Origin of the sequence: Sphingomonas sp. PP-CE-3G-477 (assembly GCF_003050745.1) — a bacterium.
Lineage (GTDB): Bacteria > Pseudomonadota > Alphaproteobacteria > Sphingomonadales > Sphingomonadaceae > Sphingomonas.
The window spans coordinates 111704-167425 of the sequence record NZ_QAOF01000005.1 but is presented as its reverse complement, the minus strand read 5'-3'; the positions used below and the strand labels follow the sequence as shown (position 1 = coordinate 167425).

At 63.9% G+C, this 55722-nt stretch carries 58 protein-coding genes and 1 tRNA gene (2 of these 59 only partly in view); 28 read left to right on the top strand and 31 right to left on the bottom strand.

What is annotated here, in order from left to right; translation table 11 throughout:
• The 4 genes in view from C8J45_RS12080 to argH are tightly spaced (at most 11 nt apart) and all read right to left on the bottom strand, a layout consistent with a single transcriptional unit that may run on beyond the window.
• Positions 1–73: the 5' end (the start) of a bifunctional precorrin-2 dehydrogenase/sirohydrochlorin ferrochelatase gene (locus C8J45_RS12080; RefSeq protein ID WP_258191431.1), read on the bottom strand. 701 nt of this gene lie to the left of the window's left edge; the window shows 73 of its 774 coding nt (coding positions 1–73); it begins with the start codon at positions 71–73; the stop codon falls past the left edge of the window.
• Positions 70–1332, bottom strand: a complete 1263-nt coding sequence (gene lysA, locus C8J45_RS12075; protein ID WP_107963416.1) for a diaminopimelate decarboxylase — start codon at positions 1330–1332, stop codon at positions 70–72. The genes C8J45_RS12080 and lysA overlap by 4 nt, the downstream gene beginning before the upstream one ends.
• Before the next feature lie 11 nt (positions 1333–1343).
• Positions 1344–1586: a hypothetical protein gene (locus C8J45_RS12070; RefSeq protein WP_107963415.1), complete on the bottom strand. Its 243-nt coding sequence runs from the start codon at positions 1584–1586 to the stop codon at positions 1344–1346.
• Positions 1583–2950, bottom strand: a complete 1368-nt coding sequence (argH, locus tag C8J45_RS12065) for an argininosuccinate lyase (RefSeq protein ID WP_107963541.1) — start codon at positions 2948–2950, stop codon at positions 1583–1585. The genes C8J45_RS12070 and argH overlap by 4 nt, the downstream gene beginning before the upstream one ends.
• Positions 2951–2966: 16 nt before the next feature.
• Here argH and C8J45_RS12060 point away from each other — a divergent pair, with 16 nt between their 5' ends.
• Complete coding sequence (locus C8J45_RS12060; protein WP_258191429.1) at positions 2967–3608, top strand: TlpA disulfide reductase family protein; 642 nt, start codon at positions 2967–2969, stop codon at positions 3606–3608.
• 228 nt (positions 3609–3836) lie between these two features.
• On the opposite strand, the gene C8J45_RS12055 is transcribed toward C8J45_RS12060, so the two are convergent.
• Positions 3837–3910 (bottom strand) — tRNA-Gln (locus C8J45_RS12055).
• Positions 3911–4074: 164 nt separating this feature from the next.
• On the opposite strand from C8J45_RS12055, the gene C8J45_RS12050 reads away from it, so the two are divergent.
• A complete protein-coding gene (locus C8J45_RS12050; RefSeq protein WP_258191428.1) occupies positions 4075–5136 on the top strand; it encodes a Ppx/GppA phosphatase family protein in 1062 nt (353 codons plus the stop codon).
• The gene (locus tag C8J45_RS12045) at positions 5133–5804 is read left to right on the top strand and encodes an RlmE family RNA methyltransferase (RefSeq protein ID WP_056487962.1); all 672 of its coding nucleotides are present in this window, start codon (positions 5133–5135) and stop codon (positions 5802–5804) included. The genes C8J45_RS12050 and C8J45_RS12045 overlap by 4 nt, the downstream gene beginning before the upstream one ends.
• A 412-nt stretch (positions 5805–6216) precedes the next feature.
• Here C8J45_RS12045 and rpoZ read toward each other — a convergent pair whose 3' ends face one another.
• Positions 6217–6561, bottom strand: a complete 345-nt coding sequence (gene rpoZ / locus C8J45_RS12040; RefSeq protein ID WP_055882033.1) for a DNA-directed RNA polymerase subunit omega — start codon at positions 6559–6561, stop codon at positions 6217–6219.
• Between the two features lie 118 nt (positions 6562–6679).
• Between rpoZ and C8J45_RS12035 the strand changes: the two genes are divergently transcribed.
• Positions 6680–7840 carry a phosphatidylserine/phosphatidylglycerophosphate/cardiolipin synthase family protein gene (locus C8J45_RS12035; protein ID WP_107963413.1) on the top strand — a complete coding sequence of 387 codons (1161 nt, stop codon included), beginning with the start codon at positions 6680–6682 and terminating at the stop codon, positions 7838–7840.
• A gap of 200 nt (positions 7841–8040) precedes the next feature.
• On the opposite strand, the gene C8J45_RS12030 is transcribed toward C8J45_RS12035, so the two are convergent.
• On the bottom strand, positions 8041–8655 hold the full coding sequence (locus C8J45_RS12030; RefSeq protein WP_107954277.1) for a class I SAM-dependent methyltransferase: 615 nt from the start codon (positions 8653–8655) through the stop codon (positions 8041–8043).
• A 183-nt stretch (positions 8656–8838) separates the two neighbouring features.
• On the opposite strand from C8J45_RS12030, the gene C8J45_RS12025 reads away from it, so the two are divergent.
• A complete protein-coding gene (locus C8J45_RS12025) occupies positions 8839–9162 on the top strand; it encodes an antibiotic biosynthesis monooxygenase (protein ID WP_107963412.1) in 324 nt (107 codons plus the stop codon).
• On the top strand, positions 9159–10469 hold the full coding sequence (locus C8J45_RS12020) for an MFS transporter (protein ID WP_107963411.1): 1311 nt from the start codon (positions 9159–9161) through the stop codon (positions 10467–10469). Before C8J45_RS12025 ends, C8J45_RS12020 begins: the two co-directional genes overlap by 4 nt.
• Positions 10470–10484: 15 nt before the next feature.
• On the opposite strand, the gene C8J45_RS12015 is transcribed toward C8J45_RS12020, so the two are convergent.
• From C8J45_RS12015 to C8J45_RS12005, 3 genes are all read right to left on the bottom strand, one after another.
• Positions 10485–11132: a TetR/AcrR family transcriptional regulator gene (locus C8J45_RS12015; RefSeq protein WP_258191427.1), complete on the bottom strand. Its 648-nt coding sequence runs from the start codon at positions 11130–11132 to the stop codon at positions 10485–10487.
• Positions 11075–11539, bottom strand: coding sequence for a nuclear transport factor 2 family protein (locus tag C8J45_RS12010; RefSeq protein ID WP_107963410.1), 465 nt, complete (start codon positions 11537–11539; stop codon positions 11075–11077). Before C8J45_RS12010 ends, C8J45_RS12015 begins: the two co-directional genes overlap by 58 nt.
• A gap of 121 nt (positions 11540–11660) precedes the next feature.
• Positions 11661–13934, bottom strand: coding sequence for a CDC48 family AAA ATPase (locus tag C8J45_RS12005; RefSeq protein ID WP_107963409.1), 2274 nt, complete (start codon positions 13932–13934; stop codon positions 11661–11663).
• A gap of 281 nt (positions 13935–14215) precedes the next feature.
• On the opposite strand from C8J45_RS12005, the gene C8J45_RS12000 reads away from it, so the two are divergent.
• Positions 14216–15100: a LysR substrate-binding domain-containing protein gene (locus C8J45_RS12000; protein WP_107963408.1), complete on the top strand. Its 885-nt coding sequence runs from the start codon at positions 14216–14218 to the stop codon at positions 15098–15100.
• A gap of 120 nt (positions 15101–15220) precedes the next feature.
• On the opposite strand, the gene C8J45_RS11995 is transcribed toward C8J45_RS12000, so the two are convergent.
• Positions 15221–15679, bottom strand: a complete 459-nt coding sequence (locus C8J45_RS11995; protein WP_107963407.1) for a peptidylprolyl isomerase — start codon at positions 15677–15679, stop codon at positions 15221–15223.
• Positions 15680–15787: 108 nt separating this feature from the next.
• On the opposite strand from C8J45_RS11995, the gene mgtE reads away from it, so the two are divergent.
• Together mgtE and C8J45_RS11985 are read left to right on the top strand one after the other, a co-directional pair.
• Positions 15788–17197, top strand: a complete 1410-nt coding sequence (mgtE, locus tag C8J45_RS11990) for a magnesium transporter (protein WP_107963406.1) — start codon at positions 15788–15790, stop codon at positions 17195–17197.
• A gap of 43 nt (positions 17198–17240) precedes the next feature.
• The gene (locus C8J45_RS11985) at positions 17241–17645 is read left to right on the top strand and encodes a DUF1489 family protein (protein ID WP_056053914.1); all 405 of its coding nucleotides are present in this window, start codon (positions 17241–17243) and stop codon (positions 17643–17645) included.
• Between the two features lie 77 nt (positions 17646–17722).
• Here C8J45_RS11985 and C8J45_RS11980 read toward each other — a convergent pair whose 3' ends face one another.
• The 9 genes from C8J45_RS11980 to C8J45_RS11940 form a co-directional block, all read right to left on the bottom strand.
• Entirely contained in the window at positions 17723–18442 is a 720-nt protein-coding gene (locus C8J45_RS11980) for a GIN domain-containing protein (protein ID WP_146168615.1), read from the bottom strand.
• 54 nt (positions 18443–18496) lie between these two features.
• Positions 18497–19228, bottom strand: a complete 732-nt coding sequence (locus tag C8J45_RS11975) for a head GIN domain-containing protein (RefSeq protein ID WP_107963404.1) — start codon at positions 19226–19228, stop codon at positions 18497–18499.
• A 91-nt stretch (positions 19229–19319) separates the two neighbouring features.
• On the bottom strand, positions 19320–19658 hold the full coding sequence (locus C8J45_RS11970; RefSeq protein WP_181321205.1) for a Rap1a/Tai family immunity protein: 339 nt from the start codon (positions 19656–19658) through the stop codon (positions 19320–19322).
• A 27-nt stretch (positions 19659–19685) separates the two neighbouring features.
• The gene (locus C8J45_RS11965; RefSeq protein WP_258191426.1) at positions 19686–20486 is read right to left on the bottom strand and encodes a hypothetical protein; all 801 of its coding nucleotides are present in this window, start codon (positions 20484–20486) and stop codon (positions 19686–19688) included.
• Between the two features lie 39 nt (positions 20487–20525).
• A complete protein-coding gene (locus C8J45_RS11960; protein ID WP_107963402.1) occupies positions 20526–20837 on the bottom strand; it encodes a hypothetical protein in 312 nt (103 codons plus the stop codon).
• Between the two features lie 372 nt (positions 20838–21209).
• The gene (locus tag C8J45_RS11955) at positions 21210–21743 is read right to left on the bottom strand and encodes a CarD family transcriptional regulator (RefSeq protein WP_056053923.1); all 534 of its coding nucleotides are present in this window, start codon (positions 21741–21743) and stop codon (positions 21210–21212) included.
• A gap of 206 nt (positions 21744–21949) precedes the next feature.
• A complete protein-coding gene (fdxA, locus tag C8J45_RS11950) occupies positions 21950–22291 on the bottom strand; it encodes a ferredoxin FdxA (RefSeq protein WP_031393648.1) in 342 nt (113 codons plus the stop codon).
• A 254-nt stretch (positions 22292–22545) separates the two neighbouring features.
• Positions 22546–22854 carry an RNA-binding S4 domain-containing protein gene (locus tag C8J45_RS11945; RefSeq protein WP_107963401.1) on the bottom strand — a complete coding sequence of 103 codons (309 nt, stop codon included), beginning with the start codon at positions 22852–22854 and terminating at the stop codon, positions 22546–22548.
• Positions 22847–25339 (bottom strand): helicase-related protein, encoded by a 2493-nt coding sequence (locus tag C8J45_RS11940; protein WP_107963400.1) that lies wholly within the window; start codon positions 25337–25339, stop codon positions 22847–22849. Before C8J45_RS11940 ends, C8J45_RS11945 begins: the two co-directional genes overlap by 8 nt.
• A 198-nt stretch (positions 25340–25537) precedes the next feature.
• On the opposite strand from C8J45_RS11940, the gene C8J45_RS11935 reads away from it, so the two are divergent.
• Complete coding sequence (locus tag C8J45_RS11935; RefSeq protein WP_107963399.1) at positions 25538–27049, top strand: M23 family metallopeptidase; 1512 nt, start codon at positions 25538–25540, stop codon at positions 27047–27049.
• 27 nt (positions 27050–27076) lie between these two features.
• On the opposite strand, the gene C8J45_RS11930 is transcribed toward C8J45_RS11935, so the two are convergent.
• From C8J45_RS11930 to C8J45_RS11905, 6 genes are all read right to left on the bottom strand, one after another.
• Positions 27077–27754: a hypothetical protein gene (locus C8J45_RS11930; protein WP_107963398.1), complete on the bottom strand. Its 678-nt coding sequence runs from the start codon at positions 27752–27754 to the stop codon at positions 27077–27079.
• 84 nt (positions 27755–27838) lie between these two features.
• Entirely contained in the window at positions 27839–29491 is a 1653-nt protein-coding gene (locus C8J45_RS11925) for an ATP-binding protein (protein ID WP_258191441.1), read from the bottom strand.
• A 196-nt stretch (positions 29492–29687) separates the two neighbouring features.
• Positions 29688–30446: a TIGR02186 family protein gene (locus C8J45_RS11920; protein ID WP_107963396.1), complete on the bottom strand. Its 759-nt coding sequence runs from the start codon at positions 30444–30446 to the stop codon at positions 29688–29690.
• 10 nt (positions 30447–30456) lie between these two features.
• Positions 30457–31371: a sulfite exporter TauE/SafE family protein gene (locus tag C8J45_RS11915; protein WP_107963395.1), complete on the bottom strand. Its 915-nt coding sequence runs from the start codon at positions 31369–31371 to the stop codon at positions 30457–30459.
• An 83-nt stretch (positions 31372–31454) separates the two neighbouring features.
• Positions 31455–32450: a hypothetical protein gene (locus tag C8J45_RS11910; protein WP_107963394.1), complete on the bottom strand. Its 996-nt coding sequence runs from the start codon at positions 32448–32450 to the stop codon at positions 31455–31457.
• 25 nt (positions 32451–32475) lie between these two features.
• Positions 32476–33003 carry a hypothetical protein gene (locus C8J45_RS11905; RefSeq protein WP_107963393.1) on the bottom strand — a complete coding sequence of 176 codons (528 nt, stop codon included), beginning with the start codon at positions 33001–33003 and terminating at the stop codon, positions 32476–32478.
• A 546-nt stretch (positions 33004–33549) separates the two neighbouring features.
• Here C8J45_RS11905 and C8J45_RS18920 point away from each other — a divergent pair.
• Complete coding sequence (locus C8J45_RS18920; RefSeq protein WP_146168614.1) at positions 33550–33942, top strand: hypothetical protein; 393 nt, start codon at positions 33550–33552, stop codon at positions 33940–33942.
• A gap of 86 nt (positions 33943–34028) precedes the next feature.
• Here the strand turns inward: C8J45_RS18920 and C8J45_RS11900 are convergent, their stop codons facing one another.
• Together C8J45_RS11900 and C8J45_RS11895 are read right to left on the bottom strand one after the other, a co-directional pair.
• Entirely contained in the window at positions 34029–34634 is a 606-nt protein-coding gene (locus C8J45_RS11900; protein ID WP_107963537.1) for a histidine phosphatase family protein, read from the bottom strand.
• A gap of 343 nt (positions 34635–34977) precedes the next feature.
• On the bottom strand, positions 34978–35448 hold the full coding sequence (locus C8J45_RS11895; protein WP_107963392.1) for a helix-turn-helix transcriptional regulator: 471 nt from the start codon (positions 35446–35448) through the stop codon (positions 34978–34980).
• Between the two features lie 63 nt (positions 35449–35511).
• Between C8J45_RS11895 and C8J45_RS19745 the strand changes: the two genes are divergently transcribed.
• The 8 genes from C8J45_RS19745 to C8J45_RS11855 all read left to right on the top strand — a co-directional run bounded on the left by C8J45_RS19745 (position 35512) and on the right by C8J45_RS11855 (position 45390).
• On the top strand, positions 35512–35754 hold the full coding sequence (locus C8J45_RS19745) for a helix-turn-helix domain-containing protein (protein ID WP_107963391.1): 243 nt from the start codon (positions 35512–35514) through the stop codon (positions 35752–35754).
• 1057 nt (positions 35755–36811) lie between these two features.
• Positions 36812–37594, top strand: coding sequence for a tyrosine-type recombinase/integrase (locus C8J45_RS19260; RefSeq protein ID WP_181321204.1), 783 nt, complete (start codon positions 36812–36814; stop codon positions 37592–37594).
• Entirely contained in the window at positions 37591–38493 is a 903-nt protein-coding gene (locus C8J45_RS11880) for a tyrosine-type recombinase/integrase (protein WP_181321203.1), read from the top strand. Before C8J45_RS19260 ends, C8J45_RS11880 begins: the two co-directional genes overlap by 4 nt.
• On the top strand, positions 38486–39565 hold the full coding sequence (locus tag C8J45_RS11875; protein WP_107963388.1) for a tyrosine-type recombinase/integrase: 1080 nt from the start codon (positions 38486–38488) through the stop codon (positions 39563–39565). Before C8J45_RS11880 ends, C8J45_RS11875 begins: the two co-directional genes overlap by 8 nt.
• Before the next feature lie 1487 nt (positions 39566–41052).
• Positions 41053–41490 carry a DUF202 domain-containing protein gene (locus tag C8J45_RS11865; protein ID WP_056019268.1) on the top strand — a complete coding sequence of 146 codons (438 nt, stop codon included), beginning with the start codon at positions 41053–41055 and terminating at the stop codon, positions 41488–41490.
• Between the two features lie 37 nt (positions 41491–41527).
• Positions 41528–43303 (top strand): SLC13 family permease, encoded by a 1776-nt coding sequence (locus C8J45_RS11860; protein WP_056019265.1) that lies wholly within the window; start codon positions 41528–41530, stop codon positions 43301–43303.
• A 25-nt stretch (positions 43304–43328) separates the two neighbouring features.
• Positions 43329–43610 (top strand): hypothetical protein, encoded by a 282-nt coding sequence (locus C8J45_RS18915; protein ID WP_132833781.1) that lies wholly within the window; start codon positions 43329–43331, stop codon positions 43608–43610.
• Between the two features lies 1 nt (position 43611).
• Positions 43612–45390: a chloride channel protein gene (locus tag C8J45_RS11855; protein ID WP_082445489.1), complete on the top strand. Its 1779-nt coding sequence runs from the start codon at positions 43612–43614 to the stop codon at positions 45388–45390.
• A 28-nt stretch (positions 45391–45418) separates the two neighbouring features.
• Here the strand turns inward: C8J45_RS11855 and C8J45_RS11850 are convergent, their stop codons facing one another.
• From C8J45_RS11850 to C8J45_RS11840, 3 genes are all read right to left on the bottom strand, one after another.
• A complete protein-coding gene (locus tag C8J45_RS11850) occupies positions 45419–45640 on the bottom strand; it encodes a hypothetical protein (RefSeq protein ID WP_056019259.1) in 222 nt (73 codons plus the stop codon).
• Between the two features lie 299 nt (positions 45641–45939).
• Entirely contained in the window at positions 45940–47358 is a 1419-nt protein-coding gene (locus C8J45_RS11845; protein WP_107963386.1) for a YncE family protein, read from the bottom strand.
• Positions 47355–47930: a DUF305 domain-containing protein gene (locus C8J45_RS11840; protein ID WP_258191425.1), complete on the bottom strand. Its 576-nt coding sequence runs from the start codon at positions 47928–47930 to the stop codon at positions 47355–47357. The genes C8J45_RS11845 and C8J45_RS11840 overlap by 4 nt, the downstream gene beginning before the upstream one ends.
• 65 nt (positions 47931–47995) lie before the next feature.
• Between C8J45_RS11840 and C8J45_RS11835 the strand changes: the two genes are divergently transcribed.
• The 9 genes from C8J45_RS11835 to C8J45_RS11795 all read left to right on the top strand — a co-directional run.
• Positions 47996–49165, top strand: a complete 1170-nt coding sequence (locus C8J45_RS11835) for a YncE family protein (protein ID WP_056056388.1) — start codon at positions 47996–47998, stop codon at positions 49163–49165.
• Positions 49166–49211: 46 nt separating this feature from the next.
• A complete protein-coding gene (locus C8J45_RS11830) occupies positions 49212–50195 on the top strand; it encodes a malate dehydrogenase (RefSeq protein WP_056056386.1) in 984 nt (327 codons plus the stop codon).
• A gap of 88 nt (positions 50196–50283) precedes the next feature.
• Positions 50284–51156 (top strand): LysR family transcriptional regulator, encoded by an 873-nt coding sequence (locus C8J45_RS11825; protein WP_056056384.1) that lies wholly within the window; start codon positions 50284–50286, stop codon positions 51154–51156.
• Positions 51153–52304 (top strand): TDT family transporter, encoded by a 1152-nt coding sequence (locus C8J45_RS11820; protein ID WP_056056383.1) that lies wholly within the window; start codon positions 51153–51155, stop codon positions 52302–52304. The genes C8J45_RS11825 and C8J45_RS11820 overlap by 4 nt, the downstream gene beginning before the upstream one ends.
• Positions 52305–52410: 106 nt before the next feature.
• Positions 52411–53655 carry a molybdopterin-dependent oxidoreductase gene (locus tag C8J45_RS11815; RefSeq protein ID WP_197983136.1) on the top strand — a complete coding sequence of 415 codons (1245 nt, stop codon included), beginning with the start codon at positions 52411–52413 and terminating at the stop codon, positions 53653–53655.
• A 13-nt stretch (positions 53656–53668) separates the two neighbouring features.
• Positions 53669–54145 carry a hypothetical protein gene (locus tag C8J45_RS11810; protein WP_031439129.1) on the top strand — a complete coding sequence of 159 codons (477 nt, stop codon included), beginning with the start codon at positions 53669–53671 and terminating at the stop codon, positions 54143–54145.
• A 331-nt stretch (positions 54146–54476) separates the two neighbouring features.
• Positions 54477–54809 carry a helix-turn-helix transcriptional regulator gene (locus tag C8J45_RS11805; protein WP_056056382.1) on the top strand — a complete coding sequence of 111 codons (333 nt, stop codon included), beginning with the start codon at positions 54477–54479 and terminating at the stop codon, positions 54807–54809.
• 10 nt (positions 54810–54819) lie between these two features.
• On the top strand, positions 54820–55248 hold the full coding sequence (arsC, locus tag C8J45_RS11800) for an arsenate reductase (glutaredoxin) (protein ID WP_056056381.1): 429 nt from the start codon (positions 54820–54822) through the stop codon (positions 55246–55248).
• A protein-coding gene (locus tag C8J45_RS11795; RefSeq protein ID WP_056056380.1) for an arsenic transporter crosses the window boundary here: on the top strand, positions 55248–55722 show its 5' end (the start). Its footprint extends 812 nt past the window's final position; 475 of the gene's 1287 nt are visible here — the first part of the coding sequence; its start codon is at positions 55248–55250; the stop codon falls past the right edge of the window. Before arsC ends, C8J45_RS11795 begins: the two co-directional genes overlap by 1 nt.

The following is a 55722-nucleotide window of genomic DNA, read 5'->3' as shown; positions in this document are numbered from 1 at the left end:
CCTCGCCCTCACCGAGCAGAATGACCGGGCGCCCTGCCAGCCTCACGAACAGCGGCAGGCTCTGGAGTATCACCGCTTGAGCCATTCGGGCACGCACTCGGCGGCCAGGATCGTCTCGGGGTGGATGCGGTCGGCGACCACCGCGAACCGGTCGCCGTCGACCAGCACCTCGGGGACCAAAGCGCGGCTGTTGTAGGTCGAGGCCATCGTCGCGCCGTACGCGCCCGCAGTGCGGAAGATGCCGAGATCGCCCGACTTCACCGCGTCGATGTCGCGGCCCATCGCGAAGGTATCACCGGTCTCGCATACCGGCCCGGCGATGTTAGCGGTCATCCGATCGCCGGTCGGCTCGACCGCGACGAAATCATGATACGCATCGTACATCGCGACGCGCGCGAGATCGTTCATCGCCGCATCGACGATGACGTACGGGTTCACGACGCCGGGCTTCACCCAGATCACCTCGGTGAGCAGCACGCCGGCATTGCCCGCGATCACGCGGCCGGGCTCGAACATCAGTTCGACGTCCCAGTCGGCGGTAGCGCGTGCGACCATCGCGCCATAGTCCGCCGGGCTCGGCAGCACGTCGCCGGGCTTGTACGGCACACCGAGCCCACCGCCGAGATCGACGCGGCTGATCGTATGTCCGGCAGCGCGCAGTTCCGCGACCAGCTCGCCGATCCGCGCATAGGCGGCCTCGAGCGGCGCGAGGTCTGCGAGCTGGCTGCCGATGTGGATCGCGACGCCGCGCAGGTCGAGGCCGTCATGCTTCGACAGGCGATCGAACATGGCGACCGCCTGGTCGATCGCGACGCCGAACTTGTTCTCCTTGCGCCCGGTCGAGATTTTCGCGTGCGTGCCCGCATCGACGTCGGGGTTCACTCGCAGCACCGCCGGCGCGCGTTCGCCGCGCGCATGGGCCAAGGCGGCGAGGACTTCGCCTTCTTCCTCTAGCTCGAGATTGAACTGGCCGATCCCTGCATCGAGCGCCTGCGCGAGTTCGCGCCGCGTCTTGCCGACGCCCGAGAACACGATGTCCGAGGCAGGGATCCCCGCCGCCAGTGCGCGCTGCATTTCGCCCGCGGAGACGACGTCGGCGCCGTAGCCCTCGTCGGCCAGCACGCGCAGCACCGCGACGTTGGGATTTGCCTTGATCGCATAGGCCAGATGGACGCGCCCGGCGCCCTTCAGCGCGTCGCGGAACACCTGCGCGTGGCGGCGGAAGGTGGCGGTCGAATAGACGTAGACGGGCGTGCCGACAGCCTCGGCGATCGCCGGCAGGGCGACGTCCTCGGCGTGCATGACACCGTCACGATAGGCGAAATGATCCATGGTTCAGGTCTTCAATTCGGCGGCGGCAGGTCGAACTCGTCGCTGCGGCGCGGCTGGGACGTGGTGAGCAGCTCGTCGCTGCGCTGCGGGCGTTGCTGCGTCGTGGGGGTCAGCAACTGTGCGGGAGTCGGCGGCGTTTTCGCACCGTAAGGCGCGGCCGGGAGCGTCTTGCCCTCCGCCGGCACGAGGCCGTCCGCTGCGCCGCAACCGGTCAGCGCCAGCGCCAATCCTACGATGCCAAAAAGCCGTTTCATGCTACCTCCCCCCGCGCCGCACGGATCGCAGCACGTACATTGTCGGGCGCGGTGCCGCCGAAGCTGATCCGGCTGGCGACCGACGCATCGACCGACAGCACGCCGTACACGCGTTCGTCGATCCGTGCATCGATTGCCTTCAGGTCCTCGATCGGCAGCGCATCGAGCGCGATCTTGCGCTCCTCGGCCAGCTTCACCGCACGCCCGGTGACATGATGTGCCTCGCGGAACGGGAGACCCGCCTCGCGCACCAGCCAGTCGGCGAGATCGGTCGCGGTCGCAAAGCCGCTCTCGGCCAGCCCGCGCATCCGATCGGTGCGGAACGTCGCGCTTTCGACCATCCCGGTCATCGCCGCGATCGACAGCGCGAGCAGGTCGTGTGCCTCGAACACCGGCGGCTTGTCGTCCTGCATGTCCTTAGAATAGGCGAGCGGCAGCCCCTTCATCGTCACCATCAGCGCGGTCATGCAGCCGAGGATCCGCCCGGCATGCCCGCGCACCAGCTCGGCGGCATCGGGATTGCGCTTCTGCGGCATGATCGAGCTGCCGGTCGACCATTGATCGCTCAGCGCGACGAACCCGAACGGCTGCGACGCCCACAGCACGAACTCCTCGGCGAGCCGCGACAGATGCAGCGAGGTCTGCGTCGCCGCGGTGAGATACTCGATCGCGAAATCGCGGTCGCTGACGCCGTCGAGCGAATTGGTCATCGGCCCGTCGAAGCCGAGCGCCTCGGCGGTCATCGCGCGGTCGATCGGGAAGCCCGTGCCCGCCAGCGCAGCCGAGCCAAGCGGCGACCGGTTCATCCGCGCCCGCGCGTCCGCGAACCGCCCGACGTCACGCGAAATCATCGCGTGATACGCCATCAGATGATGCCCGAGCGTCACCGGCTGCGCGGACTGCAAATGCGTAAAGCCCGGCATAACGCTCGCCGCATGCTCTGCCGCGCGAGTCAGCAATGCCGCCTGGAACCCCGCCAGCGCCGCCAGCGCCTGGTCGATCGCATCGCGCACCCACAGCCGGAAATCCGTGGCGACCTGGTCGTTGCGCGAGCGTGCGGTATGCAGCCGCCCCGCGACCGGTCCGATCGCATCGGCCAGCCGCGCTTCGGTCTGCATATGGATATCCTCGAGGACCAGATCCTCCTCGACGCCGTGCTCGGCATAATACGCCGCCACCGTATCGAGGCCTGCCGAGATCGTCGCGGCATCCTCGCCTGAGACGATGCCCTGCTTGCCGAGCATCGCGACATGCGCCTTCGAGCCGGCAATATCCTGCTGCCAGAGGCGCTTGTCGAAGGGAATGGAGGCGTTTATCTCGCGCATGACCGCTGCCGGCCCTTCGGCGAACCGCCCGCCCCACATCGAATTGGAACCGTCCATGTTCTCGAATCCTGTGTTCAATTCGCTGTTAAAGTCTGGGCCGATCGCCGCCGTGATGGGGATGGGCCTGCTGGTCGCCGGCTGCGATAGGAAATCGTCCGCGCCGGAGCAAGCAAACGTCGTCACGGCAAACGCCGTGTCCGCCGACGAGGTCGCGTCCGGCCCCGCTCCGGACGAGGCGACCGGTCCGGCCACCAGCACCGAAAAGCTCGACCGCAGCCACAAGGGCGAGACCGGTCCGACCGTCGCCTTCACCGCGCCGGACGGCAAGTCGGTCACGCTCGCGTCGTTCAAGGGCAAGCCGTTGCTGCTCAACATGTGGGCGACCTGGTGCGCGCCGTGCGTCGCCGAGATGCCGACGCTCGACGCCACCGCCAAGTCGATGGCCGGCAAGGTTCAGGTGATCGCGGTCAGCCAGGATTTGCAGGGCGCGGAGAAGGTGACGCCGTTCTTCGCCGCGAAGAAGTTCACGACGCTCAAGCCGTATCTCGATCCGAAGCTGGGACTCAGCCTTGCCTATCAGGCGAACCTGCCGACCACGGTCCTGTACGATTCGGCGGGCAAGGAAGTGTGGCGGATGACCGGCGGCTATGAATGGAACACGCCCGCGGCCGCAAAGCTGGTCGCCGAAGCGTCGTAATCCTCGAAACGATGTGCCGGCCCGCCTTGGTGACGAGCCAAAGGTTGATGGCGGACCGGCGCGCCACCTTAACCCGTGTTGCGATCCCGGGGGTGTAAACAACATCGAAAACCGTGGAAATACGACGAACCGAGTGCTGCGGCGTAACCGGCGTACGATATCGAGGAATGCACCGCGGGTCTGAAAATCGCCGCTCGGTGCTGGGTCAACCGCTCAGGCGGGAAGCGCTGGATGCCCCGTGAGGATTCGAACCTCAATAGGCGGTATCAGAAACCGCAGTCTTACCATTAGACGACGGGGCATCAGCGAGGGCGGGCTCTACGAGGGGCCGCCAAGGCTGTCAACGCCAAGATGATGCCGTTCCGCCACTTCGCTTGCGTAATCGCCGCGCTGCGCTACATTCGTGTCCAAGCACCGGGCGGGTATTTTCCCGCGGCGGCAGACATAGATAGCGAGTTTTACGGCGATGGGGGATGTTTCCGCCCGAATGCCGTTCCGGCAGGGTAGTCCTGCCCGTCCGGCGGCGACCCGGCCCTCTCGTGGGCGGTGGGCCGATGCGCAGGCTTTTGCCGCGCTGGATCTCGGCACCAACAATTGCAGGTTGCTAATCGCGCGACCGCAGGCTGGCGGGTTTGCGGTGATCGATGCGTTCTCGCGAATCGTCCGGCTGGGCGAGGGATTGGCCTCGACCGGCAAGCTGAGCGATGCGGCGATCGAGCGGACGATCGCGGCGCTTCGCGTGTGTTCGGACAAGTTGCAGCGGCGCAACGTGACGCTGGCGCGGTCGGTCGCGACGGAAGCATGTCGGCAGGCGTCGAACGGACCTGCGTTCATCGCGCGTGCGCTCGCCGAGACCGGTATTCACCTCGACATCATCTCCGCCGAGGAAGAGGCGCGGCTGGCGGTGCTTGGCTGCCATGCGCTGATCGAACCAGGGGAGGATCCTGCGCTCGTGTTCGATATTGGCGGCGGGTCGACCGAGCTCGTGCTGGTCGATACTTCGACGCCCATTCCAACCGTGCTCGACTGGCATTCGGCGCCTTGGGGCGTGGTGTCGCTGACCGAGCATGCCGGCGGTGGCGAAGGCGAGGACGGGCGCCGTGCCGCCTATGCGCGGATGCGTCAGGTCGTTGCGGACAGTTTCGCGGGGTTCGCCGCGCGCCTGCCTCAGCATATCGAGCGGCCGCGGTTGCTCGGCACCAGCGGCACGGTGACGACGCTCGGCAGCGTGCATCTCGGGCTCAGCCATTACGACCGCTCGGTGGTCGACGGACTGATCGTGCCCGCGTCGGCGATGCGGCGGATCAGCGCCGACCTTTCCCATATGTCGATCACGGAGCGCGCCAAGCTGCCGTGCATCGGCAACGAGCGCGCCGACCTGGTGGTCGCGGGCTGTGCCATTCTGGAGACGATCATGGATTTGTGGCCCGCCGAACGGCTCGGCATCGCCGACCGCGGTATTCGCGAAGGGATTTTACGCCGGCTTATGGGATCTCCCAAGCCCGGCAAGTCGGGAATCGCAGCATGAGCCGCGGTGGCTCGGGCGGGCACGTCCGCGTGCTCACGGCGCGGAAGCGGACCGCGCAGTCGACGCGCTGGCTCGAGCGTCAGCTGAACGATCCGTATGTGAAGCGTGCGAAGGCGGACGGCTATCGCAGCCGCGCCGCGTACAAGCTGATCGAGCTCGACGAGCGGTTCGAACTGATCCGCGGCTCGAAGCGCGTGGTCGACCTGGGGCTCGCGCCAGGCGGTTGGGCACAGGTGATCCGTCGGCGGATACCCAAGGCCACGGTCGTGGGCATCGACCTGCTTCCGGTCGATCCGATCGAAGGCGTGACGATCTTCGAGATGGATTTCCTCGACGATGCCGCGCCGGGCAAGCTGATCGAAGCGCTGGGTGGCGCGCCGGACCTGGTGCTGTCGGACATGGCGGCGAATACCGTCGGGCATCCGCAGACCGATGCGCTCAGGACGATGGCGCTGGTCGAGACCGCGCTGCACTTTGCCTGCGAAGTGCTGGAGCCGGGCGGGACGTTCGTGTCGAAGGTGTTCGCGGGCGGGGCCGATTCGGAGCTGGTCGCGGAGATGAAGCGGAACTTCAAGACCGTGAAGCATGCCAAGCCGCCGGCTAGCCGGAAGGGGTCGGTCGAGTGGTTCGTGGTGGCGCAGGGGTTTAAGGGTCGGTCAGCGGATTAGCCTAGCTAATCCGCGTCGCGGACCGACCCCGGCCAGCGTTGCGCAGCAACGACTGACGACGCGGCTTCGCCGTGGCGCTTTACCTCAGGGTGATACCGAAGCGTCACGGCTGAGACTGTTTCCCCGCGAAGGCGGGGATCCAGACTGGGCTCCCGCCTTCGCGGGAGAACAAGGAGAGGGCGTAGGTCGGCGGTTTGCCTGAAGCACGTGTCCTGACCCTTCCCACGGCAAGCGCCGCGGGCCCCTTCCCTCTCCCCTTTAGGGAGAGGGTATAAAGAAAAAGCCCGCGGACTTGGGTCCACGGGCTCTCTCTATTTCACGCGCCGCGGCAAAGCCACATCGTCGGTCGGGCTATGCCCGCCGGCCGGGGTTTCGGCCGAGACGCGGATTAGCTTTCGCTAATCCTGCTGCCTCAACCCTCGTAGTCAGCACCCAGATTCTGGTTCCGCGGCGGCGCAGCAGCGGTAAGACGCAACGCCTCAGCCGATGCGGCCAGGCTGCCGACGGCATCGACCTCGTCGTCGTCGTCGACGCGAACCTTCTGCAGGCCCTGGATGACCTGTTCCTTGAGATGCGCCGGCTTGACGTTCTCGTCGGCGATCTCGCGCAACGCGACGACCGGGTTCTTGTCGCGGTCGCGGTCGAGCGTCAGTTCGGCGCCGCCCGAGATCTGGCGCGCACGCTGGGCCGCGAACAACACCAGGTCGAACCGGTTGGGGATCTTGTCGACACAATCCTCGACGGTAACGCGCGCCATGCGGCTTCCTTCGTAACAACGATAGAATGAGAATGCGTCGCCTAGGGGGCATGGCCCGCAAAGTCAAGAAATCCGCCGCGGCTTGCCTCCGGCGGCCCCCATGTCCATCACACCCGCCATGGACGATCTTGCGGCACAGCCGACTTTCACCGTCGACGGCAACCAGATGACGCTGCTCGACACCGGCCCCCGGCGCCTCGACGCGGTGCTGGCGCTGATCGACGGCGCCGAGCGAACCTTGCGTATACTCTATTACATCTACGCCGACGACGAGTCCGGAAAGCGCGTCAACGCCGCACTCATTGCCGCAGTTAAACGCGGGGTCGAGGTCGCGCTGATCGTCGACGGCTTCGGCAGCGACGATGCCCCGCACGCCTTCTTCGAGCCGCTCGAAGCCGCGGGAGTTTCGGTATGCCGGTTCTCCGCACGCTTCGGCCGCCGCTACCTGCTCCGCAACCATCAGAAGCTCGCACTCGCCGACGAAACGCGGATCATCATCGGCGGCTTCAACATCGAGGACGATTATTTCGGGACCGCGGCCGAGCAGGCGTGGCGCGACTTGGGATTACTGGTCGAAGGTCCCGCGGCAGGGCGACTGGCCGGGTATTTCGATGCGCTGAAGGACTGGATCCACGAACCAAAGGGCAAGCTGCGCCGGCTCAACGCGGCGCTGTCGCACTGGAGCGAAACCAGGGGCCCGACGCGGTGGCTGATCGGCGGGCCGACACGGAAGCTGTCGCCCTGGGCACGGGCGGTGCGCGACGACATGCGGCGCGGGCGACGGATCGATATCATCGCCGGATATTTCACGCCTAGCCCCGCGCTGCTCCGGCGGCTCGACAAGGCGGGGCGGCGGCAGGCCGACGTCCGGATCGTGACCGCGAGCAAATCGGACAACAACGCGACGATCGCCGCGGCGCGGTTCACATATGCCGGCCTGTTGCGAAAGGGCGTGCGGCTGTTCGAATACCAGCCGACCAAGCTGCACACGAAGCTCTACGTGATCGACAACGCAGTCCATATCGGCTCGGCCAATTTCGACATGCGCAGCCTGTTCATCAACCTCGAACTGATGCTGCGGATCGAGGATGCGGCGTTCGCAGGCCATGTCCGCGGGTACATCGATGGCGAAGTGGCCAAGTCGACCGAGGTGACCAAGGAGTTGTACCAGGCGAACACTGGTTGGGTGCAGCGATTGAAACAGCTCGGTGCGTATTTCGTCGTGGCGGTGGTGGACCCGAGCCTGTCGCGCGGGCTGAACTTCGGGATCGACGAGTAGCCTCCCCGTTCGTCCTGAGTAGCAATTGAGTAGGCACTAAGCACCGTATCGAGACAGCGTATCGAAGGACGAGTTGGGGCTAGCTACACCAGCGCCGACGGCAAAGCCGCCGTCGGACGGGTTCGGCTAGTTCCAGCCGACCCGCCGGCCGGGCCTGACGCTGCGCCTTGCGCATCGGCGCGGGCGTTGCCGCGCCTGCGTCAGTCCTTCCAAGCCCAGTACAACTGCGCCGGCGGAACGTTCCACCACTCCATGTCGTGGTCGATCGACTCGAAATGCGGGGTCAGGAAGTCCTTCACCTTGGGCGAGAACTGATAGACCAGAAACGCGCCACCGGTGCGCAGGACCGAATGCGTCGCGGTCGCGATCGCCGGGCCGACACCAGGGGGCAGCGTCGAGAAGGGCAGCCCCGACAACACGTAGTCCGCCTTCTCGAAGCCGTGGTCGGCGACGATCGTCTCGACCTCGTCCGCCGAGCCCAGCACCGCGAAGAAGCGCGGGTCGGTGATGGTGTGGCGCAGATACTGGATGAACTCGGGGTTGGTATCGATGACGACCAGCTTGGCATCCGGCGCCATCCGGTCGAGGATCGGCCGGCAGAACGTACCGACGCCCGGGCCGTATTCGACGAACAGCTTGCAGTTCGCCCAGTCCACCGGACCAAGCATCTTGCGGATCAGCTTGTCCGACGACGGCACGATCGACCCGACCATGACCGGGTGTTTCAGGAACCCTGAAAAGAACATCTGCCACGGGGACGGCACGCCGGCTGGTCGGCTGCGTGCACGCCGGGTGGCGGTGGTCGAACTGGGCATCGCGTTCCTTACGATCAGGGGTCTCGCAAACGATGGCGAGGCTTTGGCCCTCCCGTCGCACGAATTCCGAACGCGTTTCAAGGGCCGCGGGTTGCATCAGGCGACGAACCGAAGCGGAAGTCGTGTTGCGCCAAGTGGTTCCGGCGACTTTGCCAAGTGCAAGGCTTCCCCTAAGCATCCGCCATGCAGGATGATCGGACAGGACAGATCGCCGTCATTTTCGTGTCGATCCGTAACGACACGGACGCCGCCGGCTATGGCGAGGCCGCCGCGGCGATGGGTGCGCTGGCCGCGGCGCAGCCCGGCTATCGCGGCGTCGACAGCGCGCGCGAGGCGGGCGGCATGGGAATTACCGTGAGCTATTGGGCGGACGACGCCGCGGCGATCGCATGGCGCGACCATCCCGAGCACACCGCGATTCGCGAACGCGGGCGGGCACTCTGGTACGACAGCTATTCGGTCAACGTCGCGCGGATCGAGCGCGCCTATCACTGGACACGAGCATGACCGGTGCATCGACGGACGGCCCGAAGATCGACCGTCGCTTCGCGCTGATGTTCCTCGTGATGCTGACGATCGCCGCGGGGAATACAGCACTGCAATCGGTCCTGCCGGCACTCGGGCGGTCGCTCGGGGTTGCCGACAGCGCGGTCGCGGCGGCGTTCTCGGTCTCGGCGTTGCTGTGGGTGATCGCCGCGCCGTTCTGGGCGAACCGATCGGACCGACACGGCCGGCGCGCGATGATCCTGCTCGGCGTCGGCGGGTTCAGCGTGTCGCTGAGCTTGTGCGGCGTGTTCCTGCTCGCGGGAATCAACGCCTGGATCGGCGGCACGACCGCGTTCCTGTGTTTCATCGGTGGCCGACTGATCTACGGCACGTTCGGTGCGGCCGCACCCCCGGCGGTGCAGGCGCTCGTCGCCGGCGAGACGACGCGGGAAGAGCGGACCAAGGCGCTGACCTTGCTCGCCTCGGCATTCGGGCTCGGCACCATCCTGGGGCCGGCGATCGCGCCGTATCTGATCCTTGGCTCGATCGGCGGGATCGAGATCGGCTTGGCGGGCCCCGCGTTCCTGTTCGCGGTGTTCGGCGTGGCGGTGTGGATCACGGTGCGGCGGATGCTGCCCGACGACAAGATCGTCGCAGCCCACGAGACGCACGGCGCGAGTTCGGCCTACCCCTCGATCGGCGGCGCCCCGACCGGCGCCTCGGTCGCCGCCGCCACCGGATCGCATGTCGAACATATCGGCTATACCGATTCCCGCATCCGCGCGTGGATGATCGCCGGACTGGTGATGGGCCACGCGCAGGCCATGACGGGCCAGGCGATCGGCTTTCTCGTGATCGACCGCCTCCACCTCGCCCCTGCCCTCGCGCTCGAGCCGACCGGCATCGTCCTGATGATGGGCGCAGGCGCGGCGCTGCTTGCGCAATGGGGCATCATCCCGCGCCTGAACATGACGCCACGGGAGCTCGTGCTCACTGGGCTGGTGCTGGCGGCGGTCGGCACCGCGCTGACCGGCATCGCCACGTCGCTTTACACGATCGCAACCGCCTACGCGCTGGCAAGCCTTGGCTTCGGCTTCACGCGACCGGGGTTCACGGCGGGCTCTTCGCTGGCGGTCGGCGCCAACGCGCAAGGCTCGGTCGCGGGGAAAGTGACGTCGATCAACGGCGCGAGCTTCGTACTGGGGCCCTCGATCGGGGTCGGGCTGTACGAGGCGCAGCACTCGCTGCCGTATCTCGTCGCGGGCGCGGCCTGTGTCGTGATGATCGCCTATGCCTGGGTTTCGCTGCGTGATGCGAAAGAGATTTAGGCTGGATCAGGCCGGTTACGCATCGAACCTGCCATGACATGCCACTGCGTCGAGCAATATCCCTTCCAACCGACGGACGATCCGCACGAATGCGGCGTCCTCACCCAACGCGCGCGCCAGGACGATCGCGCCCTGAATCCCTGCAACCGTGTCTTCGGCGAGGCGCAGGGCCAGCGGTGACGGGATAGCGCTCGCTTCGAGGCAGTGCGCCAAGGCCGATATCCAGCGGGAGAAATACCCGCTGATCCGGACTGCGAAAACGTCACCGGAGGCGCCCAGACCGAGCCAGCCGACGAGGCAGACCCTGCCCCCGGACTGGAAATACGCCGTCACGTCCTCGATCATGGTGGTGATTGCCGAAGCCGGATCGCTCGCCCGCTCCAGCGGCACGAAGATCGTCGTGGCGAACCAATCGTCTATCTCGGCGAGGACGGCGTCCATCATCTCCGCCTTCCCGCCGGGAAAGAAGTTGTAGAGGCTGCCCTTGCCGAGCCCGGTCGCCTTCGAGAGCGTCGCCAGGCTGGCGCCCTCGAAGCCGTGTTCGCGAAACGCCTCGGCCAGTGCCGGCAGGGCGTCGGCGCGATCGGTCAGGACGCGCTTCGCGCTCAGAGGCCGAGATCGCTCAACGAGGGATGGTCGTCGGGGCGACGGCCGGGCGGCCAATGGAACTTGCGGTCGCCGTCCGCGATCGCGCAGTCGTTGATCGAGGCGATGCGGCGCGCCATCAGCCCGGCGTCGTCGAACTCCCAATTCTCGTTGCCATAGGACCGGAACCAGTCGCTGGCGTCGTTGCGCCATTCATAGGCGAACCGCACCGCGATCCTGTTGCCATCATGCGCCCAGACTTCCTTGATCAGGCGATAGTCGAGTTCCGCCGCCCATTTGCGCGTCAGGAAAGCGACGATCGCCTCGCGGCCGGTCAGGAACTCGGCCCGGTTCCGCCAGACGCTGTCGGGCGTGTAGGCGAGCGACACCTTGTCCGGATCGCGGCTGTTCCACGCGTCCTCCGCCATGCGCGCCTTCTGCGCTGCGGTCTCATGCGTGAACGGAGGCAGTGGCGGTCGGGACATGGCGGCACCTATCGCTGAACTTGTACCGAATGGTACAACATGGCCATGCCGCGTGCAACGCTGATCCTCTGGGAAGATCGCTCACCTTCCCACCCGGCGGGAACCGGGTGGGAAGCGAGGGTCAATCGTCCGCCTTGTTGGGGAACGCGAAGCCCAGGGGCTGGATTGCCGTTGCGTCCTGCTTCAGGCGGGCGGCCATCTGTTCGTATTCGCGTTCCGTCTCCGGGGTGACGCTAGCGCGCGACTCCTTCAGGGCACCTTCGAAGTCGGCCATCGTCACGTCGGTCGAATCGATCGAGCGACGCAAGGCCACCAGACCGGCGCGGCGGACGACATCTTCCAGGTCTGCACCCGAGAAACGGTCGGTGCGGTCGGCGAGGCGGTCGAGGTCGACGTCGGACGCCAGCGGCATCTTCTCGGTCTGGATACCGAGGATGCGGCGGCGGCCGGCCTTGTCGGGCACGCCGACGTAGACGAGTTCGTCGAACCGGCCGGGGCGCAGCAACGCCGGGTCAATCAGGTTGGGGCGGTTGGTCGCGCCGATCACGACGACCGACTGCAGTTCCTCCAGCCCGTCCATTTCGGCGAGGATCGTGTTGACGACGCGTTCGGTCACCTGTGGTTCGCCTGCGCCAGACCCGCGCGCCGGCACCAGCGAATCGAGTTCGTCGATGAAGATCACGCACGGTGCGACCTGGCGTGCGCGCTGGAACAGGCGGGCGATCTGCTGTTCGCTTTCGCCATACCATTTGCTGAGCAGGTCGGACGATTTGGTGGCGATGAAGTTCGCTTCCGCCTCACGGGCGACCGCCTTGGCGAGCAGCGTCTTGCCGGTGCCGGGGGGACCGTAGAGCAGGAAGCCCTTGGCCGGCCGGATACCGAGGCGGCGGAACGCGTCGGGGTTCTTGAGCGGGAGTTCGACGCCCTCCTTCAAACGCATCTGCGCGTCGTCGAGACCGCCGACATCGGCCCAGCGCACGGTCGGTGCCTGGACCATGACTTCGCGCATCGCCGACGGCTGGACGCGCTTGAGCGCCCCCAGGAAATCCTCGCGCGTGACCGACAGTTCGTCGAGCACTTCGGGCGGGATCGTCCGCTCCTCGAGATTGAGCTTGGGCATGATCCGACGCACGGCCTCGATCGCCGCCTCGCGGGTCAGCGCGGCGAGATCGGCGCCGACGAAGCCGTAGGTGGTGCGCGACAGCTCATCCAGATCGACGCGGTCGCCGAGCGGCATGCCACGCGTATGGATGCCGAGGATCTCGCGACGGCCACGCTCGTCGGGCACGCCGACGACGATCTCGCGGTCGAACCGGCCCGGACGACGCAGCGCTTCGTCGATCGCCGCGGGGCGGTTGGTCGCCGCGATCACGACGAGGTTCGCGCGCGATTCGATACCGTCCATCAACGTCAGCAACTGCGCGACGAGACGCTTTTCCGCCTCGCCCGATACCTGGCCACGCTTCGGCGCGATCGAATCGATCTCGTCGATGAACACGATCGACGGTGCTGCCTTTGCCGCTTCCTCGAACACTTCGCGGAGGCGCGACTCGGACTCGCCGTACGCCGAGCCCATGATCTCGGGGCCGTTAATCAGGAAGAACTGCGCGTCGGATTCGTTGGCGACGGCGCGCGCGAGACGCGTCTTGCCGGTGCCGGGAGGGCCGTGCAGCAACACACCCTTGGGTGGATCGACGCCGAGCCGCTGGAAGAGTTCGGGGTAGCGGAGCGGCAGTTCGACCATCTCGCGCAACTGGTCGATCGTCTGCGCCATGCCGCCGATATCGTCGTAGGTGACGTCGGCGCGGCGCGCGGCCTGTGGCTCCTCGTACTCGGAGCGGAGTTCGATCTCGGTATTCTCGTCGATGTGCACCACGCCCTTGGGGCTGGCGGCGATCACCGCGAGGCGGATCTCCTGGAGCGCGTACGCCGGCGCGTTCATGAACTGCTGGACGTTGGGCGGCATGTTGCCGACGCGCTGATGCCCCGCGGTCGCGACGATGTCGCCCTGGCAGATCGGCCGGCCGAGGAAGGTGCGCTTAAGTGCGTTGGTCGAGCCCTGGAGGCGGAGGTTCTGCTGCGCCGGCGCGAACACGACGCGGGTTGCCGGTTTCGACTCGGCTTTGCGCACTTCGACGAAATCGCCCGAACCGACGCCGGCATTGGCACGCTGAAGGCCATCGATGCGGAGGATATCGAGACCTTCGTCTTCCGGATACGGACCGACGGCGCGCGCGGGCGTGTTCTGCTTGCCGAGGATTTCGATCACGTCGCCTTCGCCGATGCCGAGCGTCGCCATCAGCGCGCGCGGCAGATGCGCCAAGCCGCGGCCGCTGTCTTCGGGACGCGCGTTGGCGACCTGGATTTTCCGCGTGGGGATTTCGCTATCGGGCATCTCGACTCCTTCGAACTCGAAGTGTCAGATGGGGAGCCTCTTCCGGCGGCGCGAGGACTTGATCGCCGGTACGGACCAAAAACGCACAAAAAAAGGGCCGGCCAATGAAGGCCAGCCCATGAAAGTTTTTAGGAGAGGATGCCTGAAAGGCGAGGTCTTTTTGCGGCGAGACGGTTCGTGTTGCAAGTGCGAAGGGATCAGCTACGATTGCGCTAACTGCAATCGCATGCATGAATGCGTCCAGCGGTCATTGTCACACTTGTCGAGTCGAAAGAGGAATCATGCGCAGGCTGCCGCCACTGGGGGCTATCGAGGCGTTCGTGCAGGTCGCGCGGCTGGGGTCGATCAAGGCCGCCGCCGAGGATCTGGCGCTGTCCGCGCCTGCGCTCAGCCGTCGCGTGCAAAGCCTGGAGCGGTTCATCGCCAAGCCGCTGTTCGCGCGGCGGCATCAGGCGATGGTGCTCAATGCGGATGGCGAGCGGCTGCTTGCGCAGATCGCACCGGTTCTGGACTCGCTGTCGGACGCGGTCGAATCGCTGACCAGCACGACCGAGGTGCTGCGGCTGCGGCTCGGGATCCTGCCGCTCTACGCGTCGCAGAAGCTGTTCCCCAAGCTGGGTGAGCTGCGCACCACGCATCCCGAACTGCACCTCGATATCGATACCGCGGCGCATCTGGTGTCGCGGCTCGGCGATGGGCTCGATGCGGTGATCGCGCTGTCGCGCGAGATCGATCCGGCGTTCTACGCGCGGCGGCTCGATCGCAATTCGGTCTATGTGATTGGCGCGCGGAGCCTGCTGGAGCGCGCGGACCCTGTCACGCGGCCCGAACAGCTATCGACGCTGACGGCGCTGGTGCACCGCGACATGACGGATACGTTCACCGCATGGCGAACGGCAGCGGGGCTGGATGACATCGAGCCGCTGGCGATCGATCATTTCGATTCGGGGGCGCTGATGCTGGAGGCGGCCGCGCAGGGGCTTGGCGTCGCGTTCATGCATGCGAGCCACTTCGAGGATGCGAACGATCCGCGACTGGTGCGGCTGTTCGATATCGAGGTCGAGAGCCCGTACAGCTACTGGTTCGTTTGCCGCCCAAGGGCGTTGCAGACCAAGCCGGTGAAGCTGTTCCACGACTGGTTGATACGGACGGTGGCGGAGGTATGACCGCTGCTCTCCTCCCGCTTGCGGGAGGGGTCGGGGGAGGGGCGTGCCTCGCACACCGGACGCCGGTACGTACGTCGCGCCCTCCCCTAGCCCCTCCCGCAAGCGGGAGGGGAATTCAGCTTACGCAGCGTGTGCCTTGACAATCTTGCCCGGCGCACGCGGCGGCTCGCCCTTCGGCAGCGCATCGATCAGGTCCATGCCGTCGGTGACTTCGCCCCAGACGGTGTACTGCTTGTCGAGGAAGCGTGCGTCGTCGAACACGATGAAGAACTGCGAGTTCGCCGTGTCGGGCTGGTTGGTGCGCGCCATCGAGCACACGCCGCGGACGTGAGGTTCGGCCGAGAATTCCGCCTTGAGGTTGGGCTTGCTCGACCCGCCGGTGCCGTCGCCGCGACCACCGTCACCGCCCTGCGCCATGAAGCCCGGGATCACGCGGTGGAAGGGTACGCCGTCGTAAAAGCCTTCGTTCGCTAGCTCGGCGATCCGCTCGACGTGCTTGGGCGCCAGATCGGGGCGGAACTTGATCGTGACGTCGCCGCCATCGAGGGTCAGCGTCAGCGTTTCGGGGGTGTCAGCCATTCATGTTCTCCTGAATTGATGCGCGGCAGATAGGGAGCCGCACTCCGACTGGCAAATGCACGCGCGCCGCGTTAGGGCCCAACCGCGCATCTTTTAAGGGAGGCAGCCATGAGCGAACTCGAGCTTCCCGAGGTCGAAACCGACACCCAGCCCGAAAACCAGCTCGATCGCGACGACCATCTGCGTCCCGAATTCGTGCGGGCGGTGCTCGATGCAGTCGAGGACGGCGACGACGAGGGCGCGCGCGCGCTGGTCGAGCCGCTGCACCCGGCCGACATCGCCGATCTGTTCGAGCTGACCCCGCAGGAGGATCGCGCGGCGCTGGCGCGCGCGGTCACCGATCTGCTTGGCGGCGACGTGTTCGCCGAGATGAACGATTACGTCCGCGAGGACCTGATCGACGCGCTCGAACCGCACCAGGTCGCCGATCTCGCGTCCGAACTCGATACCGACGATGCCGTCGCGATCATCGAGGACATGGACGAGGACGAGCAGCGCGCGGTGCTGCGCGCGCTCGATCCGGACGATCGCGCCGCGATCGAGGAGGCGCTGAGCTACGCCGAGGAATCCGCCGGCCGCCTGATGCAGCGCGAGCTGATCGCGGTGCCCGAGCATTGGACCGTCGGCGACGCGATCGATTACCTGCGCGGTCATGAAGAGCTGACGACCGATTTCTGGGAGATCTTCGTCGTCGATCCCGCGCACAAGCCGATCGGCACGTGCCAGCTCTCCTGGATGCTGCGCACGCCGCGCGGGATCGCGATCGCCGATGTGATGAAGCGCGAGCAGACGCTGATCCCGGTCGACATGGACCAGGAGGAAGTCGCGCTCCGCTTCCAGAAATACGCGCTGATTTCGGCGGCGGTGGTCGATCATGGTGGCCGGCTGGTCGGGATGATCACGGTCGACGACATCGTCCACATCATCTCCGAGGAGGCGGGCGAGGATACGCTGCGCCTTGCAGGCGCCGGCGACGGCGATATCAACGAGCCGATCCGGCTGACGGTGCGGACGCGGTTCACGTGGCTGGTGGTCAATCTTGGCACGGCTATGGTCGCATCGTCGGTCGTCGGGCTGTTCCAGGGGACGATTGCGAGCTTCGCGCTGCTCGCGGTGCTGATGCCGATCGTCTCGGGGATGGGCGGCAACGCCGGCACGCAGACGCTCGCGGTGGTGGTGCGCGCGCTCGCGACCAACCAGCTGACGAGTTCGAACACGCGCCGGATGATCGGCCGCGAGTTCCGCATCGCCGCGGCGAACGGCGTCATGCTGGGGGCGCTGATCGGGCTCGGGACGTACGTGATCTTCCGCAATACCGATCTCTCGATCGTGATCGCGGCGGCGATGCTGACCAACAATTTGACCGCTGGGCTAGCCGGCGTGCTCGTGCCGGTGACGCTCGACAAGTTCCGGATCGATCCCGCGGTGTCGTCCGCGGTGTTCGTGACGACGATGACCGACACGATGGGGTTCTTTTCGTTCCTCGGGCTGGCAGCATTGTGGGGGCTGCACGGTTGATCGGCCGGTTGACTGGGGCGGTTTAAGGCCCATTTCCAACGCCATGCCGCTCCACCTTACCAAAGTCGCGTTCGGCGCGGAAAGCGTCGACCATCTAGCGGAGCGGCTCCGGCTGCGCGGCGAGGAGGGGCCGGTGTTCCTCACCACGCGCTATCTGCCCAAGCGGCATGAGGAGGTCGCGGGCCAGGGCTCGATGTTCTGGATCCTCAAGCACCAGCTGATCGCCCGCTCGCCGATCCTCGGATTCGGCGAGGCCGAAGAGGGGCGCGTCGCGATCCACATCGATCCGAAGCTGGTCCTCGTGCAGGCCCGGCCCAAGCGCGCGCATCAGGGCTGGCGGTATCTGGAAGGCGCGGACGCCCCGCTCGATCTGGGGGGCGATGCAACCGGGCTGGACGTGATGCCGCCGGCGTTGATGACGAAGCTAGCGGAGTTGGCGCTGATTTAAAATGAGTGTCCGAGCCCGCTTCCCGGAGCACTTGCGGGGCGGGTATCTCGAACCGACCTCGCCCGACTCGAATACCCTTACGGCTCCCCGCTCCCGCCCGGTTTCCCGCACACTACCGGACCGCCTGCCGCCGAATCGACACGGCATTTTGCTGGTCCGGTCACCGACACGCTTCCCAAGCCCGCATTCGTGACCTGCGCGGTGTAGCGCGCCGCGGCCTTGGTCTCCCCTACCCCATCGAGGTGCACGGTCAGGTCGTTGACCGCTAACCCCGACGCATCGATCGCGCCCGGCCCGCTCGTCACCAGTCTCGCCCGCGCCGCGCGGCCTGCAAGCGTCATCTGGCCGGTGCCGATCACCGTCGCGTTCAACTGATCGGTGTCGGCCGCGGCCAAGGCCAGGCTCCCGTTGCCGCTGACCGTCACGTCGACGCGCATCCCGCGCATCTTCGCGATCGTCAGCCGCCCGCCTGCCGCGACGCTCGCGGACGTGAGCCCGGGGGTCGAGACAGTGACGACGATCGGACCGCTCGTGCCGCCGCCGCGCGGTTGCTCGCCCCAGCCGCCGGCGCCCTTGCGAACGGAGAGCGTCGTGCCATCGACGCGGACCGTGACCCCGTCGTCGCTGCGCGACCCCGTGATCGTCGCGCGCGGCGAGCCGATCGTGACGCGGACCTCGAACGGCCCTTCGACGCGGACCCGGTCGAAGCTGCCGACCGAGACGGTCCGGCCGGGAACGGGCGCCTGCGCGAGTACGGGCGACGAGAGGAGCAGCAACGGTGCGAGCAGGAATCTCATACTCGCGATCGTCGTCGCTTCCGTGTCGTCACGCAAGCCGGATGGCGTGGCGGATCAGCGGCCGCAGCGGACGCGCCCCGAGCCCATCTTCGACGTCGTGCAGCGCGAGTTCGGGCCGAGATCGACATCGCCCGATCCCATCATGTCGACCGTGGCCGAGCCGTTGACGACCGCACGGACGCTGCCCGACCCCGCCATCTCGATCTTCGCCGACTGCGCGCGCAGCTTCGTGCCGTCGAGGTCGCCCGAACCGGCGATCTCGACCTTCAGATCACGCGCGGAACCGCTCGCCCGCGCGGTGCCGGAGCCCGCGATCGAGAATTTCGCGTCGTCGACCTGAATCGCGCCGACATAGAGATTGCCGGAGCCTGCGATCCCGCCCGCGAACCCGCCCCCCTCGATACGATCGATCGCCATGTTGCCCGATCCGGAGACGTTGGCCTCGGTCAGCCGTGGCAACGTGACGAACACCTTGACCTTGGCGCCCTTGTTCCAGCCGAAGTTCGTCCCGGTCTTGCGCCCGATGTTAAGCGTGTCGCCGTCGCGATCGATCCGCAGCCGATCGAGCTGTTCGCTCGGCCCTTCCGCACGAATCGAGAAGCCGGTGCCGACGCGGACATCGACGTCGTCCGAGCCGCGCAGGTCGATGCCGTTGAAACCGGCCACCTGATATGTTCGGGTGGCCCCCGAGCCAGCGGCCGCTGCGGCCGAACCCTCGTCGTCACTGTTCCAGCTGAACGAGCAGGCCGCGAGAGGAATGATCAGTCCGAGCGCAAGAAAGTTCATCGCATCCTCCTGTGTGTTGCGCGAACAATACACCTGATGCGGAATGCCGCAAGGCTAATTCATGCGAGGCCGCTCGTCGGGACCTGACCTGCTAGCCACGCTTGCACGGGTAGGCGTCGCGCAGCGCATCGCGCACGACGAAAGATGGCGCGCCGGTCCCCGTCTTCTTGGCACGCGCGTGCAGATACTTTCGAACGGTAGCGGCCACCTTGACGTTCGAGGCGCGGGCCGGGAGCGGGCAGATATCGCCCGACAGCGACAGCGCGTCGAATTCGCCGAGAATGTAGCCGGTGCAGAAATTGGCGGAAGGATCGCTATCCTTGCCTTCGCAGAATTCCAGGAGTTGCTGGGTCGTGAGCGAACTCACCACCACTGGTCGATCCGGCGTTCGATCGGCCGCAGCGAGAGTGGCAAGCATCAGCAAGATCATCATAGTCCCTTCGCAAGAACCGGCATTTCAGCCGGTCGCAGCGCTTACATAGGGCAGCAGGCGCACGCGCGGGAATACATCGTCGAGCGATTTGGTGTCGGGCAGGATATAGACCACCCCGCCCTTCTTCTGGAACTGCGGGCTGAGCGTCCGTGCGTAGAATTTGGTGCCGACGTTGATGCAGCCGAAGCTGATGCGGTTGTCGTCGGGCGTCGGCGACAGCAGCCGCTCGACGCGGTGCTCGCTCTTGTGCGTGGTGATCACCGCATGCAGCGCGACCGAATTGGCGTAATCCACCCAGATGACGCGCTGGCGACCAAAGGCGCGCCCGAATTTACTGACGAACCGACCGGCCGGCGTGGTCCGCTCGGCGGGACCGATATCGGCAAGGTTCTTCGCGCCGACCCCTGGCGACGAGTCATCGCCGATGCCGACGCCAAGCAGCACGGGCGTCTGGCCGAGAAACTCGCCCTTCGCGCTGAACAGCAGCAGCGAGGCGGCCTGCTTGTCGATCACGACATAGGGCAGGCCCTTATTGTCGTGTTCGGCCGTGATCCACGCGAGCATGCGGCTCGCCGGCTCGGACTGCGGGGGGAGCACCAACGGCGCCACCACCGCGGCCTTGGCCTTGGTCCGTGACCGCGCTGGAGCCTTGGCCTTGCGCGCCTTGGCCGCACCCGGCGTAGCCTTCGCCGGAGCGGCCTTCGTCGGAGCCGCCGACGCTGGGGCAACCAGCGCCAGCGTCAGCGCGGCGACCGCGGCCGTACGGCAAACGCGACGGAACAGCCCCGTGGACCAGATGCCCGGGATCAAGATGGGCGTGTCCAACAGGGCCGTCCGTCGATGCAAGCGCGTGCGAAGATCGGTTTAGCCGCGCGGCTTGCGCTGGCGCTGCTTCGCCTGCTGCTGGACCTGCTGGTCGATATCGTCGACGCGGCCGGTCAGCTGATCGATGCGCTGGCCGTTCTGCTGCGACTGGCCGGCAGCGGCCTGAGCCTGGGCGAGTGCCTGGCCGGACGTACCCTCGACCGTGCGCAACTGACCGTCGAGGCCATCGATGCGCGTGTTGACCACGGCGATCTGCTCGCGGACGAAGCCCTTCGTGGCGCAGCCGCTAAGGCCGATACCGGCGATGAGGATCAGGGCAACCGTCGGGTATTTCGGGAGATTCGTACGCATAGACTTAACCTTTCCAAACATGGATGGCGTCAGTCAGCGGAGAGCCGGCCGAATAACAATCGATATCCGGCGAGACGTTCGCTCCGTGCGGCGAGAGTAGTTCGCGCCGGCATCTACGACTGGATTTCGGGCGTAACGATCCTGCCGATCATTTTCTTTCCCTGTAGCAAGGTTACGTTCAGGAAAGCGCCGCAAGCCAGTATTACCTCGCACTATACTTGCACGTACCTAGCAAAGGTCGGGATAGCAGGCGAGAAGCCCTCGGGTCGCCCTGCAATCTTCCCGCGCCATGAGGGGGTGATTGGCCGATCCCTAAAACGAAAAAGGGCGGCCCCACAGGACCGCCCCTTCGTCGCATCAAGGAACCAAGCGTTACGCCGGCACCTTGTCCTTGTTGTAGATCGCCGCCGCGGCGCGGAGGATGTCGAGGATCTTCTCCTGCGCCTTGGGCTCGTCGAGCTCTTCCATCGCCGCCAGTTCGCGCGCGAGGCGGCTGGTCGCGCCTTCGAAGATCTGGCGCTCGGAATAGCTCTGCTCGGGCTGGTCGTCGGCACGGAACAGATCGCGGACCACTTCGGCGATCGACACGAGGTCGCCCGAGTTGATCTTCGCTTCATATTCCTGCGCACGGCGCGACCACATGGTGCGCTTGACCTTGGGCTTGCCCTTGAGCGTATCCATCGCCTCGCGCATCGTCTTGTCGGACGACAGCTTGCGCATGCCGACGCTTTCGGCCTTGTTGGTCGGCACGCGGAGCGTCATGCGCTCCTTCTCGAACCGGAGGACGTAGAGTTCCAGTGTCATGCCGGCGATTTCCGAGCGCTGGAGCTCGATCACACGGCCGACCCCGTGCTTGGGATAAACGACGAAATCACCGACATCGAAGGACAGTGCCTTGGCAGCCATTTGGGGCCTTTCCGGATCAGGCCTCGCCGCGACGCCTCGACGAAGGACTCGTCGCTGCTGCATCGGGGGAGGGATAGGTCTAACTCACGCCAGGCGCACGACTTCCGTCGTCACGCCCGTCGCAGACGTGAGTAGCAGCTTTGCAACAAAATTACCAGCCGCACGTACGCCGCACATGGCAGACGGCTTGACCTAACAGCGATCAATCAGTCGCCAGCGCCCGGCTCCGGGGAGAAATACTTGTCGAACTTGCCCTCGACGCCCTTCATGGCGTCGGCATCCGGCGGCGTCTGGTTGTCGTTGCGCGTGACGTTGGGCCATTGCGCCGAGAACGTCGTATTGAGCTCGAGCCACTGCTCCAGCCCGCTCTCGGTGTCGGGCAGGATCGCTTCGGCGGGGCATTCGGGTTCGCACACGCCGCAATCGATGCACTCGCTGGGATTGATCACTAGCATGTTCTCGCCTTCGTAGAAGCAGTCGACCGGGCACACTTCCACGCAGTCCATGTACTTGCAGCGGATGCAGGCATCGGTGACGACGTAGGTCATTGCAGAACTCCTGGGCCGGATTCCTTTCCGGCGACGAACGCGCCAGCGACTATGCGCGCTGGTCGGTCGCGTCAATCATAGCAAGCCTTCTGCGAGACGTTATCAGGCTTTGTCGTGGCTTGATCCCACACTGCCCAACCCCTTTACGTCATCCTGACGAAGTCAGTACCCAGGATACCAAGGGCAGCGTCTCGTGGCTCTGGGTCCTGACGTTCGTCAGGATGACGGCGATCGCTCGTGTCGAGCCTCATCGGTCACTCGGAAGCAGGATCGCGGACGGTACCGGCCGGCGTCTTCCCCGCAATCAAATCCTGATAGCATCCTTGAGCCTCGGGGGCCGGCCCTCGCCTGACCGGCAGCGCCTCGACCCGGATCACCCGAACCTGATCGGCCACTGCAAACGTCAGCACATTCCCCACCCGCACCGGGCAATGCGCGCGATCGATCGGGCGCCCGTCGATCCGCAGATGCCCCCGCTCGGCGATCGCCTGCGCGGCGCTGCGGGTCTTGGCGAGCCGCACGAACCACAGGAACCGATCGATCCGCATCGCGCCTTCAACCATGGCGAACCAGTGCAGCCAGCCCGGCAAACGCATTCTGCCGCGACGGATCGATTGGCGTCGGCGCCGCGGGGCGAGCAGGCGGACGACCGCGCCAGACCCAGCGCGGCGCGTCCCCCGCCAGCGCCTTGAACCCGAGTTCGGCCATCAACCGCTCCAGCGACGCGGGATCGACGCCGATCGACGTCGCCAGCGCAGGATCGGGCGCGAACGGCGTGCGCCCCTGCCGCGAGTCGTGCGCGGCCCGCGCGATGCGCTCGATCAGGTCGATCCGGACCGCCTGGAGTCCGAGCGGACGGAACCCTGCCTCCAGAACCGCCCCCTCGCTGCCACGCGCCAATACCGTCGCGCCATCGCGCGGGGCGGCGATCGTCGTACCGCGGGCTGCTGCGAGGATGCGCCGCCAGCGCGCCGACTCGGGCTTGAGCAACCGCGCATCGAACAGGTCGAGCGCACCGACCGTAATCCCGATCTTGCGCAAACGCTTGCGCTCGTCAGGATCGATCGCGTCGAGCGCCAGCCGCATCGGCAACCGCGGCAGGATCCCGCCGGCCTCCTCGATCGCGCTCGCTACCGCGCGCAACGCGGGCGTCGCATTCGGATCGCGGCTCAATTCGGCAAGGTGGACCAGCACCGCGATCCGCCGCTTGAGCATCCCCGCGAGCCACAGCGCCAGCCGCGCCTCGATTCGCTCCCGCGCAGGCTTGTCGAGGCAGTCGAGCGACCGGTCTAGGATCAGCTTCGGCCGCGCGAACGACGGCCCTGCGCCAAGCTTGGCGACCGGATGCCCAGCCCAGACGACCTGCGCAACGTCGTCGAGCGCGATATCGACGTCCGGCGCATCGACCAGCGATTGCCCGCGCCGCGACCGCTCGCCGGTCAGCCGTTTTTCCGCCGCCGCAAGCAACAGCCGCTTGTCGCTCGCCCGCGCGTCCGCCGCGACGGTAAAGCGGAACCCGTCAAGCCGACCGATCGGATGATCCTCGACCATCACCTCGCCCTCAGGCCCGATCACCACCGGCAACGCACCCGCATCTGCACCGATCTGGCGCATCAGCGCCGTCGTGCGCTTGTCGACGAACCGCTGCGTCAGGCTGGCGTGCAGCGCATCCGACAGGCGCTCCTCAAGCGCCGCAGTCCGCGCCGCCCAGAGCGTGGGCTCGGCCAGCCAGTCGGCGCGCTGCGCGATATACGCCCAGATCCGCGTCGCCGCGATCCGCCCCGCGATCACCGGCACGTCACCCGCCACCGTATCGAGCCGCGCGATCTCGTCGGCGAACCACTGGTGCGGGATATGCCCGCGGCCTTCGCTCAGATGCCCGAACAGCCGCGATACGAAACGCGCATGCGGATCGAGGCCGACTTTGCGGAAATCAGGCACGCCACAAGCCGCCCACAGGCGCGCGACCATCGCAGGGTGCCGTGCGCGTTCGCGGACCCAGCCTTCCTCCGCCAGCCGCTTCAATACCCCCAGATCGAGAGCTTGCGGCGCAGCGCGCAAAACGCCAGCGGGCGGTCGCGCTTCCAGGCTCGCGACCAGCGCATCGATGCTTGTGAAATCGGGCTCGCCCTGCCGCCAATAGAGGTTCTCGAGTCGCGGAAACCGGTGCTCTTCGATCGCCAGCACTTCGTCGGGGAGGAACGCGCCCGGGCCATCGTCGGACAGCGCGCCGAACGTGCCGTCGCGCTGGTGACGCCCCGCACGCCCCGCGATCTGCGCCATCTCGGCCACCGTCAGGCGCCGCTGGCGCTTGCCGTCGAACTTGTTGAGGCTGGCGAACGCGACATGCGCGACGTCCATGTTGAGCCCCATGCCGATTGCATCGGTCGCGACCAGATAATCGACTTCGCCCGCCTGGAACATCGCGACCTGTGCGTTACGGGTACGCGGCGACAGCGCCCCCATCACGACCGCCGCACCGCCGCGCAGGCGTCGTAACATCTCGGCAACCGCGTAGACCTCCTCCGCAGAGAACGCGACGATCGCCGATCGCTTGGGCAGCCGGCTGATCTTCTTCGCGCCGGCATAGGTCAGTGTCGAGAAGCGTGGCCGGTTGACGATTTCCGCACCGGGAACGAGCTTCTTGATCATAGGCCGCAACGCCTCGGAGCCGAGGATCATCGTCTCCTCACGCCCGCGGGCGCGCAGCAGCCGGTCGGTGAAGACGTGGCCGCGTTCCGGATCGGCACCGAGTTGCGCTTCGTCGATACCGACGAAGGCGACGTCGCGGTCGGGCATCGACTCGGCGGTACACAGGAACCAGCGCGCATCGGGCGGCACGATCTTCTCTTCGCCGGTGACCAGCGCGACCCGGTTCGCGCCCTTGATCGCCACCACGCGGTCATAGACCTCGCGCGCCAGCAATCGCAGAGGAAAGCCGATCATGCCGCTTGAATGCGCGCACATCCGCTCGATCGCGAGGTGCGTCTTGCCGGTGTTGGTCGGGCCGAGAACCGCCGTGATCCCGTCGTTCGCGCCGTCGTTCATTCCAGCAACATCGGGGGTAAAGTCTGCGTGCGCAATGACCTGCGCAGAGTTTCCTTGCAGATTACGTCCTGCCCCCGTGCAGCCCCATCTCGCCGCAAACTTGGTCGTGCGCACACATCGGTTAATTTGACTTTAGCATGTATCGACCACAACGACGCCTTGAGCGCCGGGGGAACGGCAACATCGGGGCGGGCCTGCGTGTATCTTCGTAACGATCAAGGCTTCGAACTGGCCGGCGGCACGGCGAGCCCGGCATTCGGCCGCGCGCTTTCGCCGCCTGCCGCTGCTCGCGCGCCCTCTCCCGTCGACGTTCTGCGCGATCATGCCGCGCGGATCGACTGGGTGCCCGATCTCGGCCACCGCATCGGCAGCCTCGACTGGTGGCGCGGGCTTGCGACATGCACCGCCTTGTGCGCCGCGACCTGGGCGCTCGCACCGAATTTCAGGCCACTGGTCGGTGCGGTGCCATCGCCGCTTGCCGGTGCCGAGTGGGAAGAGACGCGTGCGCAGGGCATCGCGCCGCTTGCCCAGGGCGCGACCACCGGGCGGCGGATGGCGGCGAACGATCTCGTCGCACCGCTCGCGGACGCCCCCGAACGCCCGACGCTCGAACTGTCCGCGACGCTGGGCCAGGGCGATGCGTTCGACCGGGCGCTGATGCGCGCGGGCGTCGGTCGAAGCGATGCCGAGGCCGCCGCAGCGCTGGTCGCGCAGTCGGTCGACCCCAAGGCCATCCCGGCCGGCACGCGGATCGCGCTCACCCTCGGGCGCCGGCCGGACCGCACCGTCGCGCGGCCATTGGAACAGCTCGATGTCCGCGCGAGGTTCGATCTGGCGCTGTCGCTGACGCGCGGTGCGGGCGGACTGACCGTGAACCGCAGGCCGATCGCGGTCGACTCGACGCCGCTGCGGATCCAGGGCTTGGTCGGCTCCAGCCTTTACCGCTCCACGCGCGCCGCCGGCGTCCCCGCAAAGGCGGTCGAGTCTTTCATCAAGGCGATCTCGACCCGACTTTCGCTCGGCCGCGACGTGACGGCGGCGGACAGCTTCGACGTGATCGTCGAGCGCGAGCGTGCCGCGACCGGCGAGACCCGGATCGGCGACCTCCTCTTCGCCGGCATCGACCAGGGGCGTCGCAAGGTGCAACTCGTGCGGTTCGCGCCCGACGCGGCAAACGTCGACGCCGACGAAGAGTCCAACCGCGGCGGCTGGTTCGACGCGAACGGACAGACCGAGCGGCGCGCCGTGTCGGGGATGCCGGTGGTAGGTCGGATCACATCAAGCTTCGGCCTGCGCGTGCATCCGCTGCTGGGCTTCACGCGGATGCACAAGGGCCTCGATATCGGCGCGCCCTACGGCTCGCCGATCCACGCGATGACCGACGGCGTGGTCGCGTTCGCCGGGCGGACCGGCGGCTACGGCAATTTCGTCAAGCTCGTGCACGGCGGCGGGATGGCGAGCGGCTACGGCCATATGAGCCGGATCGCGGTGGGCTCTGGCACGCGGGTGCGCGCCGGCCAGGTGATCGGCTATGTCGGATCCACGGGCATGTCGACCGGCCCGCATCTGCACTGGGAAGTGTGGAAGAATGGCGCGGCGATCAATCCGCGCTCGGTCTCGTTCGCGAGCGTGGCCGCGCTGTCCGGCGAGAAACTCCGCGCGTTCAAGGCGAAGGTGGCGCAGTTGCTGGCAGTCCGCGTCGGCGGGTAGCGAACGCGCGGTCCTGGACCGTCGGACCTAGTCGTGCGCTGATGGCGGCGGAAAATCGAGCACGGCGCCGGTATAGGTCTCGACGACTTCGCTGAACGGCGTTCCCGCCGCCGTGACGAGAAGCGCCCGGTTCTCGATCACATGGTCGGGAATTTGCAGCATCGGCGGTCCGGCGGGGATCGGTGCCCCGCTATCCCAGCCGTCCGGCAACGGCGACCACAAGAGCCGCGCCGACAGCGTCTGGCGTCGAAACCCGAGCGGCTGCACCACGCGTCCGAACGCCGTGTTGCTCGTATCGAGCGCCGCATTCATCGCCGCGGTCAGTCGCGACGGAACATACCAGTTGTCGGCCTCGGACAGCACATGGGTCCCGCATCGCAGCCGCACCCTTCGATAGCGGATCGGCTCCTGATCGGTGACGCCGAGCCGCCGCCGCTGGTCCGCCGTCGGTGCCTTGACCGCCGCGGTATCGCGATCCGCGACGATCCTGGTTCCCGGCGCAGCCATCCGATGGCGCGCGCACCAGTCGTCCAGCGCCAACGTCGCGCTGTCTCGCGTGAGCAGGTCGATCTCCAGCGACTGGAGGGCAGCGAGACTCTCCGCCCTGCCCACGATATCGCCGGGCCATCGATGAGCGGCGGGAGCGGCCGCGGATGGCGTGGCGAGCATCATGGGAAGCGTGAGGACAATCGCGCGGTCGATCATGAACCCTCCGAACACGGCGATACGAGCGCCAACTCCCAGCTTTCTAGCCTCGAACCCGGCAGGTTGCGAGCATCGCCGGGCGCTCTATTTCCCCTGTGCCCGCCAGCGCTGGATCGTGCGGCCGATGATCTGGTCCTCGCCGCCGACGTCGCGCCACAGTTCGGAGAATAGCGGGTCGCCGGACGCCGGACGCTTCGACTCCTCGAGCCCGTCGAACGAAACGCGGATCGGGATCGTCACGCCTTCGCCGCAGATGATGCATTCGCGGTTGCGCAGCGCGGGGATCGAATCGAGAAACCCCCGCGCGCCCTCCGGCATCGCGGCACGGACGAACGCCTGGTCGCGGTCGTTGTTGAGGCGCATCGCGATGATCGTGCCGCACTGCGACAACACGCCTTCCGCAAGATCGGACGGGCGCTGCGTGATGAGTCCGAGCGACACGCCGTATTTGCGGCCTTCCTTGGCGATCCGGCCGAGGATCCGGCCAACCGAACTGCTCGTCTCAGCCCCCGCCGGGATGTAGCGATGCGCCTCCTCGCAGACGAGCAGGATCGGGCGCTGTGGTTCGTTGCGCGACCAGATCGCGAAGTCGAACGTCATCCGCGCGAGCACCGCGACCACCACCGAGGTGATGTCCGAGGGCACGCCCGAGACGTCGATGATCGAGATCGGCTTGCCGTCGCCGGGCAGGCGGAAGATGCGCGCGAGGAAGCTCGCCATCGTGTCGGCGACGAGCATGCCCGAAAACATGAAGCCGTAGCGCGGGTCCGCCTTGATCTCATCGATCTTCGCCTTGAGCCGCAGATAGGGCGCGGTATCGCCGGCCCGGTCCATCTTGCCCATCTCGGCGCTGATGATCGTCGTCAGGTCGCTCAGCAGATATGGGATCGGCGCATCGACGGTGAGCTTGGCGATCTCCTGCCCCAGGCGGCTCTTGGCCTTGGCGGCGAGCAGACATTTGGCGAGGATATCCGCGTCGAACTGCCGTGCGGAGCCGCTGCTGGTGAGGAAAACCTCGCAATGCTCCTCGAAATTCATCAGCCAGTACGGCATCTGCAAATTCGAGACGTCGTAGATCGCGCCGTTCGACCTGAACGCAGCGGCATATTCGCCGTGCGGATCGATCATCACGATATGCCCCTGCGGCGCGAGCTCGCAGATCCGGTGGAGGATCAGCGCGGCACTGGTCGACTTGCCCGTGCCGGTCGATCCTACGAGCGCGAAATGCTTGCCGAGCATCGCGTCGACATACAGCGCAGCGCGGATATCGGTGGTCGGATAGACCATGCCGACCTCGATATTGGCGCGGTCCTGTGCCGCATAGACCTGCTGCAGGTCGGCGGTGGTGATCGGGACCACCTCGCAACCCGGCATCGGATACCGCGTCACCCCGCGGCGGAACTTGTAGAGCCTGCCGGTCAGTTGCTCTTCGTCGCCCTCGCCGAGGAAATCGATCTCGGCGGAGATGCAGGTGCCGGCGGTGTCCTCGAGCTTCAGCGAACGAATGTTGGCGACCAGCCACGTCGTACCGACGCGCATCTTCACCTGACTGCCGACCTGCCCCGCCGCCGCGACCACGGGATCGGTATCGACCGACGCCGCACCGAGCGCGGCGCGATCGAGCAGTACGCGACTGCTGGAGCCGGCGATCGCGAAGACGACGCCGATCGGTGTGGCGGGGCAGCAAGATGCAGCAGGGGCAGCCGATGCGGCGGGCGATATCCCCGGCGCGACCATCGGTCCGCCGGTTAACGGTACTGCCCGCAGGAACGCATCATGGCCCGACGAGTCGCTCATTCCGGCAAGATCTCCAGTCATTACAGCGACTGTTGCACCCAAGGCGTAAATATCCGGTGACGACCCTGTCGACGATCCGAGCCGGACGATCCCGAGACGATACTTCGACTGTAGCCAATTCTGCGTCCGACGATCGCTACAGTCTGCGCGCGATCCAACCCGCGGCCCAGCCCAGGAATACGGACAGCGCGACCGCGACCAGCCCGTACATCACCGACGAACGATCCGCGGCGCGCGCGACGAACCGCTCGAAGCCCGATTTGCGGATGTCGATATCGCGCACCGCCGCCGCCAGCACGCGACCATCGCGGATGAGGAACGTCTCCGCGGTGAAGCGGCCGATGGGCACGCGGGCAGGGATCGAGACGCGCGCGCGGTAGAGGACGCCGTCGGTGATCTCGACCGCGCCGGGAGCCTCGTAATACAGGCCGGCACGACGCTTCAGATCGACCAGCCCGTTCTGGAAACGATCCTGCGTATCGACCGGCGCACTGGAAGCCGGGGACAGTTGCAGGCTGTCGAGCCCGAGCTCGTAGATCGCCCGCGTGCGATCGTCGACCAGACGGTCGATCGGCTTGGACGAGGCGATCGCGTAGAAACTGGGCGCGGACCGATACCGCAGGCGCGAGGCGTTGACCCAGATCCCCGCGACCTTCTCCTTCTCGCGCATCAGGATCGATTGCGTCGGCCCCTTCACCACCACGACGATCTCGGTCGGATGCTCGTCGCTCGGCAGGCGACCGCCGGGGTAGAGGATCGCGCCGAACAGGAGCAGTTCGGCACCGGTGAAGCTGTACGCGATCTCGATATTGCGTTGCGAGACGTCGGGCACGAGCACGGGCTTGGCCTGCGCCATCAGCAGCGGCGCGAGCAGCAGGAATGGCCAAGGCTTCATGCCCCTGCCCTCACGACAACGTGACCGAGAAGATCTCCTCGGGGCGCCAGACGAGACCGAGCAGGATCCGCACGCCGATCAGCAGCACCATGACGGCAAGCGCGAGCCGCAGATATTCCGGGCGGAACTTGGTCGCGAACCGCGCACCGACCTGTGCGCCGACGACCGAACCGAGCAGCAGCAGCCCCGCAAGGACGATGTCCACCGCCTTGGTCGTGGTGGCATGGACCATCGTCGCGACCGCTGTGACGAACAGCGTCTGGAACAACGACGTGCCGACCACCACCGACGTCGCCATGCCGAGCAGGTAAATCATCGCCGGCACGAGGATGAAGCCGCCGCCGATGCCGAGCAGGATCGTCAATATGCCGGTGAAGAAGCCGAGCAACAGCGGCGCGAGCGGCGAGATATACAGGCCCGAGGCGTAGAAGCGCGTCCGGAGCGGTAACGCGGCGACGAGCGGGTGGTGGCGGCGCTTGCGGGCTTTGGGCGGCCGGCCGGTGCGCGCGCGGCGGATCGTGCCAACTGATTCGCTCGCCATCATGCTGCCGATCGAACCGAGCATGACGACGTAGACGATCGCGATCACCGTATCGATCTGCCCGCTCTGCTGGAGCAGCCGGAACAGCCACGCGCCGAAGAACGACCCGACGACACCGCCCGCGACAAGCACGCCGCCCATTTTCGTATCGACACCCTTGCGGCGGAAATGCGCGAACACGCCCGACACGCTCGCGCCGGTCACCTGGCTCGCGGACGAGGCGGCGGCGACGGTCGGCGGAATGCCGTAGACGATCAACAGCGGCGTCGTCAGGAAGCCGCCACCGACCCCGAACATCCCCGACAACAGCCCGACACCTCCGCCAAGCAGGATGATGACGAGCGCGTTGACCGACAGGTTGGCGACGGGGAGATACAGATCCACGCCCTCAGCGTTACACCGGATTGCGCGCGCGGGGCTAGGCTGGACAAACATGCATCTGCATCGGCTTGGTCGTGCAGCGCGTGTCAGAAATCGCTGCCGATCGAGAACGCCGGGCCCGAGTCTGGCCGCGCGGTGCCGGCGATCCGTTCGCGCCAGTCGAGCGCGAGGCGGATTGTCTTGCCGGCTACCGGAACGGTGCCGACGATCGTCGGGCCGATATCGAAACGCTTGGCGCCGCGCTGGGCACTGCCCCAGGCACCGAGACCGATATCGGCGCGTGCACCGCCGAACTTGCCGAGCGGATGCGTGAGACGTGCCGAGGCATCGACGAACGCTTCGACGCCGTCGCGCGCGATCGCACCGGCCTGGCCGTACGCTTCGAGGCGGATGCCCGGGGCTATGTCGGACGGGCCATAGCCGGCGATCACCCCGATCGTGGGGCCGCCGCGTCCGCCGTCGAGGACGAAGCGCTGCTCAGCCACCAACCGGACCGGTAGGCGGGTCGGTTGCCATTCGATGCCGAGCGCCGCCTCGCGCCCGACACCCTTGAGGGGCGCGGCAAGGCGTGCTGCCAGCGCGAACCGACGTCGGGTGCCAAGCGCATAGGTCAGTCGGACGCCACCCTGCGAGGCGCCGAGCTGCCCGCCTGAGACTGTGCCGGCAGGGCCGCCGCGGACGAGCAACCAAGTGCTGCCATTCAGTCGGGGCGAGCCGCGGGCGGCGGCAGGCGGCGCGCTAGGCGACGGGATCGGAGCGGGTCGATGCTCGGCGTCGGGTGGTAAGAGCCGAACCACATTGGCGTCTTGCAGAGGCGGTTCGACGGCTCGGGGAAACGATACCCTTCCCACGGCGATCGGCGTTGGCGACCCTGCGATCTCGACCGCCCGCGTCGAGCGGACCGGTACCGGGACGCTGCGAAAAACCGCGGCCGCGACGTCGGGCACGAGAACCTTTATCAAGCGGGGAACCACGTCCGATGGCGGGATCGAACCGATCTCGGGCAGCAGCAACGCGACACGGATCAGCACCCAACCGCCTAGCGCCAATCCGAGGAACCGCAGCGGGCGCCCACCGGTCATCCGTTTCGGACGGCCTCGAAGGCACTCATGGGGAAACCGCCGACTGAGCGCACGGCATGTCCGGAAAGTCGTGGCGTGTCTTGTCCCACACCGGCGCGGCACCGCGCAGCATGCCGATGTAGAGGATCACGGCGCGCGGCGCGGCGACTAGCGAGACGAGGTTGCCGACCAGAAACCGTGGAAGCGACCACATCGCTTCGCGCAACCCGTAACTGCGGCCGGTGAAAAGCATGCGGATCGCGAGTCGCCACGCGAGCAGCGCCGCGTTGGCCACCAGCAGCCAGAACGCGACCGACCATGATGCCGCCGGATAGACAGGGTTCGAATTGGGGGATGTTTCGCCGAAGACCCAGTGGAGCAGCAGCGACCCGCCCCACGCCGGAATGGCGATATAGGCGACCGCGAGGATCACGACCGCCAGCGGTGCGCGCCGGTCGCGCATCCGCATCCAGTGATCGGCAAACGCGCGCGGCCGCCCCCAGCCGGTGCGATCCCAGCCGGCGAGAGCGATACCCGTCATCCACCGGGTCTTCTGGCGAATGGACTCCTTCATCGTACCGGGGAAATAGGCGCGGACCGCGACGACGGTGCCCGCATCGTTCGCCGCGACCCGCGCAAAGATCCCCCGCGCACCGAGTTCGGCAAGGCGCAGGCCAAGCTCGTATTATCCCGTGCACATAGTAATCTTGATTTGAGCTAGATCTAGCGCTGCTGCGTGACGACCGTCACGACATAGCCGTCCACATAACTTTAAGCACCCGATCCGTATTTTTTAACAAGCCTAAATGTTCTTCTCGATGGAGCACTCAGTCATTGCCCTGGGTGCGCCATTCTGCGAATCAGCCCAGGCGATGCGGTCAATCCCGCTCGCGGGGCGTCGTAACCCCACTGCTACGTCGATCTGGTCGAGTTTCTCGGCCGGGTGGCCGACGCATATGTCCAGGGTTCTGCCTAAAAGCGGCGGCGCCTTGTGCGACGTGCAGGGTTACGAACGCCCGGCTTTGGCCGGGCATCGCCTCTATATTGGACGGAGGCGACGATGCGTTCTAGACGAGATTCACGGGCAACCGAGCGGCGGAAGGAAGCCGTTGACCTGCTAGTGGCGGTTTTGACCGCCTTTGGGCGTGAGGCAGTTTTCTCGCAAACTTCGCCAATCACCCCAACTGGCCGCTCCGTGTTCGGCGTACTTGCGGAACGAAAAGGGGCATTTTTCCGTCCTGTACCGTTCGATCGAGATGATCTCACCACGCTTACCTGCTATTCCAAAGGCGCAGTAAGCGCCGCTATTCGACAACTGACCGCGAATGGATTTTTGACCGTCACCGGAACGAGGACAGCGCCAATGGCAAAGCTGCAATTCCCTCAATCGGCGATTGATGATTTCACGTCGCGAGAAAAACGGAAAGCCGATCAAGCTCGCAAACACGGCTATGATGGTCCGCTGTGGAGTTTCGGGATCGAGGAGGCGAAGAGCGTTCTCGACGAAGGGTAGAGACATATTCAGCGCGTCGTAGTCTGTGCGTTACCGCTTGTCGTGCTCGCCGACAGCTAAGACGCTCTTTTTATCTACTATTAGATCTATTCGATTGCCCAGCGACCGAAGCTATGATGGAGTTTTACGCACTGAGCATTGCTGATGGCGGGTGCTTCACACTTCCGCCAAAAACCTCTCATCTTGCCTCGGTCATCTGTGTCGGGCGCGGCAACGACCGCACGAACCGCCTGAATGAATTGGCCATGACTGAAGAGAAGGACAATCGACCGCGCCGGCAGTTTCGCAAGGCGATTGAGTGTCGCCTCGGCTCGACGAAGCAATGTGGCAAAGCTTTCTGCTCCCGGACCATCACAGTATGAGGGGTCAAGCTCACTCCAGTACTGTTCGAGATGTGGCATGCGCTCATCGCTACGAGTGCCATTCCAGCGAGACGGCTCCAGATATGTGAACTCTTCGATTGGCCAGACCTCTACCGGCACGTCCGCAAATCTTGCAACAGTCCTGGCTGCTGTTTGTTGCGTTCTTCGATATGGCGAGGTCACAATTAAAGACGGAGTGTCTGTCCACGAAGCGGCGAGCTCACGTGCTTGCTGGTGGCCCAATTCCGTAAGCTCAATTTCTGCGAGATCGTGACATGGGAATCCTGCATTACCCGTGCTTTGACCATGCCTTACAAATATTGCCGTTATCATATCACCCCAACTTTCATGTAGAATGAAAAAATTCAATATCATTTGTCGAATGATAGGTTACCGGCACTTCAAGAGCGGATTTTCAGTGAGCCACAGTGAAGTAATACAATTAATATCAGACCGGGTACGATCGCAGCTAGAAACAGATAGTTTCGGATGGTTTCCCGCATCAAAATTCCCATTGCTCCAGATGCTATAAAAAGAGCATCTGAGAATATGAGCATCACAACTATTAAAGGCCAATTCGGTCTTCGGAAACTGCTCGCTCTAGCTTGAGCAACGCGATCGCGGAGTTCCTGCTCAAATTGATCGGAAAGTTTGGTGGGGAAGTCAGTTCGCCTCAAAAGCGGCCTCCTGTGGACAATGCATGAAAGGCATCACGAACGCGTTCCTTCGCTGCCTCTTCCGCGTTTTCCGGTTCTCGCGCGATCAGATCGGCGAAATTGCGTATGACCTCTTCTGGGAGGGTTAGCCTAGCGCGCTTGGCCAATCTCCTCACCTCACCCCAAAGGCGGTGGCGTCGGTCAGGAGGGCTCAAGGACACTTGCCTAAGAGGGATCAGTCCCGGACCAGAGAGAACCCACTCGGGATCAATATCGAACGCCTTTCGCACCGCAGCTAACGCCCAAACAGGAGGCACGTTTGTTGCGTTTTCCCAGGACAGGACTTGGCGCCGGGAATAGCCGATTCGGTCGGCAAACTGCTGCTGAGTAAGTCCAGCATGCTCGCGGGCGAGCCTCAGACGCTTAGCTAGCCCCTCCGTGTCACGGCTTTCTTCGTGCTTTTCAGTTGCCGGATCGACGTACGACATTTATCACCTTCTGGTGGAGATATATAGCACTTCGGCATTTAGTCTTAAAGTGTGGAGCCGAACATGATTGATGAGAAGCGCCATAACCGCATCAAAGCTGCTCTCCAACTCAAAGGGAGCAGCCTGAGCGCGGTAGCCCGCCATCTCAACGTTACGCCCACCACGGTTTCAACGGTAAGCCGCGGGTTCCGGAGGTCTCGCCGGATTGAGACTCAAATCGCGGCGGAGCTTGGCTGTGACGTCGAGGATCTCTGGCCTGAGCGATACAGGCGAATTGGAACGGAGGTAGCGATGAAGGTGCCGTGATTGCCGGTTGGCCCTCCGAAAAGGGTCGAACAAAAACCGCGCGAAAGAGAAAAGGCCCAGCTTTGCAGAGCTGAGCCTCTTCGAGATTGGTCGTAACCGACACCTTTCTCCTCGTGTGCTGACGCCATGTCAAGCGGACCGCTTCCGCTGCCGGTGGAGCGCGCCTGTCTTCCGCGCTTCCAATTTGATGAAGGGAGCTACCGGATCGATGGCATTTCAAAGCGCCTTTCCCGCAATTGCATGCGAGAGCCGACCTATGATGAAATCGTATAGCGCCAAAGCGAGTGAAGCTTACCAGGAGATCTCTCGGATAATCAGAGCATTCGCTAAATGCATAGAATTTTCTAATATTAAAAGATCCGAAGATGTAATTCGAATTCTGGTCGATGTTGCTGGATATTCCGGAGCATTCCTAAGTTATCGTGGCACTATAAACCATTTTTTGCGATACTTGGAGATTGAAAATGTCAAGATATGTGATATAAAATGGGAGAATTTGGAGAACTTTTGGAAACACAATTGCAGTCATGCATGTTGGCCCGCTCGCGGTTTATCTCCATCCCAGACGGTTGCAGTTACCAGATTTTACTTGTTCCTCCAGTATCAGGGAATCATCGATTCGAATGGGTGGGACTCAAATGACCCGGACATTTGCGCGGATTTCCTCGAAGCGCTCACTCAGGAGGGGGTGCATCCGGATCAGGCAAAGCGACAAGCCAGAACCGCACTTCATCTGATAGTTTGGCTACGGCTCAGAGGTATCCCAGAGTCATGCCTTAGCGATCATATCCTCGACGACTTTGTCGGCCACTCCTGCCGCTGCGGTATGCACATTCGGTCTGGAAGGCCGGGTGCTCAGGCCAAGTCGCGACGCCGGGTTGCAGTTGACCGCTTTTTACGGTTTCGGAATGGTGAGAACCCCGTTTTTAAAAACGGAATATTCCTGCAGAAACGGCGGAGATCGCACCCATCTTCGACCGTGGTGCGGTATCGCACTTGGCTGACCGACCAAAGGGGGCTGAGGCCTCGGACAATTTATTACTACGTGCTCGACGTAATGAGCTGGTTGCCAAGGCTTGGAGAAGACGCTTCGGCCTATTCCGCTACGGCAATCAGGGAATTAGCCGTCCTCGAATTCGCGAAGCGCACTCCCGCAATGCAGAGCCGTTTCATCCGCTCCGTGCGCAGCTACATGCGGTTCCGAGCTTTTGAAGGGCATTGCAACGCTTCCTTAGCAAATGCGCTGATCTCTCGACCAACTTATCGCCTTTCGACGGTTCCGCGCAGGCTTGACACCGGTATCGTGAACAAGGTCATCGACAGTTGCGACCTGAGCACATCGTACGGAATCCGGGAACGAGCGATCCTCACGCTGTTGGCCGAACTTGGGCTTCGAGCTTCTGAGGTTTGGAAGCTAAAACTCAGTGATCTGGACTGGACCGAGGCTAAGCTCTGCATTGAGGGTAAGGGCGGACGGGGTTCGATTGTCCCACTCACTCAAGGAGCAGGCGACGCTGTTTTAGATTATCTCGAGAAGGGGCGCCCGAGCTCACGCTCAGAGGCCCTGTTTTTGCGTGTGCCTCACCCGCACATGCCGCTTGCGAATGGCTCAGAGATATCAGGTATCGCCCGCAAAGCGCTCGCTCGATGCGGTCTCGAAGGTGGAGCGCACGTTTTTCGCCATACGCTTGCTACCGAACTTCTCCGGGACGGAAAAAGCCTCGAAGATGTAGCCACAATCTTGCGGCATCGATCGGTGGATACGACGACCATCTACGCGAAGGTCAACGAGCCAATGCTTAAACGTCTCGCAGAACCTTGGTTGGGAGGCCGGTCGTGATCGAGGCCATTGAGCGCTATCTGCAGCTAAGGGAACAGCTTGGGTACCGAGATCTTGATCTTGATCGCGACCTGCGAAACTTTGCGCATTTCTCGGCAGGTCGCGGCGCTCATCATCTGTGCAGTGCAGACGCAATCGCTTGGGTAGAGCAGAAATGTCAGCCCCGCAGGCGATATGAGCTCTTGGCTTCCATTCGTCGCGTTGGCCTATTTCTCAGCGCAGAGGATCCCCGTCATGACGTCTTGGCAGAAGAATACGTGCGGCCGGTTCGTCGGCCGAGACGCCCTATTCCCTTTATCTACACCGATGGCGAGATACAGCAGATCCTTGTCGAATTGGGACGCTTGCCGCTGGCGCATACCTACGATGCTGCCACCTATAAGCATATTGTCGGCCTTATCGCCGCGACGGGCATACGGATAAACGAAGCCCGAAATATTTTGCTCCAGGACTTCAAAAATAACGAGATCATGATTAGGCGCGGGAAGTTCGGAAAGGACAGGATCGTCCATATCCACAAAAGTACCGCTAGGGCTCTAAGAGTTTACCTCACCAACCGCCCAGATCCTTTGAACAAAGAAAGGTTATTCGTAATCCACAATAACAGGACTCCGTCTGACCACTCGATTTGCGCCATGTTTCGAAAATGCACAACAAAGTTAAATATGACTAGTCGAAACGGTAGCAGGTTGCCGAGAATACACGACCTCAGGCATACGTTTGCCGTTCGATCGTTGGCATCGTGCGGGTCGGACCGGAAACTGATTTCCAACCATATGGTCGCCCTGTCGACCTATCTGGGCCACGTCAGCGCAGCTAGCACCTATTGGTATTTGGAGATTTCGACCGAGACAAAAGAATCGATGGCCTTGGCGATCGAGGAGGTGCTCGATGCGTGACGATCACCAACATGATTTGGCTCCCGTCCTGTCTAGCTATCTCAACGAACATCTCGTTCGAGATCGCGGGCTCAGCCAACTGACGCGTGCGAGCTACGCACACACGTTCATTTTGCTGATCCGTTTTATCGCCGAGGCGACGCGGATGAATATCGACCGCCTCCACCTGGAAGACATCACAGCGGAGATCGTCCTCCAATTTCTCGATGATCTGGAGAAGACTCGGAAAAATTCACGGCGAACGCGCAATCTGCGGCTGGCGGCGATCCGATCATTCTTCAGATATGTGCAAATGAAAATTCCGGCAGCGATGGAGCAAGCCGCTCGCATACGCGCGCTGGGGGCAAAGAGAGCGGATGTTCCCGTGATCGATTGGCTCTCGACCGATGAGGTTAAAGCCATACTTGGGGTGCCCGATATGAGGCACAAAGACGGGATCCGGGACCGGGCAATGCTGAGCATCACGTACATATGCGGTTTACGTGTGTCTGAGGTTTTGGCGCTTTCGCTCGGTGACCTCGACCTCGGTCCAAAGCCAACCTTGCACGTGATGGGAAAGGGGCGAAGGGCTAGAATTCTGCCGCTGGGCCCCGAGACCGTCCGCCTTCTTCGCGCCTGGTATTCGGAGAGGCCGAATGTGCCGTACGATCATGTTTTTCTGAGCCGGCTTGGCTTGCCGCTAACGCGCGATGGCTTCGCAGCGCGTCTCGCGAAATATACTCAGATTGCAGCCAAAACAGTCCCGACCCTTGTGCCGAAGAATATCACGCCGCATGTTTTGAGGCACAGCTGCGCCATGCACATGCTCAAGGTCACTCGCGACATAAGAAAGGTGGCTCTGTGGCTTGGTCACGCTTCGATCCATTCCACCGAGATTTATCTACATGCTGATCCTGATGAGAAGCTTGAGATCCTTACATCGCACGGAGGGCTCGGCATAAAAGCGGGACGGTTCGGTTCCCGCGCTTCGAACATTATGAGCATGCTGCAGGCAGTGCGGAAGCCTGCGGACGGCCTCGAGGCAGCTGTAACTAAGTTGAAATCAGATGCCCGCTTTTCCAAAAGTAATTAACAAGCCGTTCGCCGAAAGCGGCTAGTTTTCGCCCGCTGAGCGTTCCGTGTCGAACAGCAGCGTACAGGCAGCAAGATCAACGGAATGACCCAATAGTCGACACTGGCGGGCTCTTTCCGGCTTCCCAACTTCGGCCGTTGGTTTATACCGGTCGAACGGCTTGAGTTGGGACGAAGCAGTCGTTCGGGCAATCGGCCGGGAATGTCGGGTTTCGGATGAATCGGCCATTCGCGGGGCTTCCGAGATTTGCTCGGCATCGCGCCAGCCTGCACGGTAGCGACTCCGCGGGGCTTCGATCTCACGCCAAAATAACAGCCGCGGCTCCCCTAACGAAAAACCCCGCCTCCGAGGTTGTCGCGCACTTTCTCCATCCGACAGGGTATCTCGCGCAATAGTGCGAACCTAGAGCACGTGCGCCACCGCCCCACGCCGCAATTCTCCAGAATTTGCGGTGCTCTGCGTCGCCTATCATGTGTTTTCCGACACTGGCGGGGCTAGTCGGCGCTTAAAAACGGCAGGGCCGTTCACGCCCACACCCGGACGCTCGGGTTAGTAATTCGGAGTCCCGGTAGTAGTCATTCGTTCAGTGGGATTATGGGGGACTTTCCAGACATGAGTTGCAATCGGGGCGCTCGGGATTGGTAAAGCTGTCTAGTTACGGCCAATGGGCAAGCGCGGTAAAATGGATCGCAAAAGCGATTACGCTGATATAATCTGGTATCGGAGGTAAATGCAGAAATGGAAAGTAGCCGTCAGCTGGAGAGCATCGCCCTCGCAATTGCTCCAATGCTAGCGGCTTCTGTATCCGAAGTATGGATCGTGGCAGAAGTTCATGACGACTGGATACAGAGGCGCTACGATGTCGTGTGCAACGGTAAGCTTGTTGAGGGGGTGGAAGGTGAGAGAACCATGAACCGATCCGTCAATGATGCTCTATCCGCCCTAAGGCGTGACATGCTTAAAGAGAGTCAGTAAGATTGGCATCATTGCACCTATGTTTTGAGGTCTGACGGAATCTTCAAAATGGAGTTCGATCGTAGCAGACCGCCGAGCGTGTGAATGTAACGATAGATACTCCTGTAAAAGGAGGCAGCGCCACAGAATGTCGGCCATCGCCAGCACCTTCCCGAAAGCCGCCGTTCCGCTTTCCTGCCCAACCCGGACATTCCCGAAATTCGATCCAGACCGTGCGAAAACTCACCGCCGCCCCCGATACAGACGTGATGCTCGAAACATAACGTCGCCAGATATGGCTGCGACGCAAGATAGCCAATCACCTGGCAACCGACACGCAGCTATATTAGTACGCTACATTCGGGGTTGGAGTTTTCGCACGGTCTGGATCGTTTTCGAGAAAGGTTTCGTGCCGCATGCAGCCGGTTTTGACACCTGTGAAGGCGGGGGATCTGCTAACCTCGATAACTTATTCGGCATGATCCTTTTTAACATTCGATGTGCTGAAAGCGTGTGGGTATCGTTGATCATCCATGGCCAACGAACGACTGTCATTGACCCGTGATTTCAACGGCCCATTCGTTCACGGTGCGGACCGGTTGGAGCATAGCGCCAAGCAGCAAGCAGATAGCGCCGATCGGCGCACGGAGCTTGCTGCCGATCGAACAGTCATGGCAGCGGAGCGCACCTACGCAGCCTGGGTCCGTACCGGGCTTGCCGCTCTAGCCGCAGGAATTGGCGCCCGCGCATTGCTTGAGAACATCGTGCCCGGCTGGCTTGCCGGTGCGACCGCAACCGTCCTGATCCTGTTCAGCGGCTTCTGCTTCGTTGCAGCGGTCTGGCGTGAAATGATTCCTATCGCCCCACCGCGGCCCGACACTCAGCGACTGCCGGCTTGGTTGCTGATCTCTGTGAACGGCTTCCTAGCGATTGCCGTCTTGGCGGCACTCGTCGGGATTTGGCTGCAATAACCGGCGTGACTATCGCCATTTTACGGATTCTGCTTGCATGACCACGCCGCAACTTATGTCGATTGGCCTGCTGATTGGCATGATGGGCCTCTTTCTTTGGGGCCGATTTCGCTATGATGTCACGGCCATCATCGCCCTGCTTGCCGGGCTGTCGCTGGGATTGGTGAAGCCCAAAGCGGCATTTACTGGCTTTTCCGATGACATCGTTATCATCGTTGGATCGGCGCTGGTGATCTCATCGGCAATGCAGCGTTCCGGCCTAATCGAGAGCGCGCTCGGGATACTGGCGCGGCGCGTGACACGCGTCCGGTCGCAACTCGTGGTGCTGACTACGGCAGTCGGGGTATCGTCCGGGCTCGTAAAGAACGTCGGTGCCTTGGCTATGCTGATGCCGGCAGCCGTGCAGACGGCGAAGAAATCGGACACTAGCCCCTCGGTGTTCCTGATGCCGATGTCGTTCGCTTCGCTCCTTGGCGGGTTGATGACCCTCGTTGGTACGTCGCCGAATATTATTGTCAGCAGAGTACGAGAGCAGATGACCGGTGAGCCGTTCGGCATGTTCGATTATCTGCCAACGGGGCTGGGCCTGCTTGTGGTCGGCCTCATTTTCCTGCGTTTCGGCTACCGCCTCCTGCCCAGGGAACGCCGCGCAGCGCCGACCATGGGCGAAGCTCTAAACATCACGGACTATGTCACTGAGGCGACCATCCAAGACGGATCGCCCGCTGTCGGCGAAACGGTTGAGTCCTTCATCGACCGTCATGATAATGAGGTGACGATCGCCAATGTTGTCCGTGACGATGTGCGCACGAGCATTACGGCCGAGTTCCTTCTGGCTGCCGGCGACACGCTGATCTTGGGCGGTGACCCGGATACGCTTGAGCGTGTCATTGCGGGTGACCACCTAGCACTTGCCGGACAGCATCGTGACCTACCGGAAGGCAGCGAAGATGATGAGGTTGGCGTCATTGAGGCGGTCATCACCACCGGCTCCGTGTTGGTCCGCCAGTCCGCTGGACGACTGCGGCTTCAGCAACGCTATGGCGTCAATCTCATCGCGGTATCGCGCGCCGGCAAACGGCTGACCAAGCAGCTCAGCGAGACCGTCTTGCGCGCCGGCGATGTCATTGTTCTTCAAGGACCCCTCACACTCTTGCCGGAACGCATGCGTGACCTCGGTACGCTGCCGCTGGCAGAGCGTGCCCTGCGTCTGGGAAGTTCGAAGCGTCGCTTCCTACCACTTATCATCCTCGCGGTGGCGATGACCGTAACCGCGACCGGCTATGTGCCTGTGGCCGTCGCCTTCTTCGCCGCTGCCGGTCTAATGATGGCGACCGGAGCGCTACCGCTGCGAGATGCCTATGATGGCGTCGAATGGCCAATTCTCATCATGCTGGGCGCGCTCATTCCGGTCAGTGAAACCCTGCGCACCACCGGCGCGTCGGATGTACTCGCGACCTCGCTTGCCCATCTGGCGGCCTCCTTGCCGCCATGGGGCGCGGTCGCCCTGATCCTCGTAGCGGCGATGGCTGTGACGCCGTTTCTCAACAATGCCGCGACGGTCTTGGTGATGGCGCCAATCGCGGCGGTGTTCGCGCATGACCTCGGATATCGCCCCGAAGCCTTCCTCATCGGGACCGCTATCGGGGCAGGATGCGATTTCCTGACGCCGATTGGGCATCAGTGTAACACCTTGGTTTTTGGTCCTGGGGGCTACCGCTTCAGCGATTACGCCCGGCTGGGCGCACCACTATCGGTTCTGGTGGTCTTGGTTGGTACGCCTCTAGTGATGTGGACTTGGCCACTGCACTGATCGCCGGGTACTGTTGATGGGCAGCATGGCCAAGCCGCAGGCGTTCGAAGATACTGAATGGCGTCCGTGGCGAGGAAGCGTACCGGGCGGCTCGGAAGGTTGTGGCACCGCAGATGTAGCAGGCGTAGGCGGCTTCATGCGTTTTTTCCACTCGCGGGCAGCCATGCCCGTTCTCATCGTCCTACTGCTTGCAACAATCACGGCAGCTGGACTGGCGACGTCTTGGACGCTGTCGATTGTGATGTGGCTTTCGAGCGCCGTTCTCGCCGCAGCCCTGTTTGCAACCTTGATGCAGGACGCCGACTGACATGGCTTCAGCGCCACTGATCGATAGCGCAGCTAGTCCACCTGGATCTGGTCGGGTGGCGCCATCGTGGCTCCGTAAAGCTTTTCGATCCAGCGAAGCTGCACTCATCGTGCTGGCCATCATGATCGGCAGTGCAGCCGGATTGCTCAGTGTCGTCCAGGGTACGCTCGCACAGGCGATGCAGCATCTGCTTTATGCCTTGTCGCCGGATGAAAGGCTGAGTGCGGCCACGACGATCCCTTACCTTGCTCTACTTGCCCTGCCGGCTGGTGGAGCCGTCCTCGCACTCTTCTCTTGGGTTACTCATGCTCGCCGGCGCCGGATGGTCGACGCTGTAGAGGCGAACGCCCTTCATGGTGGTCGCATGTCATGGTCCGACAGCCTCGTTATCTCCGGGCAAACGATCCTTTCCAACGGCTTCGGTGCGTCTGTGGGGCTTGAGGCGGCGTATGCGCAGTTGGGAGGGCTCGTCGCCTCGCTCAGCGGCAACTGGTTTGCGTTACGCAGGTCCGATCTGCGCATCTTGGTCGGCGCCGGAACGGGCGCCGCCATCGCAGGTGCATTCGGGGCTCCATTAGCTGGGGCCTTCTATGCCTTTGAGATCGTAATCGGGGCCTATACGATATCAGCGCTGGCACCTGTCGCTGCGGCGTGCCTGGCGAGTGTCCTTGTGGCGCAGGCGTTTGGTGCTCAACCGTATCTGGTTGCGGCTAATGCAGGCGAACAGATCGAGACGTTCCACTACCTTCTCTACGCCGGTCTTGGGGCCTGTGCCGCTGGCGCTGGTATACTGCTGATGCGGGCTGTTGCGGAGATGGAAGCAGCTACACGCAAACTGCCGATACCCTCGATTTGCCGGCCGATATTGGGCGGTCTTCTGCTCATCCCTCTGGCGATGCTCACGCCGCAAATTCTCTCTGCTGGTCACGGCGCCCTCCACCTCAATCTTGAAGCCGAGGTATCGCTGCGCTTCCTCGCCGCCATCTTCGTCGTCAAGTGCGCGGCCTCCATCATCTCACTTGGCTTTGGCTTCCGCGGTGGCCTGTTCTTCGCATCCTTGTTCTTGGGCAGCCTGCTGGGTCACCTGTTTGCTGGTTCACTCGAATGGATTGTCGGATCGCCTGTGATCGACCCGCACAATGCGGCCCTGGTGGGGATGGCCGCATTAGCGGTCGCCGTAGTTGGCGGGCCGATGACGATGGCGATGCTAGTCCTTGAGGCGACCCACGACTTCTCCCTTGCCGGCGCGGCCATTGCAGCATCGCTGGTCTCGTCCACCATCGTCCGCGAGCTGTTCGGCTATTCCTTTTCTACGTGGCGCCTGCATCTCCGGGGCGAAACCATCAAAAGCGCCCGCGATGTCGGCTGGGTCAGAACGCTTACAGCGGGCAAGATGATGCGACGTGTCGAAAGGGCTACGCCGTGCAACACGACGATCGCCGAGTTTCGTCGGGCGTTTCCGCTTGGTTCCACAAGTCGGGTCCTACTAGTCGATGACCACGAAAATTATGGCGGTATCGTACAGACTGCCAGTGCATTTGCCGAAGAGGTCGATCAGAAGGCACCGATCGGGTCGCTGGCGATCCACACGGGTCTCGCCCTTACGCCGGATTCAGACATCAGAAGCGTCATGACTACGTTCGATACCGAAGGTGCGGACGAACTGGCGGTAGTTGGAAGCGACGGGGCAGTTCTCGGCATCCTCTCCGAGAGCTATGCGCGACGCCGCTACGCAGAGGAATTGGACAAGGCGCAACGTGAGTTGTTTGGAGAAAGCTGACCAGCCGGCACGCAGCAAACGCTTCGTCCTACCGGTCTCGCTTAAGCCGGGCTTCGATTTTGACCCAGAACATGCCGCATCGCAGACCCATTCCGGCGAGTTGGGCGCCATGTACTGACATCAGCTCCGCACCGCGGCGAAACTGTTCAACCGGCACGGATATGGCGACGAACAGCCCGGCGTAGAGCAGCTGCGACATGATCGAGTGGATCACGACGGCGACCCCCAGCACTATCAGGCGGGCAGGCACGGAAGGCCGATGCGGCGCCGGATCGGGGCCTGTAATGAGCTAGGCGTAAAGGCATCCTGCTGCGACGAAATGGAAGTGCACCAGGTAGTGGAGCGCACCTGCCCTCTCTAAAGCAGCCAGTCCGCTTTCCTTCCCATTGTCGGCATTCAGCGGCCCGATATGTAGAAAACCCAGTCGTAATCACCATTGTGCGACAAACAAGTGCTTTCCGACACTCTCGAGACGTCGTGTCGACCTAGCCCAGCGTCATGCCGAATATACCGGACACGGACAGCGGGGCGCAGGTTTCACCGGAATCCTCATTTTTGCACCTGAACGACAGCGCCCGGCATCATCGGGTCGCCCGGAGCAATGACGAGGTAACGGCGCATGTCGCCTTTCGCGTCGCTGACGATCTGGCGGAGCGGTCCGAGCGTGTTTACTATCGCGCCGCCCGCCGGATTGGTCATGAACTTCGCCAGAGGCTGGATCACGCCGCTGCCGTCAGCGTGGGAGGATAATCCAAGGACATAGGGCATCTTTGGGCTGAGGCCCGCAACCGCCGCCTGCAAAATCTGGACCTGGCCTTGATCGAACAGCGTGACCTGGCTGCGCCCAGTCCCGGATAGAGTCAGCTGGATCTTCATGCCGGCCTGCGCGAGCGGCACCAGGTTTGCACGGCCATCGCCTACCGGCACCGCGCCGGGAACATATGCCACGCCTTGCGGCCCCTGACCGATTGGAATCGTCGCGATGACGGTGTTGCTTGCTGTGTCGATCGCCGCGACCGCATCGGCGTTCTCCAGCCCGACATACATCCGCGTGCCGTCGCCCGACGGCCATAGGCCGTGCGGGAGCGCGCCGACCGGGATGCTCGCCACCTGCACGAAGTCAGTGGTGCGGAACACCTTCACGACATTCTCGGTGCCGACCGTCACAAAGGCGAACTGGCCATTCTTATTGCGGGCGATATTGACGTGGTTGGTGATCGCGCCGGTATCGAACGTCTTGAGCACTGCGAAGGGTGGCTTGGCGTCGAACACCATGACCTTGCCGACGTCCTTGAGCGTCAACCAGACCTGCTTACCGTCGGGCGTCGCGGCGATGTCAGGGCAGAACGGGCTCGCCTGCTTGACGCGACCGACGATCTTCTTCGAGGCGGTGTCGATCACAACTGTCTCGGGCGAGAAGCTCGAACAGACGTAACCGTATTTCCCGTTTGGCGAAAAGATCGTCATGCCGGGGCCATTAGGAACGGGGATGCGCGTGGTCGGCGCGAAGGTCTTACCGTCGAGCACCTGGATATAATCCTCGCCGCGCACCGCGACCCAGACTTCGCGACCGTCGGGGCGGAAGAACGCTTCGTGCGGCGATCGGCCCACATAGGTCGTGTGCTTCACGGCATTGGTCGCAGTGTCGATGAACGTCACCGAGTTCGAGCCGATCGATATTACCGCCAGCGTCTTGCGATCGGGCGAGAAGCCCATGCCGTGCACGAGCAGCTGCCCCTTGTAGAGCGGGCTGAGATTGGCCGGGGTCTGGTCGCCGAGCTTGATGACGCCGAGCAGCGTGTTGGTTGATGGGTCGATCACCGACACGGTGTTGGAGAACTGGTCCGACGTGTAGAACCGGTCCTGCGCGCTGACAGGGATGTCGGGGGTCGCATTGGGCACTTGCTGGGCAAACGCAGGGCCTGAAAAGCACAAGGCGGTGCAGGCGGTTAGGGTGAAACGCTTCATGGACGGTCTCCGTGATGGGGGTGACCAGTCGCGGTCGGTCCGGTGTGACGTGGCAACGCGCCGCCTTCGGATAGGATGCCCTGCATCACCGCGATTTCCTGACGCTGTTCGACGATGATTCCCTGGGCGAGCCGGCGCAGGCGTTCATCCTTGCCGAACCGCAGTTCGACTTCGGCCATGTCGATCGCGCCCTGATGATGCGGGATCATCATTTTGGCGAAGTCGCGATCGGGATCGCTCGAATAACCGGTCATCATCGCGCCGTGCATCCGCGCCATCGCCGCATCCATTGCGGACGCGAAACCGTCCGTTTGCGCTAAAGCACCCGTCGATACGGACACGGCTATCGCCGTTAGCAAAGCCGTGCGAAATTTCATCGTCATGCCTTTAGTGTTCCCATTTATGACACGCGAGCGATCAACGCCGAGCGTGACAGCGTAATGATCGCGGCGCAGCCGTCGATCCAACGCATAAGCATGGTTGTTCTGATCATCTAACAAGAACGGTAGGCGATCTATGATCGCGTTTTCGTATTGAAACCATCGCGACCATGCGTTGGACGCAGGGGACATATCGGTCGATCTAACGGCATCGGACTGGCACGATCACCCGCCGGATCCGCGATAAGGATCAAACGATGAAAGCTGCGATCGTTTTGGTTGCCGCGATGTTGGCCTCCGTAGCGCCAGTCCCGGTGATCGCTCAGGCCTATTGGGCTGCACCTGCGGCGGACGACTTTCCCTACGATATCAAGGCGGTTCAGGCACCGTGGTCGAAGGCTGATATCGACCTCAGCCATCATGACCGGATCTATGTGTCTGACCCTACATCGACGAAGATCGTTGTCATCGATCCTGCAGCGGGCAACGAACTGGGACGCATCGACCTCGCCAAAAGCGCGATAGCTGAGCCCAGCTTTTCCAGCCCCAGAGTCCAGCACCTGGCTGCAACGCGTGACGGGCGGACCCTGGCGGTATCGGCATCAGCGCAGCACAGTGTGACGCTCGTAGATCTGGCCACGAACACGGAACGAGGCCGGACCGTGTTCCAGACGTCGCCTACCGCCGTCGCGTTTACGCCCAATGGGCACGAACTCTGGGTTTCGCTCGGCGATGAACATGCCATCGCGGTCGTGGATCCTAAGACCGCGCGGGAGATCACCCGCGTACCAGCAAGTGGCGGAGCGGGCGCGACCATCCTGTCGCCAAACGGACGCTATGCCTTTGTATCGCTTACTGAAAGGCCGTCCATCCTGGTTGTCGACGTCGAGGATCGGCGCGTCGTCGGACACGTTGCCAGCAACGGTGCAGGTGCGGGAGCAATCGCGGTCTCGCCAGATGGCAAACAGATCTGGGCAACACGCCGCGAGAGCGGCACGACCACGGTCTTTGCTGCCAAACCGCCGTTTGCGGTACACGAAGTGATAAACACTGGTCCAGCGACGGGCGCGGTCAACTTCGCCCAGCGCGCAGACGATTCCTTTGCCTATGTCAGCGTTGGCGGCGATCAACCTGCAATCAAGGTCTATAGAACCGACAGCCTGGAGGCTGTGGCAACCGTCCCGCTACAAGCGGCTCCGAGTGCGGTTTGGCCGTCGGGCGATGGTACGAGGATCTATGCCAGCCTGGCCGGAACCAACAAGGTCGCTGGGATCGACACGCTGACGTACACCACCGTGTCGACGATCCCGATCAGTACGGATGCGCAAAGCCTGATCTACGTTCCTGGTGCCGTAAGATCAGGAAAAGGTCTCGCCAATCTGGTGCCATCCGGGCGCGATGCGGCGCTTGCCCTGGCGGCGCGTTAATCGGTCTCACACCGTCTGTAATCTTCCAACGAAAGCCCTTTCCAAAATGACCAAGCCCCCCGTCAGGATCGCGATCAGCGGTGCCGCAGGACAAATTTGCTATTCGCTGCTCTTCCGGGTCGCGCAGGGTGACGTGTTCGGACCGGACCAGCCCGTTATCCTTCAACTGCTCGACGTGCCGCAGGCGCTGGACGCAGTACGCGGCGTGGTCATGGAACTGGAGGATTGCGCGTTTCCGCTGCTGGCAGATGTGATCATTACTGATGATCCGATGGTGGCTTTCAAGGACATCGATGCGGCCATGCTGGTCGGGTCTCGTCCCCGCTCGAAGGGCATGGAGCGCCGTGATTTGCTCGCTGCCAACGCAGCGATCTTCAAGACGCAGGGCGCAGCGCTGGACGCAGTGGCCAAACGCGACGCCAAGATCCTGGTCGTCGGCAATCCCGCCAACACAAATGCCTGGATCCTTGCGCAAAGCGCGCCGGGTTTCCCTGCCGAAAACATCACGTCGATGATCCGCCTCGATCACAATCGCGCGCAGGGACAGCTTGCGGCCAAAGCGGGTGTCGGTGTCGATGCGATTACAAAGCTCGTCGTCTGGGGAAACCATTCGCCGACGATGTTTGCCGACTGGGGGAATGCCGAACTCGATGGCCAAAAGCTTGCCGACCGTATCGGAAACGAGGCCTGGTACCGCGAGACCCTGATCCCCACCGTTGCGCAGCGCGGCACCGCGATCATCGAAGCACGGGGTGCGTCCTCGGCCGCATCGGCCGCAAATGCGGCGATCGACCATCTGCGCGATTGGGTGCACGGCGCAGGCGACAATTGGGTGTCGATGGGCGTGGTGTCAGACGGCTCCTACGGTATCCCGCAAGGGCTGGTGTGCGGCGTGCCGGTGCTCTGCAAAAGCGGTGGCTATGTGCGTATCGAAGGACTGATCCTCGATCCATTCCAGCGAACGATGCTCGATCGCACGATTGCCGAACTGGTCGATGAACGTGAGGCGGTTATCGACATTCTGAAATGACCAATCTGTAATTATGATTGAAACGACCATAATATTTGGTTGGTGCGATTGATCTCCTTTCCCTATCATTGGGGCAAGGAGATCGGGCATGACCCTGGAACAACTCAGGATTTTCGTCGGTGTCGCAGAGCGCGAGCACATGACGCGCGCTGCCGAAGCGCTCAATGTGACGCAGTCGGCCGCAAGCGCTGCCATCGCCGCGCTAGAAGCGCGGCACGGCGTGCCGCTGTTCCACCGGGTCGGCCGTGGGATCGAACTGTCCGAAGCGGGCCGTATGTTTCTGGTCGACGCACGCGCAGTGCTTGGCCGTGCTGCCAGTGCAGAACTTGCATTGGCCGAATATGCCGGACTGGAGCGCGGCACACTGCGGCTGGTCGCGAGCCAGACGATCGCGGGCTATTGGCTACCCCGCCAGCTGGCGGCGTTTCATGCGCGCTACCCGTCCATCACGATAGAACTGGCGATCGACAACACGGAAGGGGCCGCGGCGCGCGTGCTCGACGGTGCAGTCGAGCTTGGCTTCGTCGAGGGTGTGATCGACGAGCCCGCGCTCGCGCATTGGACCGTCGCGAACGACCGCATGGTGCTGGTGAGTGACCGCGCTGCCGACACGATCGACGAGGACTGGATCCGGACCGCGCGCTGGATCGTCCGCGAGCAGGGATCGGGCACGCGCTCGTCGTTCGAGGAGGTGTTGCGCCAGCGCGGCGTCGATCCGTCGGACCTTACCATAGCGCTGACCCTGCCATCGAACGAGGCGGTCCGCAGCGCGGTCGAGGCCGGCGCGGGCGTCGCGGTGCTGTCGCAGCATGTCGTCGCACCTGCAATCGCGGCCGGCACGTTGCACGATCTGCCGCTCGGTCTGCCGCGGCGTCCATTCTACGCGCTGCGGCACAAGGAGCGCTATCGTACCCGGGCGGCCGACGCGCTGACCGATCTCATCAAGGAGACTGGGAAGTGACTGCCGATCTGAAACCCGTTCTCGATGGTCTGAAGCCGCTCAGCCGGCTTGATTCTCCGCGCGAGATGATCCGCCAGTTCACCCCCAACTGGTTCGCCGCTACGATGGGCACGGGCATCCTCGCGCTGGCCTTGCCGCAGGTGCCGGGCGTCGGCGCATCGCTGCACCCGGTCGGCGAGGCGTTGTGGTATTTCAACATCGCGCTCTTCACGCTGTTCGCCGGGCTCTACACCGCGCGCTGGACGATGTTCGGGCACGAGGCGCGTCGGATCTTCGGGCACAATACCGTGTCGATGTTCATCGGCACGATCCCGATGGGCCTCGCGACGATCATCAACGGGTTCCTGGCGTTCGGCCTGCCGCGGTTCGGCGCCGGCGTTATCCCGATCGCCGAGACATTGTGGTGGATCGACGTCGCGATGTCGCTCGCCTGCGGTGTAGCGATCCCCTACCTCATGTTTACCCGGCACGAACATTCGCTCGACGGCATGACCGCGGTGTGGCTCCTGCCAGTGGTCGCGGCCGAGGTCGCAGGCGCGAGCGGAGGCCTGCTCGCACCGCATCTGGCGGACGCGCACCACCAGTTCGTGGTGCTGGCGACCTCCTTTGTCCTCTGGGCGTATTCGGTGCCGGTCGCGTTCGGCATCCTCGCGATCCTCATCCTGCGGATGGCGCTGCACAAGCTGCCGCACGAGAGCATGGCCGCATCGAGTTGGCTCGCACTAGGCCCGATCGGCACCGGTGCGCTCGGGATGCTGGTGCTCGGCAGCGACGCGCCCGCGATCCTCGCCGCCAACGGCCTCGGCCAGATCGGCGCGGTAGCGCAGGGGATCGGCACGATCGCCGGGCTGCTGCTCTGGGGCTTCGGCCTGTGGTGGCTGGCGCTCGCGACGCTGATCACGATCCGCTACTGGCGCGCGGGCATTCCGTTCAACCTCGGGTGGTGGGGCTACACCTTCCCGCTCGGCGTCTACACGGTCGCCACCTTCAAGCTCGGCACGACGCTCCAGCTCGGCTTTTTCGGGATCGTCGGCACCGTCCTTACCATCGCGCTCGCAGCGATGTGGCTGCTGGTCGGCGCCAAGACGGTCACAGGCGGCTGGCGCGGAAACCTGTTCGTGTCGCCCTGCATCGCCCAAGCCAATTGATGGGCCGAACTGATCGTCCTGCCGGATCGAACCGGCGCATCCGATCGACCCGTACCGGGCAGACCGTCGGACGGATCGCGCATAAGAGCATGACATCGAAGGGAGAATGCTGGTGGACAGCCTGGATATGAAACTGGCGCAGGCGACGAACCGCCGTCGCTTTCTCGCAGAGGCTGCGATCGGCAGCGGCGCGTTGATCGCCGCACCCGCGCTGGCGCAGAGCATTGTCGATCTGCACCTGCCTGGCGGTCCGTCGGAACGACCGATGACCAGTGCGTTCCCTGGCAAGGGCAACATGATCCTCCAGCGTATCCACCCGCCTTTGCTGGAAACGCCGATGAGCGTGTTCAATGGTGACGTCTTCACGCCAAACGACCAGTTCTTCGTCCGCTGGCACTGGGCTGACATCCCCACCGCGATCGATGTCGAGGCGTTCCGGATCAAGGTGCACGGCGCGGTCACGCGGCCGCTGTCAATCTCGCTCGCGCAACTGCTGAAGTTGCCACGCGTCGAGCTGGCGGCGATCAACCAATGCTCGGGCAATTCGCGTGCGCTGTTCCAGCCGCCCGTTGCCGGTGCGCAGTGGCGTCACGGGGCCATGGGCAACGCCAAATGGCTCGGCGTGCGCCTGCGCGACGTGCTCGACATCGCCGGCGTGAAGCCGGGCGCGGTTGCAGTGCGGTTCGGTGCGCTCGACCAGCCGGTGGTCGCGGGTGGACCGGATTTCGCCAAGTCGCTGTCGATCGACCACGCACGCGACGGCGAAGTGATGCTCGCCTTCGGGATGAACGGCGAACAGATGCCGCTCCTCAACGGCTTCCCGGTCCGGCTGATCGTACCCGGCTGGTATTCGACCTATTGGGTCAAGATGCTGAACGACATCGAGGTGCTCGCCGCGCCCGACGACGGTTACTGGATGGCCAAGGCGTACAAAATCCCTGACACGCCCGGCGCGAACGTGCGGCCGGGCCAGAAGGATTTCCCGGCCGTTCCGATCAACAAGATGATCCCGCGCAGTTGGGTCACGAGCCTCGACGAAGGGCAGGCGATCGCGTTCGACCGGTCGATCCCGCTGGGCGGCATTGCGATGGGGGGCGATTGCGGCGTCGCCAAGGTCGATGTGTCGACCGACAACGGCAAGACCTGGTACAAGACGACGCTCGGCCCCGATCACGGCAAATACAGTTTCCGCCGCTGGGACGCGCAGGTGCCGCTCACGCATGCGGGCCCGACCAGGCTGATGTCGCGCTGCTGGAACACCGCCGGCATCGCGCAGCCGATGACGCCGATCTGGAACCCGGGCGGGTTCATGCGCGGCAACATTGAAACCACCAACATCGTCGTCGGCTGAGGAGCGCTCCCCCATGAAAACGCCTTCCATCGGCACGCTGTCGTTTGGGTTCGTCGGCGCGACCGTCGTTCTGCTACTTGCGATCGGTGCCCCGAACAGCCGCATAGCCCCGCCGCCTGCCGCCCCGGCCGCACCACCGCCGCCAAGCGTTTCGGCGCGCGGCTTCTCGCTGGCGTCCACCTCGGTCGATCTCCCGACCGACGAAGGGCAATATCCGGCTGGTCCGCATGCGGACGTCATCAACGCCAACTGCACCTCGTGTCATTCGGCGAGCATGGCGCTGAACCAGCCGCCACTCTCTTCCGACCAGTGGACCGCGGAGGTCACCAAGATGCGCGAGGTCTACAAGGCTCCCGTTGCACAGGCTGACGTGCCGGCGATCGTCGCTTATCTGACCGCCATGAGCGCAAAGCAGCCGGGTGCCGCGAAGGGCAAGGCGCAAGACCCCGATCCGAAGGCTGCGCCCGACGTATCGGGGGGATCAGGCTAAGCCCATCAACTCACGACACGCGGTTCTGCGCGCGAAGTGCTGTGCGGCGTGGCCTCCGGGGGAGGGCGTCGACGCCAATCGAAACACTGCTCGCGCCCTGCGCGTTCGCAGGTGTGCCATGTGGCACACCTTACGCGAGAATCGTCACCGGCAGGGCCGAGACGCCGGCACGATGGCTCGGTCGGCACGCCCAGCGGGCCGATAGAGCCGTGCCCGCGGGGTCCCGCCCCACTCGTTGGGGACTTCGGAAAAGAGCGTAGGGTGCCGACTGCCTGCCTACTTGGTGCTATCAACGTCTGGACCGAAACCATATAGCTGCTATCCTGGATATATGGAAAACAACACGGCAATTTCAGCGCTCGGCGCGCTCGCACAAGGAACACGCCTCGACGTGTTCCGCCTGTTGGTGCGGCACGAACCGCATGGCTTGGCTGCCGGCGAAATCGCCCGTCAGCTCGACGTACCGCAAAACACGATGTCCGCACACCTCGGCATCCTCGCCCGTGGCGGGCTGGTGCGATCCGAACGTCATAGCCGCTCGATCATCTATCGTGCCGATCTCGACGGCCTGCGCGCGCTAACGCTCTTTCTCGTCAAGGATTGCTGCGCCGGCAACGCGGAGCTGTGCGCCCCGCTGATCGCCGAACTCACCCCATGCTGCTGAAAGGACGCCCGTGGCCGTCGATATCGTGATCTATCACAACCCCGTGTGCGGCACGTCGCGCAACACGCTAGGCCTGATCCGCAATGCCGGCATCGAACCGCACGTGGTCGAATATCTGAAAACCCCGCCCTCGCGCGCGCTGCTGGTCGAGCTGATCGACCGCGCCGGCATAACGCCCCGCGAGCTGCTACGCGAAAAGGGTACGCCCTATGCGGAGCTCGGCCTGGGCGACACATCGCTGTCCGACGACGCGCTGGTGGATACGATGATGACGCACCCGATCCTCATCAACCGGCCGATAGTCGTCTCACCGCTCGGCGTGAAGCTCTGCCGGCCGTCCGAAGCCGTGCTTGATCTGCTGCCGGGCGATCAGCGCGGCGCGTTCGCGAAGGAAGACGGACAACAGGTGGTAAACGCCTCGGGCCAGCGCATCGCCTGATGCTTCTTGCCGTCCTGATCTTCGTCGTCACGATCGTGCTCGTCATCTGGCAACCCAAGGGGCTCGGAATCGGGTGGAGCGCGATCGCCGGGGCCGTCTTGGCGCTGCTCGCGGGCGTCGTCACGCTGTCCGACGTCCCGGTCGTTTGGGGCATCGTCTGGAACGCGACGGCTGCATTCGTCGCGATCATTGTCATAAGCCTGTTGCTCGATGAAGCTGGATCCTTCGAATGGGCGGCGCTCCACGTTGCGCGCTGGGGCAGGGGACATGGGCGCCGACTCTTCGTCCTGATCGTGCTGCTCGGCGCGGCGGTGTCGGCGTTGTTCGCCAATGATGGTGCGGCGCTGATCCTCACGCCGATCGTCATCGCCATGCTGCGCGCGCTGGGGTTCAAGGACAAGGCGACGCTGGCGTTCGTCATGGCGGCCGGGTTCATCGCCGACACGGCCAGCCTGCCGCTGGTGGTCTCGAACC

Excerpts from the sequence above, each read along its gene's own strand:
- lysA (WP_107963416.1), bottom strand. The coding sequence starts at position 1,332 with ATGGATCATTTCGCCTATCGTGACGGTGTCATGCACGCCGAGGACGTC.
- C8J45_RS12070 (WP_107963415.1), bottom strand. The coding sequence starts at position 1,586 with ATGAAACGGCTTTTTGGCATCGTAGGATTGGCGCTGGCGCTGACCGGT.
- argH (WP_107963541.1), bottom strand. The coding sequence starts at position 2,950 with ATGTGGGGCGGGCGGTTCGCCGAAGGGCCGGCAGCGGTCATGCGCGAG.
- C8J45_RS12060 (WP_258191429.1), top strand. The coding sequence starts at position 2,967 with ATGTTCTCGAATCCTGTGTTCAATTCGCTGTTAAAGTCTGGGCCGATC.
- C8J45_RS12050 (WP_258191428.1), top strand. The coding sequence starts at position 4,075 with ATGGGGGATGTTTCCGCCCGAATGCCGTTCCGGCAGGGTAGTCCTGCC.
- C8J45_RS12045 (WP_056487962.1), top strand. The coding sequence starts at position 5,133 with ATGAGCCGCGGTGGCTCGGGCGGGCACGTCCGCGTGCTCACGGCGCGG.
- rpoZ (WP_055882033.1), bottom strand. The coding sequence starts at position 6,561 with ATGGCGCGCGTTACCGTCGAGGATTGTGTCGACAAGATCCCCAACCGG.
- C8J45_RS12035 (WP_107963413.1), top strand. The coding sequence starts at position 6,680 with ATGGACGATCTTGCGGCACAGCCGACTTTCACCGTCGACGGCAACCAG.
- C8J45_RS12030 (WP_107954277.1), bottom strand. The coding sequence starts at position 8,655 with ATGCCCAGTTCGACCACCGCCACCCGGCGTGCACGCAGCCGACCAGCC.
- C8J45_RS12025 (WP_107963412.1), top strand. The coding sequence starts at position 8,839 with ATGCAGGATGATCGGACAGGACAGATCGCCGTCATTTTCGTGTCGATC.
- C8J45_RS12020 (WP_107963411.1), top strand. The coding sequence starts at position 9,159 with ATGACCGGTGCATCGACGGACGGCCCGAAGATCGACCGTCGCTTCGCG.
- C8J45_RS12010 (WP_107963410.1), bottom strand. The coding sequence starts at position 11,539 with ATGTCCCGACCGCCACTGCCTCCGTTCACGCATGAGACCGCAGCGCAG.
- C8J45_RS12005 (WP_107963409.1), bottom strand. The coding sequence starts at position 13,934 with ATGCCCGATAGCGAAATCCCCACGCGGAAAATCCAGGTCGCCAACGCG.
- C8J45_RS12000 (WP_107963408.1), top strand. The coding sequence starts at position 14,216 with ATGCGCAGGCTGCCGCCACTGGGGGCTATCGAGGCGTTCGTGCAGGTC.
- C8J45_RS11995 (WP_107963407.1), bottom strand. The coding sequence starts at position 15,679 with ATGGCTGACACCCCCGAAACGCTGACGCTGACCCTCGATGGCGGCGAC.
- mgtE (WP_107963406.1), top strand. The coding sequence starts at position 15,788 with ATGAGCGAACTCGAGCTTCCCGAGGTCGAAACCGACACCCAGCCCGAA.
- C8J45_RS11985 (WP_056053914.1), top strand. The coding sequence starts at position 17,241 with ATGCCGCTCCACCTTACCAAAGTCGCGTTCGGCGCGGAAAGCGTCGAC.
- C8J45_RS11980 (WP_146168615.1), bottom strand. The coding sequence starts at position 18,442 with ATGAGATTCCTGCTCGCACCGTTGCTGCTCCTCTCGTCGCCCGTACTC.
- C8J45_RS11975 (WP_107963404.1), bottom strand. The coding sequence starts at position 19,228 with ATGAACTTTCTTGCGCTCGGACTGATCATTCCTCTCGCGGCCTGCTCG.
- C8J45_RS11970 (WP_181321205.1), bottom strand. The coding sequence starts at position 19,658 with ATGATCTTGCTGATGCTTGCCACTCTCGCTGCGGCCGATCGAACGCCG.
- C8J45_RS11960 (WP_107963402.1), bottom strand. The coding sequence starts at position 20,837 with ATGCGTACGAATCTCCCGAAATACCCGACGGTTGCCCTGATCCTCATC.
- C8J45_RS11955 (WP_056053923.1), bottom strand. The coding sequence starts at position 21,743 with ATGGCTGCCAAGGCACTGTCCTTCGATGTCGGTGATTTCGTCGTTTAT.
- fdxA (WP_031393648.1), bottom strand. The coding sequence starts at position 22,291 with ATGACCTACGTCGTCACCGATGCCTGCATCCGCTGCAAGTACATGGAC.
- C8J45_RS11945 (WP_107963401.1), bottom strand. The coding sequence starts at position 22,854 with ATGGTTGAAGGCGCGATGCGGATCGATCGGTTCCTGTGGTTCGTGCGG.
- C8J45_RS11940 (WP_107963400.1), bottom strand. The coding sequence starts at position 25,339 with ATGAACGACGGCGCGAACGACGGGATCACGGCGGTTCTCGGCCCGACC.
- C8J45_RS11930 (WP_107963398.1), bottom strand. The coding sequence starts at position 27,754 with ATGATCGACCGCGCGATTGTCCTCACGCTTCCCATGATGCTCGCCACG.
- C8J45_RS11925 (WP_258191441.1), bottom strand. The coding sequence starts at position 29,491 with ATGGTCGCGCCGGGGATATCGCCCGCCGCATCGGCTGCCCCTGCTGCA.
- C8J45_RS11920 (WP_107963396.1), bottom strand. The coding sequence starts at position 30,446 with ATGAAGCCTTGGCCATTCCTGCTGCTCGCGCCGCTGCTGATGGCGCAG.
- C8J45_RS11910 (WP_107963394.1), bottom strand. The coding sequence starts at position 32,450 with ATGACCGGTGGGCGCCCGCTGCGGTTCCTCGGATTGGCGCTAGGCGGT.
- C8J45_RS11905 (WP_107963393.1), bottom strand. The coding sequence starts at position 33,003 with ATGAAGGAGTCCATTCGCCAGAAGACCCGGTGGATGACGGGTATCGCT.
- C8J45_RS11895 (WP_107963392.1), bottom strand. The coding sequence starts at position 35,448 with ATGTCGTACGTCGATCCGGCAACTGAAAAGCACGAAGAAAGCCGTGAC.
- C8J45_RS19745 (WP_107963391.1), top strand. The coding sequence starts at position 35,512 with ATGATTGATGAGAAGCGCCATAACCGCATCAAAGCTGCTCTCCAACTC.
- C8J45_RS19260 (WP_181321204.1), top strand. The coding sequence starts at position 36,812 with ATGAGCTGGTTGCCAAGGCTTGGAGAAGACGCTTCGGCCTATTCCGCT.
- C8J45_RS11875 (WP_107963388.1), top strand. The coding sequence starts at position 38,486 with ATGCGTGACGATCACCAACATGATTTGGCTCCCGTCCTGTCTAGCTAT.
- C8J45_RS11865 (WP_056019268.1), top strand. The coding sequence starts at position 41,053 with ATGGCCAACGAACGACTGTCATTGACCCGTGATTTCAACGGCCCATTC.
- C8J45_RS11860 (WP_056019265.1), top strand. The coding sequence starts at position 41,528 with ATGACCACGCCGCAACTTATGTCGATTGGCCTGCTGATTGGCATGATG.
- C8J45_RS18915 (WP_132833781.1), top strand. The coding sequence starts at position 43,329 with ATGGCCAAGCCGCAGGCGTTCGAAGATACTGAATGGCGTCCGTGGCGA.
- C8J45_RS11855 (WP_082445489.1), top strand. The coding sequence starts at position 43,612 with ATGGCTTCAGCGCCACTGATCGATAGCGCAGCTAGTCCACCTGGATCT.
- C8J45_RS11845 (WP_107963386.1), bottom strand. The coding sequence starts at position 47,358 with ATGAAGCGTTTCACCCTAACCGCCTGCACCGCCTTGTGCTTTTCAGGC.
- C8J45_RS11840 (WP_258191425.1), bottom strand. The coding sequence starts at position 47,930 with ATGTCCCCTGCGTCCAACGCATGGTCGCGATGGTTTCAATACGAAAAC.
- C8J45_RS11835 (WP_056056388.1), top strand. The coding sequence starts at position 47,996 with ATGAAAGCTGCGATCGTTTTGGTTGCCGCGATGTTGGCCTCCGTAGCG.
- C8J45_RS11830 (WP_056056386.1), top strand. The coding sequence starts at position 49,212 with ATGACCAAGCCCCCCGTCAGGATCGCGATCAGCGGTGCCGCAGGACAA.
- C8J45_RS11825 (WP_056056384.1), top strand. The coding sequence starts at position 50,284 with ATGACCCTGGAACAACTCAGGATTTTCGTCGGTGTCGCAGAGCGCGAG.
- C8J45_RS11815 (WP_197983136.1), top strand. The coding sequence starts at position 52,411 with ATGCTGGTGGACAGCCTGGATATGAAACTGGCGCAGGCGACGAACCGC.
- C8J45_RS11810 (WP_031439129.1), top strand. The coding sequence starts at position 53,669 with ATGAAAACGCCTTCCATCGGCACGCTGTCGTTTGGGTTCGTCGGCGCG.
- C8J45_RS11805 (WP_056056382.1), top strand. The coding sequence starts at position 54,477 with ATGGAAAACAACACGGCAATTTCAGCGCTCGGCGCGCTCGCACAAGGA.